This is a genomic window from Xanthomonas hortorum, assembly GCF_011305375.1.
GTDB lineage: Bacteria > Pseudomonadota > Gammaproteobacteria > Xanthomonadales > Xanthomonadaceae > Xanthomonas > Xanthomonas hortorum_E.
The window spans coordinates 57,672-115,342 of the sequence record NZ_VCME01000024.1; the positions used below are offsets into that span (position 1 = coordinate 57,672).

A 57,671-nucleotide genomic window follows, 5' to 3' on the forward strand; every position below is an offset into this window, starting at 1 on the left:
CACGACGCTGATATCAGCGTCAACAACAGCCGCGGAACCCTGGAATGCCGTGTCAGGCAGGGGCTCTGTATAAGGATACGACCCGACCGTCTCGCCGGTGATCCGCGCATGCGAGTCCAGCTTCTGGTCGTCAAGAACTGCCAACGCCGCATCCACCCAGCGATCCCCCTTCAGGCCGGCGCGAACGTCGATCCGCTGCAGCTCACTGCCGAGCGGGGAGTTGGCGTCCACCCTCATGCTCGCTATCGCGTCTGCCACCCTGTCGCGGAAATCGGAGAAGACGCGATGGGTGCGCAATAGCCGCGCATACTGCTCCGCCGCAGCAATGGGGGCCAACGAAGGCCGTCCTGCCGAATCGGCACATTCCTCAGCCCAGCGGGCATACGACTCGGGATACTGCGCTAGATGCAGCAGCAGTTCCGCCAGCGCGATCACACAGTCATTGTCGGGAACGATCTTTTTTACACATCCGGGAAGCTCGGCATACCAGCCATGGTCGGATACGATTGTCGGAAGTCCGGCCTGCATGGCCTTGGAGACCACAGCAGACGCTTCGCCCATGGTGGGCTGCCGCAAGGCGATCATCAGGTCGGCCCGTTCGAAGACCTTCCAGAAATTTTCGTCGTCGACACGGCCATGGTTGATCAATCGAACGTTACGTAGCCCTGTCAACGCCTCAAGCTGGCTCGCCACCGCAGGCTCGACATCTCCTGCGATCTCCAGCGTGAGCGGCTCGTCCAGCGCCTCGTCGATCATGGCCAGTGCCTGCACAACCCAATCAAAGCGGCGGTTTACCTGACCTCCGCCAAGAAGCGCGATGGTATTCAGCCGGCCGCGGACGCGGTGGGGTGCCACTATCGGATAGAGCTGCGGCACGACCGTGATGGGGAGCCAAGGAAAATCCTTTGCGATCCGGTCCGCAGAGTACCGGGAATGCACGACCATTTCGGTCGCATACTGGGTTGCCACCTGATGCAGCGGATAATCAACTACCTGGGCGCGGCTCCATATCGGCGTGCCGATACGAAGAGCCACCGTTGCGGCTCTGACCTGCGATGTTGAATGCCACTTTTCCAGCAAGCCACCGTAACTGGCACTGTCCAGTCGCCCCGCATCGCTCAATACGCCAGCCGCCATATGGTGAAGCACCAGGTCATGCAAATGCACGATTCCGGGCACGGCTGCCATGAGGGGAAGCATCCAGCCATGGAACGTCGGGTGGTTTCCCATCTGATACACGACGGCGTCTGCCGCGCGCAGACTGGCAACGATCTGCGACGCGCCTTTCTGCTCGACATCCGAAACAGTGACCGTCTCAACCGACAGGCCACAATCACGCAACATGTCGACCAGGCCAGCCGCGTACTCGGCAATGCCGGACCGATCAGGAGGCTGGGGCCCGACCATTGCGACTCGGAACGGAGCACTCAAAGCCTGCTCTCCACGAGGTGACGGATCACGCGGTCCCAGGTGATGGTCTCGCTGAGGCGATGTCCTTCCTCAGCCAGCACGCGAAGCTGGGCGGGTGTCTTGGCATAGCAGTCCAGCAGGCTCTCGGCAATGGCCTCCGGTGTCGGAGCGGTCACCCAGCCGCTGCCCGTGGACCTCACGATACGGCACACTTCGCCGCTGTCATCAACGGTAATCACCGGCTTATGCGCGGCGAAACTTTCGAGAGTCGCGAAACCATAGTCCTCGTCGACTGGCGAATAGAACACCGCGCGGCAATTGGCGATCAGCTCGAGCAAGCGGACATCTTCGATAAAGCCGGCCAGCTCGACCCTGTTTTCCAGGCCCAGCTCGCGCACCAGCGGGGCCAGTGAGCGGGCGTAGTCGCTTGCACCGGTTCCGGCGATGACCACCTTTGCATGTGGTACGTGCTGGGCTGCCCGGATCAACAGGTCCGGCCGCTTCATCGATTCAAGACGACCGATACACAGTACGAAATCCCCGTATTCGCCCGACTTGATGTGTGGCGCCAGCTTGGACGGCGGATACAGCACTTCCGAAGACAGGCCGCAATACTGCTTCAGCCGGTCAGTAACCGTCTGGGAAATTGTAAACCGCGAATCAATGTCGGACAGCATCTCCTTGTCCGACAAACGCAATGCATCGCGCACCGCAGAATCCCTGCTGCTCAAATGGGGCTGATCGAAGCGCGTATGTGCGAGGTCGTAAAGCACCCTGTGCTGGTGCACAAGCCACAGCGTCTTGTTGGCATGCGACGCAGCGTAGGTCGGAAACTTGGTGCAGATGCACAAGTCAATCTTCTGCCCGTTGGCCTCGCTGAGGTCCAGCAGCCGCCAGGAAAGCATCGCAGAGAGGATCTCGGTTTCCGGATACCACTTATAGGGTAGTTGCACCAGCTCAGCGACGACCTGGCGCTGCTTGCCCCACAGATTGATCTGACGCACCAACTCTTCATTGAGGAGCTCGGCGCCTCCGCGAACAAACGGCACCTGCGCGCCAAGTACGATAATTCTTTTCAAAACTGAGTCCCCTTTCGATATTGCCCTTGCCACTGCGATGACTTCCGTGAATTACTGCTCGGGTTTCCTTACTCGGCGCCCGATTTGGTCGAGCGCGGCCAGCCGCTTCTCCAGCGCAGCATCAGCAGGACTTGGCAGGTCCTCGCCATAAGCGATGGCATTGGTCGGTTCCGTCTTTCTGGGCACCATCTGTGCCAAAGGTTCATCTCGCCTAAGCACCTTGGTGGTCACCCATCTCAGCGGCGCAGTAACGCGCCACGAACGACTGGTATGGAAATCGGCAATGAGCCCCTCTAATCCACCGACAATGTACTCAAGTTCGCGAATCCGAGCACGCGACGTTTCCACGTCCTGATTGCGCTGCGACAGATTGGCCTGCAGCTCATTCAGCCGACGCCGATCGTGTTCGCCGGATGTTTCAGAGCGCTCAATCCGCTGCAGGAGGGAATCCACATTGGATTGAAGCTCCACAACCTTGGCTTCCAGGCGTTCATTGGACAACCGCTTTTCAGCCGCTTCTTCCTGCAACTGGTCTCGTTCCGCCGTCAGCCTGCCGACATCGGCTGCCAACAACTCCGCGAGCTCGCGGGCGCGCTGCCGTTCTTCCAGCTCAACCTTAAGTTCGGTGATGCGACGGGAGAGCTCCAGGTTGTTGGCCTCGAACGTTGCAGCGCGCGCCTGCAGTTCGGCGGCCTGTTCGCGGAACCCGTCCCTGCCCGCCTCAGCCTCAAAGGCTCGACTCTCCATTGCCGCTGCCTGCTCACTCAACTGGCCAGTGCTTTTTTCCAGGACTTTCGCACGCTCCTCGAGCTCTTTCGCGTGTTCTTCGAGTTCCTTGGACCACTCGGCCATGCGCAGGCTGTTCCCCTCCAGATCGTGATAACGGTGAGCCGCCATCTCGATCTCGGCCTGAAGCGCGACAAGCTTCTCCTGTGCCTGCTGCGAGTCGTCGAGAACGCGCGCCAGCGAAGACTCGCTTGCCATCAATGCGGCGTGTTCGTGCTCGCTCTGTGTAGACAGTGCACGCACATATCCGCTGTAGGTGCGCAGGGATCGCTGCAGGTACTGATAGATCGACATCCACTCCGGCACTTCATCGGATACCGACTCCGGCAACGCCAGATTGTCCTGTAGCTCCTTGAAGGTCCAGTGCGTCTGTGCTCGCCCGAACAAGCGAATGAATGCATTCCGATACCGGAAAGGCAGCGACATCAGGTCTAGCGCAGGCTCTCGGCTCGGGCTGGTAGGCACGATATGACGTTCGAGAATCTCCTTCACAGTAATCAGGAAAGCCAGCAGCGGATCGTCCAGCCAGGAACTATCCGTCGCTTCGGAAGAAATGGCACCGTAATCAATCAGGACAGCATCCCCGTCCCGGGTCATGAGCACGTTCCAGCAGCGCACATCGTTGTGATACAGACCCGCGCGCTCAAGCGCCACGAGCTGATCCAACAGTTCCGATACGACCCGGTCGGCATCGTAGAGCGTCTCGTCGTCAATCAGCTCCGACAGCAGGCGACCCTTCATCATCTCCCTGGCAAGGAAAAGGTCGGAGCGGTCATCCAGCGCTGCAATCAGCCGGGGAGCACGATAACCGTCGGGTGGGTTTCGAAGAAAATCGACCTCATTATGGAACTCCTTGAGATTGATCTCCGCGCGGTCGCCCATGCCGAGCGTCATCTTCTTCACAAATACGCCGTCGCCGAAGTAATAGCGCCTGCTGTATTGGTGGGTGCCCCTGCCATGGGCATGCGATTCGCCTGACCACGAATTGAATTTCCCAACGACCTCGTCCACATACCACAGCCTGCTGCTCGCAAAATACAGCGGCCGCGCGATCGCCGACAGGTGAGTCGTCTGCCGGGACAACAACCGGGTAAAGGAATAGCCAGCCAGCAGTTCCGCTGGATCGCTAGGCAAAGAGGCGGCCCAATAGAGCGGCTCCTCGCGCAAGGCCATCTCAAAGATGCCCGCTTCGGTGGAATCGGCAAGCTTTTGACACAACCTGCGGACGCGCTCAACGCCCTGGGCATGCACCAGGTGGTGGAACACGCTCAGACCCAGCACCAGGTCGTATTCCCTGTCTTCAAGCCGCTCGATCACTTCCTCGACCGTTGCATGTTCGAAGCTGGCTTCAAGTGCAGGGTTGTCGCTAGCAAGCGCTTGGCACAGCGCAATGTTCCGATCAAGGAAATCCACACCATGCACCCGGTGGCCTTCGGCGGCCAGGCTCAGGGAGAAAAAACCCTGAGCACAGCCGAAGTCGAGCACGCGGAGTGGGCGTCCAAGCGCGTCATGCATTCGCTTCGCGCATTGGGCAATCAGCACGAGTCTGTCTTCGCACCCCCTTGAGCTTCCCTCCGAAAGTTCCGGGTGCCCGAAGATCGGCTGGTACTTTTCCGGCAGCGCCGTCACCAGCGCGCTGATACTTTCTGATTCGGTCATGACTCTTTGATCTTTGAGTTGATATGAAAACGCCAGAGGCTCATGCAGATGCCTCCACGATCTCGAAATCTGCCTTGAGGTCCATCATTCCCCAGAACAACATGGCTCTGGCGACATCGAGCACGATCGAGTCATAACGTCTGTCCAATGGCACCAATTCGGTCAGCGGGTCGCCACTGGACACGCCCAGCGACACCAGATAATTCGCTTCATTCAGGTCCAGCGGCATGGTGAACTTGCAGACGATTACATCGCCAGCCTTGACGGCCATGCCTACTCTTCCCTCACTGGACAGGAAGGAGTTGGTCCCGTACAGAAATAATCCTTCGAGCGTTTTTACGAGAAAGCCTGGAACAACATTATCGAAATCGCGGTCAAACGCGATCTTCACATAGAACGCCGTCCTTGAGCCGCTCTCCAGCCGCGGCGGAAACTCCTGCCCTTCGCTGACAACCACGTAATCGAGGATTCTTGCGCCACCATGTCCCCAACGGTGCTCATTTGCGTTGTAGTAGGGCCGGGTGTGAAACACATCTTCGCTGCCGCCGGCCATCGCCTGCGGCGCGTCCTTGGTATCGGCCTGGAGTGAGGCGGGCTTCTGACCAAACAGCTCGTCCAGATAAAGATTGGATACATCGCGGGAGGGTCCGTCGGCATAAACCCGGCCTTCCTTGATCAGGATTGCACGATCGCAATGCTTGACGATATCACCCGCCGAATGGCTAACGAGAATGAGGGTCGTGCCTTCGTCCTTAAATGACTGGATGCGTTTGAAACATTTGGCCTGGAAGTACGCATCGCCCACCGACAATGCCTCGTCGACAATCAGGATGTCGGGACGAAAAGCAGTAGCAACAGCGAAGGCAACACGCACCTGCATGCCGCTGGAATAGGTACGCACCGGTTCATCAAAGTACTCTCCGATCTCAGCGAAATCCTGGATCTGTGGCAATACTGCATCGATCTGATCGCGCGCGTATCCCATCAGGCCTGCGGAGTGGCGCGCGTTCTCCCGCCCACTGAGCTCAGGATTGAACCCCATGCCAAGTTCCAGGATCGCGGCAATACGCCCGCGACGCACGATTCGCCCCTCGGTAGGCTGGGAAGTTCCCGTGATCAGCTTGAGCAGCGTGCTTTTGCCGGCACCATTGCGTCCCATGATGCCGATCGACTCGCCGGCAGCAATCGAAAAACCGACGTCTCTCAGAACCCAGTGCTCCTCGCGTGGCTTGACCTGCAGACCGAACCAGCTGGCGGCACGCAGCCATTCGCTGCCCCAGACGCGATAGGATTTCCCCAGTCCTTCAACCGTCAACATTGCGCTCATAGTGCATCCACCATTTCCGCGCTTGCGCGGCGGAAAACTACCAGAGACAAAGCGCCCAGCACCGCTGTCGCCGCCATCAACGGGAGAAGGTCGATCCACTCGGGAGAGCGCCCGTAAAGTAGGACCTGCTGATATGCGCTGACGAGCGGAAACAGCGGGTTGAGCTTGAACAATTGCTGCGTCTGCTCTGGAAGGATATCGATGGTGTAGACGATAGGTGTCACCCAGAACATTGCCTGCAGAACGACCGGTACAACTTGCCCAATGTCGCGCACGAAGACATTGAAGACGCCAAGTAGCAGTCCGATCGACATCGCAAAAGCCAGCGTCAGCAGCATCAGCAGCGGCAGCCACGCTGCTTGCGGCCCCAACGTGTGCCCCAAAATAGCGAAAACGATGAAGATCGCCAGGAATAGCAGAAGGTTGTTCACCATAACGGTGCCACCTGCAATGAGTGGAAGACAGATCCGGGGAAAGGCCTGCTTCTTCATGAGATTGCCGTTATCCACAAACAACGAAGCACATTTACCGATGCATTCGGCAAACAGGGTCCAGCAAAGCGTTCCGGCCATCAGGTACAGCGCGTAAGCAAACTTGTTGTTGACACCGGGCAGCTTCGCCGCAAGAACCTCAGAGAGGATCGTCGCAAAGATCAGTACCTGCATGAGCGGATGGATGATCATCCACAATGCGCCCAGCTTGCTCTGCACAAAACGGAGACGCAGATCGTTCCTGATCGACGACAGGATGAAGTAACGGAAGGCCCATACGGACCGGATCATGTCCAACGTTGCTACCTCAGAAATTGTTCAGCACTTTGTTGAAGCAGGTGCACGCAAATCGATGCATGCCTGGTTAAGGCCACAATGTTGCCTGTGCGGTCAGTCCATTACTTCGGTTACTTCCGCGACCTTTGCCAACAGGTGTCGCGCCGCACGCTCTGGTGAAAGTCGCAAGCGGATATCGTCTCTTGCCGCCATGCCCAGCGCGCGCGCTCGCTCTGGATCGTCGGCAAGGCGACGCATGGCATCAGCTGCACTTTCAATTCGCGGCTCGGCCCAGCGCGCGCCGTTCGAATCGGGATACTGCCCGTCAACTGAGACCAAATCGTACTCTACAAGACACGAGTTGCTCTCGGTCATGAATTCCATATTGCCCGACCATCCGGTAGCAATGACGGGCTTACCCAGCGACATGCACTCGGCAAGCCCCAGTCCGAAACCTTCAGCACGATGCAACGAAACATAGACGTCGCAGCATCGCTGAAGTGCACGCACATGCATTTTGTCGATCACCTCGTCACGTAACAGAATCCGTGAATCTCCCATCACAAGTGTGAGGAGTTCACGCATCTGCTCCAGGTGCATGTGGCCGTTGCTTGACTTCAAAACGAGACGAACATCGTCACGGTCGCGTGGGAATGCCTGTTGAAATGCATGCACAACGGCTTGGGGATTCTTTCTGGTGACAAAAGAATGAAAGTCGAAAGTGAAAAGAAAGACGAACTTGTCGACTTCCAGCCCGAAGTCATGCCTCTGCAGACCACTATCGCGGCAGTCGGACAACGGCAGAGGCAGCCGCATGATCGGCTTGTCTGTGATGCGTCGGAAGGCGTTCTCGATGAACTGTGAGGCAACCATGATCTCGTCCACTAGCGCGATGGCACCTAGCCAGCTCTGGGGAACCACTTCAAGCTCCCAGAACCAGCAGGCGATCACGTAGTGCCCCTTCATTCTCGCGCGACCGACGTGCTCGAACGCGGCCTCCAGGTAGTCAGGATTCACGAACACGACGGTAACCCGGTGCGGCATGCGCTGATCAATGAATCCATCCATGCTCCGGTCCTGGCAGGAGTGTGGCTGCCCTATTTCCAGGTCATACAACGACACTGGAACCCCTGCATTGATGAGCGCGCGCGCATACATCCTGGCACTCTCTGCCAACCCGAACTCGCCGCGAATATAGCCAAGGATATTGATTCCCGCTGACGCATCGAACGTGGGCGGGACGCTCTCTTTCTCGACCCGCCAAGACGCATCGTTGCCAGTTGGGGCTTGCTCCCAGGCATCCGTGCGCTGGAAGCGCGTCTGGACGATGGAGCGGGCGGACAGAGCTGCCGATACGCGATCGCGCAAACTGCGCGGAAACAACCGATAGATGCCTTGCAGCCAGGACTGCTGACGTACCCATGCCTGCAGGTGAAGTCCTGCCAGCCCGGTTCGCCAGGAAGCAGAGATGCCCTGACGTTGCGGAGACGCCGTCATGGAGAACCGGAAGCCTCGAGCGCCCGCTCCAAATCCACCTTCAAATCCCCAACATCCTCAATCCCCACACTCAGCCGCACCAGCGCATCGCTGATACCAAGCTGCGCGCGGCGCTCGACCGGAATGGAGGCATGCGTCATAACCGCAGGATGATTCACCAGACTTTCCACGCCGCCGAGCGATTCGGCCAAGGTGAAGAGTTCAGTGCGTTCGCAAAAGTGCCTGGCCGCCTCGAAGCCGCCTTTGAGGACGATCGAGACAATGCCGCCGAAGCCGGTCATCTGTGTCTTCGCCAGTGCGTGCTGCGGGTGCGAGGTCAGGCCGGGGTAAATCACCTTTTCGATCGCGGGGTGGGTTTCCAGCCACTGCGCCAGCGCCAGGGCGTTCTCGCAATGCGCGCGCATGCGCAGCGGCAGGGTCTTGAGGCCGCGCAGGGCGAGGAAGCTGTCGAACGGGCCTTGCACGCCGCCGATGGAGTTCTGCAGGAACGCCAGTTGCTCGGCCAGTTCTGCGTTGTCGCCGACCACTGCGATGCCGCCGACCATGTCGGAGTGGCCGTTGAGGTACTTGGTGGCCGAGTGCACGACGATGTCGGCGCCCAGCGCTAGCGGGCGCTGCAGCATCGGCGAGGCGAAGGTGTTGTCGACCACGATCAGCAGGCCGTGCTTGCGCGCGATGGCAGCAATGGCGGCGATGTCGACCAGCTTGAGCATCGGGTTGGTCGGGGTTTCGATCCACACCACCTTGGTGTCGGGGCGGATCGCCGCTTCGAAGGCGGCCGGGTCGGTCAGGTCGACGAAGCTGAAATCCAGGCCGGCGGTGCGGCGACGCACGCGCTCGAACAGGCGGAAGGTGCCGCCATACAGGTCGTCCATCGCTACGACGTGGCTGCCGGCATCCAGCAGTTCCATCACGGTGGAGGTGGCGGCCATGCCGGAGGCGAACGCGAACGCGCGCGTGCCGCCTTCCAGCGCGGCGACGCAGCGCTCATAGGCGAAACGCGTGGGGTTGTGGGTGCGCGAGTACTCGAAGCCCTGATGCTCGCCCGGGCTGGACTGCGCATAGGTGGACGTCGCGTAGATCGGCGGCATCACCGCCCCGGTGCTGGGGTCCGGCGACTGCCCTCCATGGATCGCCAGCGTGGCAAGCGAGAGTTCGCGCGCGCCATCGTGGCTGGGTGTGGTGCGATTGGACATGGAGGTTCCCGGAAAAAGTGGCGAATTGTAACAAGCAGGTCTGAATGGCCGGTGCCGCGCGTCTCATCCGGGCGCGCGGCGCTACCGATCACTGCATGCGATCACTGCACGCGGCGGCGCAGGTAGTTGAGCAGGTCGATACGGGTGATCAGGCCCAGGAACTGGTTGCCGTCCATGACGATGGCGACCTGGCCGCGGTCGAACACCGGCAGCAGCGCTTCGATCGGGGAGGCGACATCCAGGCGATCGAGCTTGCTGACCATGGCGGTGGAGATCGGGTCGCGGAAACGCGCCTCGTCGCCATACACATGCAGCAGCACGTCGCTTTCGTCGACGATGCCGACCAGCTCGCCGTCGTCGATCACCGGCAGTTGCGAAACGTCGTACAGCTTCATGCGCTGATAGGCGGTGGTCAGCAGGTCTTTCGGGCCCACCACCACGGTATCGCGCTTGTTGTAAGGGCGCAGGATCAGGTCGCGCAGATCGCCGTGCTGCGGGCGCTCCAGAAAACCGTTGTCCAGCATCCAGTAGTCGTTGTACATCTTGGACAGGTACTTGTTGCCGGTATCGCAGACGAACACCAGCACGCACTTGGGCGTGGTCTGCTCGCGGCAATACTTCAGCGCCGCGGCCAGCAAGGTGCCGGTGGATGAGCCGCCGAGGATGCCCTCCTTGGCCAGCAATTCGCGCGCAGTGTGAAAGCTTTCCGCGTCGGTGATCGAATAGGCCTTCTTGACCCGCGAGAAATCGGAGATATCCGGCAGGAAGTCCTCGCCGATGCCTTCGACCAGCCAGCTGCCGGATTTCTCGCTGACGGTGCCTTCTTCGATGTACTGGGTCAGGATCGAGCCGACCGGGTCGGCCAGCACCAGCTCGGTGTGCGGCGAGGCGGTGGCGAACGCGCGCGACAGGCCGGTCATGGTGCCGGAGCTGCCGCAGCCGAACACGATCGCGTCCAGATTGCCGTCCATCTGTGCCAGGATTTCCGGGCCGGTGCCGAATTCGTGCGCGGCCGGGTTGTCGGGGTTGCCGAACTGATTGATGAAGTAGGCGCCGGGCGTCTCGGCGGCGATCTTGGCGGCCAGGTCCTGGTAATACTCCGGGTGGCCCTTGGCCACGTCCGAGCGCGTCAGCACCACCTGGGCGCCCATGGCCTTGAGGTTGAAAATCTTCTCGCGGCTCATCTTGTCCGGCACCACCAGGATCAACTTGTAGCCCTTCTGCTGCGCCACCAATGCCAGGCCCAGACCGGTGTTGCCGGCGGTGCCTTCGACCAGCGTGGCGCCAGGCGTCAGATCGCCGCGCTGCTCGGCCGCTTCGATCATCGACAGGCCGATGCGGTCCTTGATCGATCCCCCGGGGTTGGCCGCCTCCAGCTTGAAGAACAGCTCGCAGACGCCGGTGTCCAGGTGCTGTGCCTTGACGATCGGCGTGTTGCCGATCAGTTCGAGTACGGAGGAGTGGATCGCCATCGGGATATCGTCGCTGCGCCGCGTGGGCTAGGCCGCCCATTATCCGACGAACGGCTGGGGAATGCTCATTCAGACTGGAAACGATCGCGCTCGCCTATGAACGAGCGTGCTCAGCCGCCGCTCCAACGGCCGCACAGATAAAGACGCGGACGGTGGCGAGCCGACGAGGAGGCTGCCACCGCCCGCGGCGGTGAACTTGTTCTGGATGGTGGGGAAGGATCAGTGCGTGAGCTGGTCGTACATCCGGGTGAGCTTTTCTTTGGCCTGCAATTTCTCGCGTTTCATCTGGCCCAAGGTCACGTCGTCGATCGGGAGCACCCCGAGTTCGGCATCCATGCATTTCTTGTTCAAGAGCTTGTGGCGTTGGTACAGCTGCTTGAACTCGGGATCGGACTTGACCAATGCGTCGATTTCGGTCTGCGGTTGCCCTTCGAACATGGCGTTACCTCCTTCACTTAAAACAAGAACGCCCCGGCCACGGATGGCACGGGGCGCAGCTTGGGGATGGAAGACTCGCGGATCACAATGGCAAGCGCACTGGCGGAACCAACAATCTTTCCACCGAATTGCGTTGTTGCGTGCCCTTGCGTCACTGGCCCGGCCCTCCGTACTTCCAAGGCAGCGGAGTGCTGCCCGGGAGTACGACCCTACGCCGGTCGCGGAGGGGGTTCAAGGCCAGAACGGCTGCTTTTGCCGTTCCCTGTGTCAATCAGTGACCGCGGTTCAACCGGGCGTCATGCCCGGGTTAAAAGACCTTAACTTCCAACCACTTGCATTACGGCGAGACGACCACCTCGGCAGCGCGCGTCTTGCTGGCGGCAGCCTTGGTCCCGCTGACCTGCAAGCGTGCGCTGGTCACCCCGGCGGCGACCAGCGCATCGCGCACCGCTTCGGCCCGCTTCTTGGCGGTGGCTGCGTCGCTGTCGAAACCGACGATGCTCACCCGACCCTTCTTGCCGATGTTCAGATATTCGGCCAACGCCTTGGCCTGCCCTGCAGCATCGCCAGACAGCGCGGTCTTGCCGCCGAACGCGCCGCTACCCAACGAAAACACTTCGCCGCGGGGTTCGAACCTGGCGGAGGGCAACTTGGCCCCGGACACCAGTTCGGCTTCTTCGTGCGCCAGTTGCACGGCTTTCTGCTGGGCCGCATTGAGCTTGGCGGTCTGCTTGCCGGCCACGCTGGTCAGCGCCAGCTCGGCGTCCTGGCGGGCCAGGGTTTCCTGCTCGGCCGCCTGACGCATGCGCTCGGCCTCTTCAGCCTGGATCTGCGCCTGCACGCGCAGACGCTCGGCCTCTTGCCGGGCGCGTGAAGCATCCCGGCGGCTGGCTTCGATCAGCAGATCGTTGCGGGTGCCTTCCAGCCGGTCCAGCTCGCGCCGTGCCAGTGCGGTGCGGGCGGTGCGTTCGGCGATTTCGACCCGGCGGTCGGCCAGAAATATCAGTTCGTCGCGGTCGCGCCGCTTGGCTTCGGCCAGCGCCGCCACGATCTGCTGCGCCTGCAGCCGCTCGAAGCGGGCCAGTTCATTGGTCTGCGGGTCGTTCTGCAGCGCAGCCAGGCGCCGGTTGAGCGCGTCGGCCTGCGGGTCGTCCTTGGCGGCCATCGCCAGCGACGGCAGTGTGGCCAGGCTCATTACACCGATATAGAAAAGAGGACGCAGTTTCATCGGCCACCCTCCCCGGTGTTGAGGCTGTTCTGCAACTGCGCCACTTCCTTGCGGCGCTGTTCCAGCTGGGCGCTGACCACCGCTTCTTCGCTGCGTGCCTTGGCCAGATCGGCATCGGCAGCAGCGCGCAAGGCGATCTGCGGCACCTGCTTGCGCTGGCGCTTGTCCAGTTGCGCCTGCTGGGCCTGCATCAATTCCTGTCGGGCCAGATTGACCAGATCGGGGGCGTATTGGTCGGCATCGGCCTGGGTGGCGCGTTGCACGGCCTGTTCGGCGGCGGTGAGCTCCGGTGCCACCTGGGCGGCGGCGGGAGAGGAAAGAACCATGAAACAGGCGATGCCATACAGGGATCGCCGCAAGTATGCGAAGCTAGCCGTCATTAGGGGAGCCGTAGCGAGAAGTCTCGAGCACGGCCATTGTCGGAAGCCTGCGGCGGACTTGCAACGAGACGCTGCTGTTTGTTGGGGAACCATTGCGCATGGATATCGGCTACTTCCTGAAGCTGATGACCGAAAAGAATGCCTCGGACATGTTTTTGACCACCGGCGCGCCGGTGTACATCAAGATCGAAGGCAAGCTCTACCCGCTCGGCAATACGGGGTTGCCGCCGGGGATGGTCAAGAAAATCGCCTACTCGTTGATGGACGAGGGCCAGGTGCCGCAGTTCGAGCGCGACCTGGAACTCAACATGGCCATCTCGCTGCCCGACGCCGGACGCTTCCGTGTGAACGTGTTCAAGCAGCGCGGCGAAGCAGGCATGGTGATCCGCGCCATCCGCAGCCGGATCCCGAGCATCGAAGAGCTCAACCTGCCGCAGGTGCTCAAGGACGTCATCATGACGCCGCGCGGCCTGGTGCTGCTGGTCGGCTCGACCGGCTCCGGCAAGTCGACCTCGCTGGCCTCGATGATCGACCACCGCAACAGCACCACCACCGGGCACATCCTCACCATCGAGGACCCGATCGAATACCTGCACAAGCACAAGATGTCGATCGTGAACCAGCGCGAAGTCGGCCTGGACACCCACACCTTCCAGAGCGCGCTGAAGAACGCGATGCGCGAGGCGCCGGACGTGATCCTGATCGGCGAAATCCTGGATGCCGAGACCATGGAGGCGGCGATTGCATTTGCCGAAACCGGTCACCTGTGTCTGGCGACACTGCATTCCAACAATGCCGATCAGACCATCGAGCGCATTCTCAATTTCTTCCCGGAAAGCGCGCACAAGAACGTGCTGATGAATCTGGCGCTGAATTTGCGTGCGGTGGTGTCGCAACGCCTGGTCAAGGGCCAGGACGGACGCCGCCGCCCCGCCACCGAAGTCTTGCTCAACACCCCGATGATTCGCGACCTACTGCGACGCGGGCAGGTGCACGAGGTCAAGGCGGCGATGGAAGAGTCGCTGGAAGAAGGCATGCAGACCTTCGACCAATGCCTGTTCCGCATGGTCAAATCCGGCGAAATCGAGCAGGAGGAAGCGCTGCGCGCCGCCGACTCGCGCGATGGTCTGGCGCTGAAGTTCCGCCTGTCCGAAGGCGGCTCCGGTGAGCACGACCCGTACGCGGATTACGAAACGGCCGCAGCGCCCAAGATCAGCCACGGATTTGTTTAGAGCGACCAACAAAATGTAGCGTGCGGCCGCCTGGCGGTGAGCGCAGTGGCTTTGTTGGTCGCATCTTGTTGGATGCAGTCAAAAGTCCAGATCAACAGGCCTAGTCGGGTCGAGGGCGCGGTGCCCTCACCGCTCGCGGGACACGCCGTGAATCCGTCCATGGAGGCTCAGTGGCGGCATCCATGCTGCCACATGGTCCCGCAATCGGCGAGGACACCGCACCAGAAAGTCTGCTGGTTGCTTTGAGAATAGCTACGCGCACCGAGCATCTTGACTGGTCCTTGCCCGCCCACCGTCGCGGGACCTTACGCGGCATGGATGCCGCTAAACAGACGTACTTGCGGCGTGTCCCGCGATGGTGGGCGGGCAAGGGCCCTGCAGCCAAGCAACAGATCAGCACCCTGCAGTAGACCGGCGTGAGCATCAGCGACCGCACGCGTGTCGATCGCTCTGCGCGCCCCCGCATTGCGGGAGGCTGCCCGAAGGGCAGAGCAGCCGGCAACTCCCCGCGTCTACACTGCAGCGTCAGGCTGCACTTCCGGCCGCGCCGCATCGAACGCCGGCAGTGCCAGGCAGGCCTGTTCGATGCGTTGCAGGGTTGGATACGGCGTCAGATCGACGGCGAAACGGCGCGCGTTGTAGAGCTGCGGAATCAGCAAGCAATCGGCCAGACCCGGCGTGTCGCCGTGGCAGAACGCGCCGGTGTGCAGGTCATTGCCCAACTGCGCTTCCAATGCCGCAAACCCGCGTTGCATCCAGTGCTGCGTCCACTTCTGGCGTTGTGCGGCAGCCAGTTGCCATTCGCGTTCGAAAAACTGGGTGACGCGCAGATTGTTGAGCGGATGCACATCGCAGGCGATGACCTGCGCCAATGCACGCACGCGGGCGCGCTCGGCCGGCGCGGCGGGTAGCAACCGCGCACTGTCCGGGAACGCCTCTTCCAGATATTCCAGGATCGCCAGCGACTGCGGAATCACCACCGTGCCATGCCGCAACGTGGGCACCAGTTCCTGCGGATTGAGCTGCGCATACGCCGGCGCGTGCTGCTCGCCGCCATCGCGCACCAGATGCACCGGATGTGCGATGTAGGCCAGCGCCTTCAACTGCAGGCCGATGCGCACGCGATACGCGGCGCTGGAGCGCCAGTACGAAAACAATTCCAGTGGCGCGCTCATGCCCTGCCCCGCGTGCAGGTGTTCGTAGCGACCTTCGCAGACGCCTTTGCCGATGTCATGGCAGCGGCTGACGTTCGATGCGCTGTTCGATCGCCCCGAAGATGCTGGTGCCATCGGCATCGAACATTTCGATCCGCACCACGTCGCCGAAGGACATGAACGGCGTGCTTGGCTTGCCGTCGCGCAAGGTTTCCACCACGCGCTGTTCGGCAAAACACGAGGCACCCAGCGTGGTGTCCTGATTGGCGATGGTGCCGGAGCCGACGATGGTGCCGGCCGAGAGCGGCCGCGTTTTGGCAGCGTGGGCGATCAACTGGGCGAAGTCGAACTGCATGTCGTTGCCGGCTTCCGGCGCACCGAACCAGGTGCCGTTGACGTGGGTGACCAGCGGCAGATGCACCTTGTTGTCGCGCCATGCCTCGTCCAACTCGTCCACGGTGACGAACACCGGCGACAGCGCCGAGCGCGGCTTGGATTGCACGAAACCGAAGCCCTTGGCGAGCTCGGCCGGGATCAGGTTGCGCAGCGACACATCGTTGACCAGGCCGACCAGCTGGATATGCGCGGCGGCCTGCTCGGGCGAGGCGCCCATCGGTACATCGTCGGTGATCACCACCAGTTCGGCTTCCAGATCGATGCCGTGCTCCTCGCTGATCACCTTGATGGCGTCACGCGGGCCGTAGAACCCGGCGCTGGTGGCCTGATACATCAGCGGGTCGGTATAGAAGCTCTCCGGCACCTCGGCATTGCGCGCACGACGCACCCGCTCCACATGCGGCAGGTAGGCGCTGCCATCGACGAACTCGTAGGCGCGCGGGAGCGGCGCGGCCAGTGCCTGCAGATCCAGATCGAACACGCCATCGGCACTGCCCTCGTTGAGCGAGGCCGACAAGGCATTCAGTCGCGGCGCGACATTGCTCCAGTCCTCCAGCGCGCGCTGCAGCGTGGGCGCGATACCGGTGGCGCGCACCGCCGTGCGCAGATCGCGCGAGACCACGATCAGGCTGCCGTCGCGGCCGCCTTCCTTCAGGGAACCTAGCTTCATGACCATCCTGTGCTGTGGCTGATCGGCCGATTGTACGGCCTGCTGCAACACTGGTTGCAGTTGAAACAACTGACCCGTAGCCCAACCGATGAACTCGCCTTTTGTGCAGCGCGCCAAACGCGCGTACACTTGCCGGGTCTGCATGCGGCCGTCCGTTTCCCTTAGGGACAGCCGGCGAGGCCAGGATCGATCGATCCGCTCGCCCGCCCCACCCGACGCCTTTCGTGGTGCCGACAAACCCATCGCTCTTTGATTGGGTTGTTCCACCATCTCGCAGCGCGGTTCACGGGAACGCTCCGAGCCTCACTTTTTTGCATCTGCAATGCGTCTGCGCTCCGGGCTCTGCCTGGTGGCGACGCTTTACTTGGAGCTTCCTGATGTCTTTTGAATCCCTGGGCCTTGCGCCCTTCCTGCTGCGCGCGTTGGCCGAGCAGGGCTATGAAACCCCCACCGCGATCCAGCAGCAGGCGATCCCGCTGGTGCTGGCAGGTCACGACCTGCTGGCCGGCGCACAGACCGGTACCGGCAAGACCGCCGCGTTCGGCCTGCCGCTGCTGCAGCACCTGGGCACCACGCCGCAGCCGGTCAACGGCCCGCGCAAGCCGCGCGCGCTGATCCTGACCCCCACCCGTGAGCTGGCCACCCAGGTGCATGACAGCCTGCGCGGCTACAGCAAGTACCTGCGCATTCCGAGCGCGGTGATCTACGGCGGCGTGGGTATGGGCAACCAGCTCGACACCCTGCGTCGTGGCGTAGACCTGCTGATCGCCTGCCCGGGCCGGCTGATCGACCATATCGAGCGTCGCAGCGTGGACCTGTCCGGCATCGAAGTGCTGATCCTGGACGAAGCCGACCGCATGCTCGACATGGGCTTTTTGCCGTCGATCAAGCGCATCCTGACCAAGCTGCCGCGCCAGGACCGCCAGACCCTGCTGTTCTCGGCGACGTTCGAAGAGAACATCAAGCAGCTGGCGCTGGAATTCATGCGCAACCCGATGCAGATCCAGGTCACCCCGAGCAACACCGTGGCCGAGAGCATCACCCACCGCGTGCACCCGGTCGATGGCGCCCGCAAGCGCGATCTGCTGCTGCACCTGCTGGCGCAGGACAGCCGCGAGCAGACCCTGGTCTTTGCGCGCACCAAGCACGGCAGCGACAAGCTGGCGCTGTTCCTGGAAAAATCCGGCATCAAGACCGCGGCGATCCACGGCAACAAGAGCCAGGGTCAGCGTATGCGTGCCCTGAGCGACTTCAAGGCCGGCCGCGTGACCGTGCTGGTGGCCACCGATATCGCCGCGCGCGGCATCGACATCAACGAGCTGCCGAAGGTCATCAACTACGACCTGCCGATGGTGGCCGAGGATTACGTGCACCGCATCGGCCGTACCGGCCGTAACGGCTCCACCGGCGAGGCGATCTCGCTGGTGGCGCAGGACGAGGCCAAGCTGCTGCGCCAGATCGTGCGCATGTTGGGCCGCGATGTTGAAATCCGCGACGTGCCGGGCTACGAGCCGCAGACCCCGATCCGCTGGGGCAACAGCGCCCCGGGCCGTGCCGAACAGCCGGGTGGCGATCGCGCGCCGCGCAAGAGCCACGCCCGTCGTCCGCATGGCGATGCACCGCGTCAGGCGCATGCGCATGCCGGCCCGAAGAAGCCGGGTGGCCAGCGCAGCAGCGGGCCGCGTCAGGCCGGTGTTGCTGCCGGTGCCGGCGCAGGCCGTCGCGATGGTGGCCGTGGTGGTCAGCGTCCGAGCGGCACGCGCTGAATCCTGTGCGCCGGTGCGACCGGCGCTTAGGCATGCGGTGAACTGAAAGAAAAAGCCGCCCTTCGGGCGGCTTTTTTGTGGGCGCAAGCTGGGCAATGTAGACATGTCGCTACAGGCGCATGCAAATCGTGTGCGACACAGCTTGCTTCCACACGGACGACACGTGCCAGCCACGCGCGCGCTGATCAGCCTTCGATCAATGCCGTATTGCGACCGATCGCCTCGCGATACCGATCCAGCACTGCGGCGGTCTGCGCAATGTATTTGCTGAGATCGTCCCAGCGGCGGTCTTCCAGCGCTTCGCGAATGCCCGGCAAGGTCTTGACCTCGTAGCCGGTGGCAAGGCCGGGTGCGTAGATAAGATTGCGGTACCACGGTCGCCCCGGCAAACCGCCTTCGGCCAGCAGGGTCTGGTCGATGCGCTGCAGCGAGGCATTGAGCTTGCCGCGCACGCGTGCATCCAACGCACCGCCGCGCGATGCGAGTGCACTGTCGTAGCGCTTGGCACTGGTCTGCAAGCGCGTAATCGCCTGATCCAATACGGCGAAGTCAATCTCCGGCACTGCGGCTTTCGGCTCGGGGGCACGTTGCGGGCGATTGGGATTGTCGACCGCGGCGTAGGCACCGGCCTGCAACAACTCGGCCTGGGTGCGTGCGGCAGTGCGATCGCTGTCGGCCTGCTGCTTGAGCTCCTGCGCGTAACCGGCCACCGCATCGGCAAAATCGCCGAAACGCTGCGGCAACACTGGTGCATTTGCCACGCGCAACACGGTGCGGCCTACGGTCTGCGACAACAGCGGCAGATAGCTGAAATCCGGATCGATATAGCGCGCGAAATAATCGTAGGAGTCGTACAGCGAGTGATAGACGCCGCTACCGCCGCCCTGCCCGCTATAGCCCAGATCCAGCGTCGCCAGCCCCAGATGCTGCAGGAACGGGCTGTAGTCGCTGCCCGAGCCAAGCGCCTTGAGCGGCACATCGCCACCGGCCGCGACCTGCTTGGCGATGTCTTTTTGCGCCGGCTTGGCGGTGGGTGCCAATGCATCGATGCGGGCACGTGCGCGTTGCCGTTCGAGCACGCTCACGCCGCTGTCGGGATCGCGCAGATCCGCCGCCACGCCGTTGACCAGGCGTTGCAGCGCATGGCTGCCGCCGGCATTGAGAAAGCCGCGCCCATTGCCGTCGGTGTTGACGTACAGCACCGCCTTGCGGCGCAGTTCGTCGGCGTGCTGTTCGGCCCATTCGGTGGAGCCCAGCAAGCCGGCTTCTTCGCCGTCCCAGCTCGCATAGACGAGCGTGCGCTTGGGGCGCTGCCCCTGCTTGGCCAGCTCACCGATTGCCTTGGCTTCGGCCAGCAATGCGGTGGTGCCCGACAAAGGATCGGCCGCGCCGAACACCCAGCCGTCGCGGTGATTGCCGCGCACCACCCACTGGTCCGGATATTCGCTGCCGCGCAGGGTGGCGATGACGTTGTAGATGGTCTTGCTGCCCCAATCCGCATCGACCTTGAGGCGCACGCGCGCGGTGTCATCGCCGCCGATGCGGTAGGTGATCGGCAAGGCGCCGCGCCAGTCTTCCGGTGCCACCGGCCCGCCCAGGGCGGCAAGCAAGGGCTGCGCGTCGCCCCAACTGATCGGCAGCGTGGGAATCTTCAGCACGCTGCCGGCCTGCTCGATCTTCAGGCGTCTGGCGCCCTTGCTGGCGCCGATGCCCGGGGTGAGCGGGTCGCCGGGATAGATCGCGAAGTTGGCGACCGAGCCGCGTTGCACGCTCCACTGGTTGCGCGCCGGGCCATCCGGATACGCCTGATCCTGAAAATAACCGTCGTCGCGCGGATCGGAATAGATGATCGCGCCGATCGCACCATGCTCCTGCGCCAGCCGCGGCTTGAGCCCGCGCCAACCTTTGCCGTAGCGGGCAATGACGATCTTGCCGCGCACGTCCACGCCGTTGCGCGCGAGCGCTTCGTAGTCTTCGGCGATGCCGTAATTGACGTAGACCAGATCGCCGGTGACATCGCCATTGCCGCCATAGATTACGTAGGGCGGCAGCACGTTGTCGGTCTGGGTGGAGGTACTGTCGCCCGGCAACGGCGGCTCCTTGAGACGCGCGACATACGGCTTGGCGCCGAGCAGTTCCAGCTGCGAGGTCTTGGGCGAGGGCCACAACACTTCGAAGGTTTCGATGCGCGCATCCCACCCGTAGGCACGCAGGCGCGTTTGCAGATCGCGGGCGTTTTCCAGGTTATGCGGCGAGCCGACGTGGTTGGGCGCCGACGCCCATTGCTTCAACCAGCCGCGATAATCGGCGCCCTTCAATCCGCTATCGAAACGTGCTTCCAGCGCGCGTTGCGCCTGTGCGGCAGCGGTGTCGTAACCGGGCAGCGCAGCGGGTTGGGCCGCAGGTTGTGCGGCCAGGGCAGGCGCGACGAATGCCAGGGCGAGTAGCCAGGCGTGCTGCGAAGAGGTCATCGTAGTTCCTTGAATAAAGTGTCCGGGGTAAACCGCGATTGGGTTGATGCACGACGCTGGCGAGCACACAGCCACCATCGCACGACCGCACACGGGCCGTGCGTGCGCCGATCAGAAGCGATAGTCCAGGCCCACGGTGAAATAGCGCCCACGCAGGTCGTACTGGGTGAAGTCGTACGGCGCGCGAATACCCGGGAACGAGGCATCCACCGGCGGCTGCTTGTCGGCCAGATTCTCGATCTTGGCGTAGAGCGTGAGCTTGTCGATACCGGTGTAGCCCAGATACAGATCGAACTGGTTGTAGTCGCCCACGCGCGACTGCAATGCACTCGCTGCCGCGCTGGCCTTCTGGTCGTAGCCGCCGGTGTAGTACCAGGTCAGCGCCGCACTGACGGTGCCCAGATTCCAGTCCAGCGTGGTGGTCGCCTTGTTGCGCGGCAACGAGGGACCGAGGTTGCTGCCGGCGTACTCCTGCAACGGGCCACCGACCACGGTGGGGCGGCGGTAATCGCGCACGTGGGTGTAAGCGGTATTGAGGCCGAAGTTGCCGGCCGCTTCGGTGCGCCAGCGCTGGCGCAATTCGACATCGATACCGGAGGTGGTCAGCTCGCTGAGGTTTTGATAACGGTTGTACACCGCCACCAGCGTGCCGCGCTCGTTGCGGATGACATCGGCCGGGTCGTTGTTCTGCACGATGGTGGTGTTGTTGCCGGTGCCGACCAGATTCTCCAGTTCGATCTTGTACCAGTCCACGCTTAGGCTGGTGTCGGCCCACGGCGACAGCACCACGCCAAGGTTGTAGCTGCGCGTGCGCTCCGGATTGAGCTTGGTGTTGCCGACGGTGAAGAAGGTCGGGTTCTGGCGCGAGCCCGGCACGTCCGGATCGAACGGATCGACCACCGAGCCGTAGGAGATATTGGTGCTGGCCGCATTCTCCGACAGCGACGGTGCGCGAAAGCCACGCGAGGCGGCCGCGCGCACCAGCAACGCGTCGAGCGGCTGCCAACGCAGGCTGGCCTTGGGTGAAAACGCATTTCCGAAATCGCTGTAGTGATCGCCACGCCCGGCAAGTTGCAGTTCCAGCGATTGCAGCAGCGGCACATTGACCTCGGCATACAGCGCCGACACCTTGCGGTCGCCGTCCACCGCGGCAATCGCCGGGCGGATCTGCAGGCCCTGATCGATCTGCAGCGGATTACGCGAGACCAATTCTTCCTGACGCCACTCGGCACCGGCGGCGAATCCGACGCTGCCGGCCGGCAGCTCGAACAGGTTGCCGGACACTTTTGCATCGACGCCGCGCAGCGTCGATTGCGCCGGGCGCAGCGTGCTGAGGTTGATGCCGTCGATCACCGATTGCGGCGTGGCGGACGGGTTGAGCAGGTTGTAGCTGCCGTCGGCCAGCGCCTGCGCCAGGGTGAAGCGATTGGCGAAGCCACCGGACACGGTTTCGTGCTCGGTGCTGCGCGCGGCGAATGCCGCCGCTTCCCAATCCCAGCGTTCGGTCTTGCCGCGCACGCCGCCGAGAAACCGGTAGGACTGCGAGCGGTTGGTTTTGACCGTCTGACCCAGGTCGAAGAAGGTGTATTCGATCGGTACCGCCGTGCCGTACGGGTTGTACGGGCTGGAGGCAGGCAGCAGGTTGGACACCGGCTCGGCCAGCCCGGTGGTGGCGTTCAAGGCGAAGCGGCCGCCTTCCAGGGTGAAGTACGGGCTGGAGCCGAAGATCGACACGCCCTTGACCTCGCTGTAGAGCGCCTCGCCGAAGGCTTCGACGTTCTCGCTGAGCCGGAAGGTGGCGTTGGTGTAGGCCTGATAGCGCTTGGTCGAGGGGATCAGCGTGGTGAACGGGGCCTGGTTGAAGCCGCAGGTGTCGCCGGCCAGGCCGTCGATCGGCGCGCTGGCGGTGAGTACTGTACCGGCGGGGCAGTTGCCTTGCGCATCCAGCATCGGCACCGAGCGGCCGCCGACCAGATAGCGCGCGCCCTTGGCCGACCAGCCGTTCCAGCGCCCACCCGGCAGATCGGTATAGATGCCGGAGCGCGTCAGTTCGCGCTGGTCCTGATCCAGCCGGTCGCGGTTATAGGCATCGAAACTGAAAAGGATGTTGTAGCCGTCGCTGTCTAGATCGCCGATGCCGCCGATGAACTTGGCGCGCTGTGTATCCATGCCGCCCTGATCGGAGGTGCCGCCGCTGATGCCGAGTTCGGCGCCCTGGAAATCCTGCCGGGTGATGATGTTGACCACCCCGGCCACCGCATCGGAGCCGTACACGGCAGAGGCGCCGTCCTTGAGCACTTCGATGCGTTCCACCGCCACCAGCGGCAGCGCGTTGAGGTTGACGAAGGTGTCGCCCAGGCCATTGGCGGGAAAGCCGTAATTGGCCAGGCGGCGTCCGTTGAGCAGCACCAGGGTGTTCTTCTGCGACAGGCCGCGCAGGCCGATACCCGCCGAGCCGGAGGCCCACCCGTTGTTGGTGGTTTCGTTGGTGGCGTTGCCGGTGTTGGCGGAGATCGAGCGCAGCGCGTCGGCGACAGTGACCTTGCCGGACTGCTCCAGCTGCTGGCGGTCGATCACCTGCACCGGGTTCGGGCCTTCGCTGTCGGTGCGCTTGATGTTGGAGCCGGTGACGCTGACGGTGGCCAAGGTCTTGCCCGTGTCGGATGTCGCGTCGTCGGCATGAGCGAGGGGAATCAGCGCCGAGAGAACGGCAAGGGACAGCAGGTAAGGCGTAGGGCGCTTCACGCACGGCATCCATGAATGGGGGTTTTGCAGTGGGCCACGCGCGATTGATTAACAAAAATTACATAACTGCATAGGGATATGACGCGCTGTGACACACGCTGGCAGCCAGACGCGGTAAGACGCGCGTCGGACGTCGTGCGCTGCGTATGGCGATTGAGCACAACGAGAACAACGCGTGCTGCTTGTCTTCAAGAGCCCGCAGATGGACTGTCTCGCTGCGATTGGCACAGCCCGAAAAGCACTGGCGCACTTACAATGGCGCGCATGGATATCTTCAAAGTCTTTACGCTCGAAGCCGCGCATCGGCTTCCCAATGTGCCGCCCGGGCACAAGTGCGCCCGCTTGCACGGGCATTCCTTCCGGATCGAGCTGCATGTCAGCGGCGAGCCGGGTGCCGAGACCGGCTGGATCATGGATTTCGGCGACATCAAGGCCGCCTTCCAACCGATCTACGACCGCCTGGACCACCACTACCTCAACGACATCGAGGGATTGGAGAACCCGACCAGCGAGCGTCTGGCGATCTGGATCTGGCAGCAGCTCAAGCCGGCGCTGCCGCAGTTGAGCGAGATCGTGGTGCACGAAACCTGCACGTCCGGCTGCCGTTATCGCGGCTGATCGCCTGGCGCAATCGCGTGACGCAAGGCCGCCTACTGGGCGGCCTTGCCGTTTCTGCGGACTGGATAGTGCATTGATTCCAAGAGGTTTTTGAAGCCGTTTTGGAAATTTTCAGCAAACGTGTTGCATCGCAACAATATCCGCGTATGCTGCAACGCAACAAACGGTCACAGCATTCCCCAAGGGGTTCGCAATGTCGGCGCAGTTCGAAAACGGCTTCAGCAGCTTTGCTTCCGCGGCGGCACGCGCCAACCAGTTGGCGATGGAACACGCAGAAAACGCGTTTGGCCTGCAGCTGAAGACCTTGGAACAAAACGTGAGCGCGACCACCAGCTTCTTCGGTGAGTTTGCACAGGCACGCGACCTGGGCGCCTACCAGACGCTCTGGCCGAAGGGGCTGCAACTGGCCCGCGACAACCTGGAACGTCTGGCCTCGGTCAATCAGGAAGTGGTCGGCCTGGGCTTGAAGGCCTCCGATGCGCTCGGCCAACTGGCCAAGCAGCAGTTCGACGCCAACAACGAGCAAGCGAGCAAAGGCAACACCCGGAGCAAGTAACCGCCACCAAAATTCAGCGTCTTTGCATGGGTCCCTCCCCCCATGCAATCCGGCCCGACAGATCCCTCCCTCTGTCGGGCTTTTTTATTGTCTGCGATTGGCCTGCGTGCTGCCGACACCGCCCGTGGCGGCGCTTGTCTGGCCGCTGTGCAGTCGCCAGACCGCCGGTTCCACTTATTCCGGCAGCTGCAGCCCTTGCGCCTGAATCGCGGCATCGGCACCCGGACGCCATGCGATCCGGCCCCAGCACGGCATCGTCAGGCGCTGGCGCAGCATGTCGATGTTCTCTTCGATGCGCTCCATCTGCGGATCGATTTCGTTGGCGATCCAGCCGATGCAGTCCAGCCCATCGGCGGCGATGGCGGCGGCAGTCAGGCGCGCGTGATTGATGCAGCCCAGCCGCACGCCGACCACCAGCACGACGGGCAGCTTGAGTGCGCGGACCAGATCGGCCTGGTCCAGATCGGCGCTCAGCGGCGCGGCCCAGCCCCCGACGCCTTCGACCACCACCACCTCGGCCTGCGCGCGCAATTGCGCGAAGGCGCGGGCGATCGGCTCCAGCGACAGGGTGACGCCGACATCGGCCGCAGCCAGCTCCGGCGCCAGCGGGGCCGGCAAGGCATAGGGATTGAGGGTGGCGTAGTCGGGTTGCGGCTCGCTGGCGTCCTGCAGCGCCAGGGCGTCCTCGTTGCGCCAGCCGTGCGCGGTTTGCTCGCAACCGCTGGCAACCGGCTTCATGCCTACTGCGGTGTGCCCGCGCGCGCGCAGTGCGTGCAGCAGCGCGGTGCTGCCCATGGTCTTGCCGATGCCGGTGTCGGTGCCGGTGACATAGAACGCCGAAAGCTGCATGCGTTTGTTCCTGCGGCCGCGCCGCGGTTGCCGTGAGGGCGCGCAGCATAGCGTGCAGATCCAAACGGAACGCTGAGTCGCAACGACCCTGCGGATGGCCGCTGCTAGACTTCGGCCATGTTCGCAACTTCTTCGCTGACCGGCAGCAAGCCGGAACAATACGCCCAGCTCACCGCCCAGGCCCAGGCACTGGTGCATGGCGAGCCGGATCGGATCGCCAATGCCGCCAACCTGGCCGCACTGATCTTCAACGCGTTGCCGTCGCTCAACTGGGCCGGCTTCTACTTTTACGACGGCCGCGAGCTGGTGGTGGGCCCGTTTCAGGGCTTGCCGGCCTGCGTGCGCATTCCGCTGGACAAGGGTGTGTGCGGCGCGGCCGCCAGCACTCGGCAGAGCCAGCGCATTGCCGACGTGGACGCCTTCCCCGGACATATCGCCTGCGATTCGGCGTCGCGCTCGGAGCTGGTGATTCCGCTGGTCAAGGGCGATGCGCTGATCGGCGTGCTGGATCTGGACAGCCCGGAGCTGGATCGCTTCGATGCCGACGACCAGCGCGGCCTGGAAGCCATTGCGCAAGTCTTTGTCGGCGCGCTGACGTGACCACCGAACGGCTGCGCAATATCGGCCCGAAAAGTGCAGCGTGGCTGCGTCAGGTCGGCCTGCGCACGCAGGAGGATCTGCAGGCGGTGGGGGCGGTGGGCGCGTTCGTCAAAGTGCGCCGCGCCGGCTTCAAGCCCAGCCTCAATCTGCTGTATTCGCTCGAGGGTGCGTTGACTGACTGCCATTGGCAGGAGGTGCCAGAAGCGCGGCGGCATGCCTTGCTGGCCGAGTACGAAGCGGCCAGCGCGTTGCTGCCGGTGCGTGGGCGCGCGGTGGGTGGGCCGGTGGAGACCGTGCACTACGCGCGCGCCGATAACGACGATACGCATGGCGAGATGCCTGAGGCTGCCGATGACGATGCGGCAACAGGCGAGACGCACGACGATTGAGCGTCTGTGCCGGGTTGCAGCAGCTGTGTGCGCGTGGCGATGGTGATGCGATTGGCAGCAGCGTGATTGTTGGTTTTCTCGAGCGATCGATCTTCGATCGATCGCTCGATGGCATCATCAACGCGTCGCTGCATCCCGTAACGTTGGCGCAAGCGATGCACCCAGCGTCTGACCATGGCTAAGGCCGGGTAGCGGCTGGTACTCGGCGGTGAGGCCGGGTAACGACGACAACAGCGTGACGAGATTCCGTGCAGCGTGTGGATCTGCACGCGGCCGCCCGGGGCGATCCGGTGCTGCATCTTGTCCCGGTGGCCTGCCCTCGCCTGCCGTCAGCGTCAGACGACGCTTCGATGGCTGCATGTCTGCAGAAGCTGCTTGTGCCTGATCCACCACGCGCCGCGCCTGCTGGACGATAAACCCATCGCCCCACCACAGCGATGGATCGACCGCGACGTAGTGTTGAAACAGCTGCGGCTGCGTCAACAACACCTGCAGCACGAACAGCCCGCCATACGAATGGCCCCATAGCGTTTGCCGCTGACGATCGACCGACACGCGCGCTTCCACCTGCGGGCGAATGCGTGTGGCGATCAGTTGCGCGAATGCGGCCGCGCCGCCGGTCCTGCGCTGTGGATTCAGCGGATCGGTTTCCACACGGCCATCGGTAAAACGCGCAGGCGTGTAATCCAGACTGCGCCCCACCGCATCGATGCGCAGCGCACTGTCGTCGGCGATGAACACCAGCACCGGTGCAGCGCCGTGCGTGGACAGGCTGTCGAGCAGGCGCTCATCCAGTTCCATCAATGCCGCATTGCCATCCAGCAGATACACCACCGGATATCCCGCAGCGGGCGGCGCTGCCTTGGGTGAGGCAATCCGCACACGGTAACGGCGTTGGCCATCGACCGAGTCCAAACGCAACGCGCTGAAGACATACGAGGCGCTGGGACGCTCGGCAACGGTGCTGCCGAGCGTGCGGGTCAGATCCGGCTGCGCGAACGCCGGCATAGCGCCGGCGATCCACATCAGCGCAGCGGCACACGCAAGCCGCCAACGATGCTGTCGGGTCATCGCACTCTCCTTGTTGCGGCGCGCACGTTCACGCGCAGCGCCGCGTCGCTGTCAGAAGCCGAAACTCAGGCTCGCCCAGTACGCGCGCCCGGGTTCGTTGTAGGTGGCTGCACCCGCCGCGCCGCCGGTGTTGTTGGTGCCTTCGCGGAACAGACGGGTGTCGAACAGATTGTCCACACCGACGCCCACGCTGACCTTGCGGGTGATCCGGTAACGCGCACTGACGCCCCACAGGTCATAGGGGTCGCGCGTGTCGGGGGCGATGGCACCGCCGCTGGTGCTCGATTGCGTGGCCGACTCCTGCTTGCCGTAGAAGGTCCCGGTGAGCAGCAGCGACAAGGCCTGGGTCGGCTGCCAATCCAGCGTGGTGTTGACAGTGTATTCCGGGATCACCGACAGCGGTTGATCGGTGGCGGTGTTCTTGTTCTCGATCATGTAGGTGACGTTGGTATTCCACTTCAGCTCGCGGCCCTGCTCGCCCAGCAGCGGCAGGGTGAGATTGCCCTCCACGCCCTGCACGATCGCTTCCGATGCGTTGGTCCACTGGAACACCTGCCCACGTCTGTCGACGGTGATATTGACCGGCGTCATACCGGCGACGATCTTGTCGTCGTACGCGTTATGGAAGTACGTCAGCGAGGCGTGGTGACCGCTCTGCGGTGCCCACTCGATGCCGATCTCCTTGTTGATGCTGGTCTCCGGATCGAGGTTGTCGTTGCCCTGGATATAGCAGCCCGAGCCGAGATTGGGGAACAGCACCGGGCAGCCATTGCCGCGCGTGTAATACAGATAATTGGCGTTGGACTGGTACAGGTTTGGCGCCTTGAACGCGCGCGCGATGCCGCCTTTGAGCAGCCAGTCTTCGGTGAGTTTGTATTGCACGTTGAGGCTGGGGCTGAGGTTGTTGCCGAACTGGCTGTGGTGATCCAGCCGCAGGCCCGGCGTGAGCGTCAGCCGCTCGGTGGCGTAGATGTTGTCTTCCAGATACACCGCGCTGAGCGTGGCCTCGCTGCGTGGACTGCGTGCGCCTGCGGCAAGGCCGGGGAAGCCACCGCCGGCGGTGACGGCCTGCGACATCGAATAGGCATCGCTGAGGCGGCTCTGGCGGCGCTCGAAGCCCAGCGTGAGCACCTGTTCGGCCCAGGCCTGCAACGGCATGTTGAATTCGCCATCGATGTTGAGGTTATCGAGCGTGGCGGTGGAGTTGAGCAGGCCGGCGGCGATGGAGCCTTCCGGCCCGCCGGCCAGGCCTTCGTTGAGGCGGGTGTTGTCGGTGCCTTCATAGGCAGCGGTGAGGCGCGAGGTGCCCAGCGCCCAGGTGCCGCGATGGGTCAGCGATGCGGTGCGGCGGATCATGGTATTGGTTTCGCTGCCGAACAAGGCGCTGAGATCCGCGCCGGCCAGGCCGTCGGCACTGACCGCACGGTCGCCCGCGTACAGATTGCCCTGGCGGCTGAAGCCGGCATCGAGTTCGATCACCTGGCCGTCCATCGGGTCCCAACGCAGCAGGCCGTTGATGTCCTTGTTGCGCACGCCCTCGCGCCCGGCTGGTGGCACTGCGGCAGCGTTGCTGGCGAAGCGGCGATTGAGATCCAGCGAATCCGGATCGGTTTTGTTGAGGTTGCCGTAGAGACGGAACGAGAACGTGTCGGACAGCGGGCCGCTGAGCTGGAAGCCGGCACGCTGACCGCCGCCTTCGGCACTGTGCTGCGGCACAAGACCGAACACCGTCATCGAGCCGGTCAGATCGCCGGTCGGCTTCTTGGTGATGATGTTGACCACGCCACCGGAGGCACCTGAGCCATAGCGTGCCGCGGCCGGGCCGCGCAGCACTTCGATGCGCTCCACCGCTTCGGCCGGCACCCAGTTGGTGTCGCCACGCGTATTGCGCTCGCCGCTGCGGCCCATACGCACCGCATCGCGCGATCCCACCGGCTTGCCATCGACCAGAATCAGCGTGTTTTCCGGACCCATACCGCGCAGATCGATCTGGCGGTTGTTGCCGTACTGGCCAGAGGCACTGTTGCCGGTGAGATTGACGCCCGGCATGGTGCGCAGCAGCTGCGAGAGATCGTTGACCGGCGGGCGCCGCTCGATGTCTTCGGCCGTGATCACCGACGAACCCAACGCTTGCCGGGCGATCTGTGCGGCAGTGACGTGCACGGTGTCCAGCGATTGCGGATCGGCTGCGGCGTCTTCGGCAGATGCGCTGCAAATGCAGCTGCTACAACCGAGGGCAATGGCCAGCACCAGCTGACGGTAGGACAACACGGGACGGCGTGCAGGCACAGACATCCATGACCGGCGTGATGCGGACATTCTCAAACCTCTCGACAGGAGATGGACCTCTGGCGACGGCTTGAGGTGACACGGTGGGAGTGATGCGTGCAACGTGCACTGGGTACGTGCAAGGCGCTACAACGCAGTCAAGATTGTCCGCGCATTCTACACAGATGCGATTCATTCTCAAATGGTCGATCTGCGGTGGCGCTGCTGCGCGCTACTTCAACGCAAGCAGTTCGCGCATGTCATCGACAATGGCAACCGCGCCGGAGGTCTGTACATCGAACCCACGCAAATAGCCGTAGCGCACCATCGCCAACGGCATTGCAGCCGCATTTGCGGCGGCTGCATCGGTGGCCGAATCGCCCACCATCAGGCATTGCTGCGGTGTGAGCTGGAACTGCCTGGCCAGGTGCAGCAGCGGCGCTGGGTCGGGCTTGCGCTGCGGCAATGAATCGCCACCGAGCACCGTGCTGAAATGCGCCGCGATGCCCAGATGCTCCAGCAACGGTGCGACAAAGCGCGACGGCTTGTTGGTGCACAACGCCAGCGTGGCGCCGGCCTCGCGCAGGCCGGCCAACGCCTCGGCAACACCGGGGTACAACTGTGGGTTGTGCAGCAGGCAGGCTGCGTAGTGCCGCATCATCACCGGCATTTCGGTATCGGCATCGTGCGTGCCGCCGGCTTCGCGCAACGCGGTGGCAAGCAGCACGTGCACGCCTTCGCCGATCCAGCTGCGGATCGTCGCCTCGCTGAACTGCTGCAGCCCAAGCTCCTGCAAGGTGGCATTGAGCGCTTCGGCGATATTCGGTGCGCTGTCCACCAGCGTGCCATCCAGGTCGAAAATCACCAGTGGATACGGATACATGCGGACTGCCTTGTGTGGGGAGAGCGAGGCGCAGTGTACGAAGTGCAGGATTCACAGCGTGTCACCGTGGAGCGATGGGGAGTGTGGATGCATCGTCGATGCAGTTATTGATGCCTACAGCACGCCAACGCCGCAGCAGTGCAGGCACCGCGCATCGCACTCACTGCGCCTGAGGCACATCGCCGAACAACTCGCCCTGCACCGCGCCCTCTTCCGCATCGCTGAAACCGCTCAAACCCACACCGACCAGGCGATAGCGCGTGTCGGCGGGCAACTCCACGCGCCGGGTCAGCGCCAATGCAATCTCTGCCAGTGCCTCAAGTGAGGCCGGTGGCTGCTCCGGCGTGTACGAGCGGGTCAGAATGCGAAAATTCGAGGTCTTCAATTTCAGCACCACGGTGCGCCCGATACGCTCGGTGCGCCGCGTGGCGAGCCAGGTTTTTTCGGCCAGGCGCAGGATGTGCGGATCCAGCGCCTCCAGCGCGATATCTTCGCTGAAGGTGTCTTCCGAGGAGACCGACTGCACCTCCTGATCCGGCTCGACCGGACGCTCGTCGATGCCACGCGCGCGGCGATACAGGCTCTGCCCGAAGCTGCCGAAATGCGCCTGCAATTCTTCCAGGGGGCGCAGCCGCAGATCGCTGACGGTGACAATCCCCAACGCTGCCAGCTTGCCATCCATTACCTTGCCCACGCCGGGAATACGATTGACCGGCAGCGGCAGCAGGAACGCATCCACACGACTGGGCGCGATGACGAACTGCCCGTCGGGCTTGCGCCAGTCCGAAGCGATCTTGGCCAGGAATTTGTTCGGCGCGATGCCGGCCGATGCAGTGAGCTGGGTTTCCTCGCGGATCTGGGTGCGGATCAGTTGCGCGATTTCGGTGGCCAGTTGCATGCCGGTCTTGGCTTGCGTGACATCCAGATAGGCCTCGTCCAGCGACAACGGCTCGACCAGATCGGTATGCCGATAGAAGATCTCGCGCACCTGCCGCGACACCGCCTTGTAACGCGCAAAATCCGGCGGCACGAACACCGCATCCGGGCATAGACGCTCGGCACGCATCGCCGGCATGGCCGAACGAATACCGAAGGTACGCGCTTCGTAGGAGGCCGCGCACACCACCGAGCGCGCACCGCGCCACGCCACCACCACCGGCTTGCCGCGCAGCGATGGATCGTCACGTTGCTCCACGGACGCGTAGAACGCATCCATGTCCACGTGCACGATCTTGCGCATCAAGCTGGCATCTCTCCAAGTGCTGAATACACATGATAAATCAGCCGCGTCTCACGCCTTGATCCGGCCTGCACAGACCGCTTGCCGCACCGCGCAACCGGTTGAACACAGCACGCATGCGTACGGATAAAACGTTTGATTGAACCGCGCGCCCTCATGCACGCTTGCCGGCTTCGCCTTATCGCTTCTTGCAGGAAACGTTCGTCATGACTCGTCAAAGTGCGTACTCGCGTGACCAATTGCTGGCCAGCGCGCGTGGGGAATTGTTCGGACCCGACAGTGCCCGCCTGCCCAACGACCCGATGCTGATGTTCGACCGCATCACCGAGATCAACGACACCGGCGGTGCACACGGCAAGGGCGTGATCCGCGCAGAACTCGATGTCCGCCCGGACCTGTGGTTCTTCGGCTGCCACTTCATCGGCGACCCGGTGATGCCCGGCTGCCTGGGCCTGGATGCGATGTGGCAGCTGACCGGCTTCTTCCTCACCTGGATCGGCGCGCCGGGTCGCGGCCGCGCGCTGGGTTGCGGCGAGGTCAAGTTCACCGGCCAGGTGCTGCCGAGCGCCACACTGGTAACGTACGAGATCGATATCAGCCGCGTGATCAACCGCAAGCTGGTGATGGCGCAGACCGATGCGCGCATGCTGGTGGACGGGCGCGAGATCTACACTGCCAAAGACCTGCGCGTAGGCATGTTCACTTCAACGGAGAATTTCTGATGCGCCGTGTCGTCGTCACCGGAATGGGCATCACTTCCTGTCTGGGCAATGATCTGGACACCGTCTCCACTGCACTGCGCGAGAGCCGCTCAGGCATCACCGCATTGCCCGATCACGCCGAAGCCGGCCTGCGCAGCCAGGTCGGCGGCGCGGTAGCGCTGGATCTGGACAGCCTGATCGATCGCAAGCTCAAGCGCTTCATGGGCGATGCCTCGGCGTACGCGTATCTGGCGATGCGCGATGCGATCGCCGATGCCGGGCTGGATGCGGAACAGGTCAGCGCCCTGCGTACCGGCGTGATTGCCGGCTCCGGTGGCGGATCCAGCCAATGGCAGGTAGAAACCGCCGATCTGCTGCGCAACCGTGGCGTGCGCAAGGTGGGCCCATACATGGTGCCGCGCACGATGTGTTCGGCGGTGTCTGCATCGTTGGCCACTGCGTTCAAGATTCGCGGCCTGAGCTACTCGCTGTCTGCCGCGTGTGCGACCTCGGCGCATTGCATTGGCGCGGCTGCGGATCTGATCCGACATGGCGCGCAGGATGTAATGTTCGCCGGCGGCGGCGAAGAATTGCACTGGACCATGAGCGTGATGTTCGATGCGATGGGCGCGTTGTCGACCGGCTTCAACGATCGTCCTGCGGTCGCCTCGCGCCCGTACGATGCGCAGCGCGATGGCTTTGTCATCGGTAGCGGCGGCGGCATGCTGGTGCTGGAAGACTACGACCACGCCATCGCGCGCGGCGCACGCATCCATGCCGAACTGCTCGGTTATGGCGTGACCTCCGATGGCGCGGACATGGTCGCGCCCAGCGGCGAAGGCGCGGTGCGCTGCATGCACATGGCCATGCAAGGCCTAAGCCAGCCGATCGATTACCTCAACACCCACGGCACCTCCACCCCACTGGGCGATGTCACCGAACTGGGCGCGGTGCGCGAGGTGTTCGGCGACAACGTGCCACCACTGTCCTCGACCAAGGCGCTGTCCGGCCATTCGTTGGGCGCGGCCAGCGTGCACGAGGCGATCTACAGCCTGCTGATGCTGCGCGATGGCTTCATGGCCGGCTCGGCGCATATCGACGAGCTCGACCCGCGCGCGGAAGGCTTCCCGATCCTGCGTGAAACGCGTGCCGCAACCTTGAACACGGTGATGTCCAACAGCTTCGGCTTCGGCGGCACCAATGGGGCATTGGTGTTCGGCCGGGTGTGACGATTGATGGCGTGGCGGAAGCCGAACAGGATCGCGTGACCTGTTCGGCATCTGCACGGCACGCATCGGCAGGCAGTCGGCGGCATGCCGGGCCGATACTTGCGCCAGTACGCACGCTCGCGCTGCTCGGCCCAGGCACGGCCGCGCTAATGCGCATCCCAATACGTATCGAGCGAGATCGCCGCGTCTTTGCTAGCCTGCAATTGCACGATGCCAACATCGCGATGGTCGCGCTCGGGTTGGCCCATGGTGCATGGCGAAGATGGAGGTAGCGAAGATGGCTGACACGCGCTCTCCGGTGAGATCGGAATTCGCGGCGCTTGAGCATGCCGACTGGGATAGCTTGTTTCATGGCCCATCGGTGGTTTACCTGCTGGCGCATGCGCGGCGGGAGGCGTTTTACATCGACGTGGCAAGTGGTCTGGGCGCGATCAGCGACACGCGCCGGCGCATCATCTTGCAGCAGGAAGCCAGCTTGCCCAGGGAGCGCGTGATGCCGCTGCTGCTGGTGTGGTTCGAGGCCTGCACCGATCTGGCAGCTGCCAAGGCCCGCGCCACGCAACTTCGCGCATGGCCGCATGCCTGGCGACGGCAGTTGGTGGAGACGCTCAACCCTGCCTGGATCGACCTGGATGCCTATGCCTTGGGATTTCCTGGCGCACTGGCACAGGTGGGCGAACGCCATGCCCAGTGCCGCGACTTGCAGAATCCTGAGGATGTAGAAGGCACCTGAGCGAGCGGGTGCCTGGTCCTGCAGCACGATGGGACGCGCTCGAACTCAAGGACACACGATGTCCGATGCACTGCGTCCGCCAATCTTTTACGCACGCCGATGCACCGCATCCGGATGCGGTGCGCCGCAGCTGACGACGCGTTGGCGACAACGTAGACGCCTGCGATCAGCCCGCCATGCCGTTATGCCGCAACAGCGCATCGATGCTCGGCGCACGCCCACGGAAGGCACGGAAATTGTCGGCCGCACTGCGGCTGCCGCCACGCGACAAGACTTCGTGCCGGAAGCGCGCGCCGGTATCGGCAACCTGATCGGGTGCTTCTTCGAAGGCGGCGTAGGCATCGGCGCTGAGCACTTCGGCCCATTTGTAGCTGTAGTAACCGGCCGCATAACCGCCGGCGAAGATGTGGCTGAACTGATGCGGGAAACGATTCCACGCCGGCGGACGATTGACTGCCACTTCGTCGCGCACACGCTCGATCAGCTGCAATACGCTGTCCTGCAGCGGGTCGAAGCTGCTGTGCAGCTGCATGTCGAACAGCGCAAATTCCAGCTGGCGCACGGTGAACATGCCGCTCTGGAAATTGCGTGCGGCCAACAGCCGATCGAACAGATTGCGTGGCAGCGGCTCGCCGGTGCGCACATGCGCGGTCATCGCCTGCACGCGCTCCCATTCCCAGCAAAAGTTCTCCATGAACTGGCTCGGTAGCTCCACCGCATCCCATTCCACGCCGTTGATGCCGGCCACACCCAACTCGCCGATGCGCGTGAGCAACTGGTGCAGGCCGTGGCCCATTTCATGGAACAGCGTAGTGACTTCGCCATGCCGGAACGTGGCCGGCGTATCGCCACTGCCGCGGCCGAAGTTGCACACCAGATACACCAGCGGTGTCTGCACGCCGTTGGCGGTGTCGCGGCGATTGCGGCAATCGTCCATCCACGCACCGCCGCGCTTGCCTTCGCGTGCGTACAGATCCAGATAGAACTGCCCGACCAGCTCGCCCTGTGCATCTTCCAACCGATAGAAACGCACATCCTCATGCCAGACCGGCGCGCTATCGGGCTTGACGGTGAGCCCATACAGGCTGTGGATGACATCGAACAGGCCGGCCAGCACCTTGGGCTCGGTGAAATACTGCTTCACTTCCTGCTCGGAGAAGCTGTAACGCGCCTGCTTGAGTTTTTCGCTGGCGTAGGCCAGGTCCCAGGCCTGCAGTTCGTCCAGGCCAAGTTCGTCGCGCGCAAAGGCTTCGAGCTCGGCACGGTCGCGTTGCGCATACGGCTTGGCGCGCACCGCCAGATCGCGCAGGAAGCCCATCACTTCGTCCGGGCTTTGCGCCATCTTGGTGGCAACCGAATACTCCGCATAACTGGCAAACCCGAGCAGCTGCGCCAGCTCGGCGCGTAACGCGAGAATCCGCTCGATATTGGCGCTGTTGTCCAGCGCAGCATCGCCGAATTCGGAGGCGCGCTCGGCATTGGCGCGATACAGCCGCGCGCGCAGTTCGCGATTGTCCGCATCGGTTTGCACCGGCAGATAGCACGGCATCTGCAAGGTGAGTTTCCATCCGGGCACGCCGTCTTTTTCGGCAGCAGCGCGTGCGGCGGCGACCACTTCGGCCGGCAGGCCGGACAGCTCGCTTTCGTCTTCACTCACGTACGACCATGCATCGGTGGCATCGAGCACGTTCTGCGAAAACTTGGCGGCCAGCGCTGACAACTCTTCCTGCACTTGCGCAAAGCGCGCCTTGGACGCGTCATCCAGCTCGGCACCGCCGAGGCGGAAATCGCGCAGCGCGTTTTCCAGCACCTTGCGACGTGCCGCGTCGTAGTGCGCCGCTTCCGGTGATTCCGCGAGCGCCTTGTATTGCGCGTACAACGCCAGGTTCTGCGCCAGCGCGCTGCCGAAGCGGCTTAACTTGGGCAGATTGCTGTTGTAGGCCTCGCGCAGTTCCGGCGTGTTGACCACCGCCTGCAGATGGCCCACCTGCCCCCACGCGCGCCACAGCCGCTCGGTGGCATCGTCCAGCGGCACCACGAAGCTGTCCCAGCTGACCGGGCTGACCTGCTCGGCCGCTTTCACCGCAGCCTCGGCCTCGGCCAGCAGGCGATCGATTGCCGGGCCTACGTGTTCGGGACGGATCGCATCGAAGGACGGCAGTCCGGACAGGTCGAGCAGCGGGTTGGTCATGGAGCGCTCCGGCGGTGGACTGGATGACGGGTGACTGGATCAAGAATCAACAAGAGTGGCTAGCAAAACGTCGCGAGGCGCAGCGGTGTTGATGGCAGCTCCAAGGATATGGCGGTCATTCCAGCGCCGCACAAGGCAACGTGGGCAAGTCGCCGCCGTTGACTGCGATAGCAATGGCCGCATCGCTGTCGGTGACGTCGATGGTGTGCGCCACGTACCAAGCCGGGTCGTAATAGCTGTGCGCGTAACGCTCGCCGGCATCGCACAGGATGGTGACGATGGAGCCGGTGCGGCCTGCCTCGCGCATGCGCTGGGCGGCCTGCAGCACACCGACGAAATTGGTGCCGGTGGAGCCGCCGACGCGGCGGCCGAGCGTGGCGCTGACGTGGCGCATCGCCGCCAGGCTCAAGGCATCGGGCACCTTGATCATCATGTCCACGCAGCTGGCGATGAAGCTCGATTCCACCCGCGGGCGGCCGATGCCCTCGATGCGCGAGCCGCCGGTGATGGCCAGCTCCTTGGGGCACTGCCCGTCCACCGCGCAGCAATAGCCGTCGAAGAACACCGACACCTCCGGGTCCACGCACAGGATGCGGGTGGCGTGGCGCCGGTAGCGCACATAGCGGCCCAGCGTGGCACTGGTGCCGCCGGTGCCGGGGCTGCACACGATCCACTCGGGGATCGGGTGCGGTTCGTCGGCCAGCTGCTTGAAGATCGACTCGGCGATGTTGTTGTTGGCGCGCCAGTCGGTGGCGCGCTCGGCGTAGGTGAACTGGTCCATGAAGTGCCCGCCGGTCTCGCGGGCGAGCTGGTGCGAGGCGCTGTCCAGATCGCAGGCGCGCTCGACCAGATGGCAGCGGCCGCCCTGGAATTGAATTGCAGCGATCTTTTCGGGCGAGGTCGAGGCCGGCATCACCGCGATGAAGGGCACACCCAGCAAACGTGCGAAATACGCTTCGGAAATCGCAGTCGAGCCACTGGAGGCCTCGATCACCGGCCGCCCCGCACGCAGCCAGCCGTTGGTCAGCGCGTACAGAAACAGCGAGCGCGCCAGCCGATGCTTGAGGCTGCCGGTGGGGTGGCTGGACTCGTCCTTGAAATACAGGTCGATGCCCGGATAGCCCGGCAGGTCCATCGGAATCAGGTGGGTGTCGGCCGAACGGTTGAAATCGGCTTCGATCTTCTGGATGGCGGCGGCCACCCACTGGCGCTGCGACATGGCAGGACTGTGCGGCGAAGGAAGCCCCAATTCTACCGCTGCCAGGCACGCGGCCACGGCCGGCGGGTCATCGGGCGGACAGCTGGGAGCCGATGCTATGCTCATCGCCCCTGTTCGCCTGCCCTGACCGCCTGTGCTGCGTTGCCTGCTCCGCCTGCTGCTGTGCCTGTGCCTGGTTGCCAATACGGCCACCGGCGCGTGGGCGTCGGTGGGTATGGCGATGCCGGCGATGGAATTGGGTGCGATGGCACCGGCTGCGTCAGCTGCGCAGGCTTCTATGCCGGCCGCAATGCCATGCCATGCCGACATACAGCCGACTGCCGCCGTGCCTACCCACGACAACGCCAAGCATGCGCACGCAGCCGATTGCTGCAAGCTGGGCAGCTGCGACTGCCTGCAGCATTGCAGCCTCGCCTTGCTGACCCTGCCTGCGGTGCCCGCGGGCCTGCTCGGTCACCCGGCGTTGCCGGCCAACCTGGCCGAAGGACGCAGCAGCCCGGTGCCCGAGCAACCGGTTCGACCTCCCATCGCCTGAGCGCTGACGGCTTTTGCCGTCATCGGGCCCGCGTGCTTACTGCGCGGGGTTTCTAAGCGATGCGATGCGTCCGCCTTCATCGGTGGGCCGCAGCGGAGATGTCATGTCTTTCAATCCCAATTCTTTCGATCCACCCTCCAACGGCGGCCTGAGCCGGCGCCGCTTCGTGCAGGGCATCGCCCTGGGCGGTGTTGTCGCAAGCACCGGCGTGTGGAGCAGCGATGCGCGTGCGTCCAACCCGGTGAACACGCCGGTCCTGCGTGGCAGCAGCCAATCGCTGCAGATCGGCCGCATGCCGGTCAACCTCACCGGGCGCGCGCGCTCCGCCATCACCGTCAACCAGAGCCTGCCCGCGCCTACGCTTCGCTGGCGCGAGGGCGACACCGTGAGCGTGCGCGTACGCAACGCGCTGGCCGACCAGCCTACCTCGGTGCATTGGCACGGCCTGTTGCTGCCGGCCAACATGGATGGCGTGCCAGGCATGAGCTTTGACGGCATCGCGCCGGGCCAGGAGTATCACTACCGCTTCGCGCTGCGCCAGTCCGGCACCTACTGGTACCACAGCCATTCGATGTTTCAGGAGCAGGCCGGGCTGTATGGCGCGATCGTCATCGACCCGCTGACACCGCCGCCGTATCGGCACGATCGCGAGCATGTGGTGCTGCTCTCGGACTGGACCGATCTGGAGCCGGCCGCGCTGTTCCGCCGGCTCAAACAGATGCCCAGCCACGACAATTACGCACAGCGCACCGTGGGCGATTTCCTGCGCGATGCGCGCGAAGATGGTGTGCGCGCAACACTGGCCGATCGCGGCATGTGGGGGCGCATGCGCATGACCCCGACCGACCTGTCCGACGTCAACGCCAACACCTACACCTACCTGCTCAATGGCGTCGCGCCGGCCGGCAACTGGACCGGGGTGTTCACCCCCGGCGAAAAAGTGCTGCTGCGTTTCATCAACGGCTCGTCGATGACCTATTTCGACATCCGCATTCCCGGCCTGCGTATGACCGTGGTGGCCGCCGATGGCCAGTACGTGCACCCGGTGAGCGTGGACGAGCTGCGCATTGCTGCTGCAGAAACCTTCGACGTGATTGTCGAACCCATCGGCCAGGACGCATTTACGTTGTTCGCGCAGGACATGGGTCGCACCGGATTTGCCTGCGGCACGCTGGCGGTGCGGCATGGCTTGCAGGCGCCGATTCCTGCATTGGATCCGCGCGCGATCCTGACCATGCAGGATATGGGCCATGGCGATGGCATGGCGCATGCAGATCACGCCATGCACGGCGGTGATGCGATGCAGGGCGATCCACACGCAGCGCACGCGATGGCAATGCCGATGCCGGCAACACACATGCATGGGCATGCGAACCAGACTGCGCAGAACAAAGCACCGCACCACCCCGCCAGCGAAGACGGCAACCCCTTGATCGACATGCGCAGCAATGCCACTGCGCCGCGCCTGGACGACCCCGGCGTTGGCCTGCGCAACAACGGCCGCCGCGTGCTGTGCTACGCCGACCTGCACAGCGTGTTCGACGATCCGGATGGGCGCGAGCCCGGGCGCGAGATCGAGCTGCATCTCACCGGGCATATGGAAAAATTCGCCTGGTCATTCGACGGCATCGCCTTTGCATCGGCAGAACCCTTGCGGCTGCAGTACGGCGAGCGGCTACGCATCGTGCTGGTCAACGACACCATGATGCAGCACCCCATCCACCTGCACGGCATGTGGAGCGACCTGGAAGATGCCGACGGCAATTTCCAGGTACGCAAGCACACCATCGACATGCCGCCTGGCACCCGCCGCACATACCGCGTGCGTGCCGATGCGCTGGGCCGCTGGGCCTACCATTGCCATCTGCTCTACCACATGGAAGCGGGCATGATGCGCGAAGTGCGGGTGGAAGCATGAGCGCGCTTCGTACGCAAGACGTGGTGCTGCTCGCACTGCTACTGAGCGCATCGGCTACTGCACAGGAGCATGTGCCTGAGGCGATGGATTCATCCGCGCATGCCGATGGCACGCATGCAATGCAGATGGCCAACCAAGCGACGCTGGCCCAGCCGCAGTCATCCACCGCGACAGAGGCATCGCCGCCATCTGCGCAGGAGACCGCAGATGCGATGCAGATGGATCATGCGCATATGCAGCACGCGCAGCACTCAAGCGATGCATCGCCACCGGAAGACGCTACTGACAGCATGCCAGCACAGCAACCTGTGCCAGCTGACGTTCCGGCATCGCATGCATCGATGCAACACGCAGGAATGCAGCATGCCGACGCGCAGCATGCCGCACACGAGACATCTCCGATTCCACAGATGGACCATACCCACATGTCGCACACAGACATGGACCATGGGGCAGTGAATCACGTGTCGATGCAGCACGGATCGATGCAGCACGAGTCCATGGATCACACGAAGATGGATCACGATCTGCATACCAAAGCCGTCACGCAAACGTCTGCATCACCCAATAACGCCGCACTACCACGCGAGCCGATTCCCCAACTCACAACCGAAGACATCGTTTCAGCCTTCGCACCCTTAAAAAGCCACGCAATGCACGCGGCAGGCATCAATCATTACGTGTTGCTCGATCGGCTGGAAGCCTTCGACACCGACCGCGGCAGTGGTCAGGACTGGGAAGCACGCGCCTGGATCGGCGGCGATATCGACCGGCTCTGGCTGCGCAGCGAAGGCGAGAGGCATGACGGGCGCACGCAGGACGCATCGTTGGAGGCGTTCTATGGCCATGCCATCTCGCCATGGTGGGACCTGCTGGTCGGCGCACGTCAGGACATCGGCGCGGGCGCGCATCGCAGCTGGGCCGCCTTCGGCGTGCAGGGACTGGCGCCCTACAAATTCGAAACCGAAGCCACGCTCTACATCGGCAGCGGCGGCAGCGCGGCACTGCGACTGGAAGGCGAGTACGACGTACTGCTGACCAACCGGCTGATCCTGCAACCGCGCGTGGAAGCCAGCATCGCGCTGACCGACGATGACCGGCGCGACATCGACAGCGGATTGGAACAGGCCGAGTTCGGCCTACGGCTGCGCTACGAAATCACCCGCCGCTTCGCGCCGTACATCGGCTGGGTACACAGCCGTAGCTTCGGCGATACCGCCCGAGGCGCCACGATCGAAGACGAACCGGCGCGCGACAGCCGGTTCGTTGCCGGCGTGCGCATCTGGTTCTGAGACGGCAGCTGTGCGTGCATGGACCTGATCGTTCGGGTCCATGCAACACCCTCTAAGAGGGCAAGGAAGTCTGCTTACAGCGATCACCTAAAGAACAGCCGCGATGAGCGAAAGAAGCATAACGGCCAGATCACCGATTTCTCGCAATGCAGACATACCGACAACCATTGCCTCGCTACTATCGGCGTCCAACGCAGCCAGACCTGCTCCCCCATTCCATCGAGGAGACCGCAATGCCTTTGACCGACCTGCAACACGTTCCCGGCGCCAGCGCCGCGCCTGCCGACACCAGCGGCTTCGTGTTCAACCACACCATGCTGCGCGTCAAGGATGCCCAGCGTTCGCTGGATTTCTACACGCGCGTGCTGGGCTTCCGCCTGCTCGATGCACGCGATTTTGCCGATGCAAAGTTCAGCCTGTACTTTCTGGCCTTACTGCCTGAAAACACTTCAATCCCCGACGACGATGCAGAGCGTCGCCTGTGGATGGCCGGCATCCCCGGCGTACTGGAACTCACCCACAACCACGGCACCGAAACCCAGGACGGCCCGGTCTACCACGACGGCAACAGCGAGCCGCGCGGCTTCGGCCATATCTGCATCTCGGTGCCCGACATCCACGCAGCCTGCGCGCGTTTCGACGCTCTCAATGTGCCATACCAGAAACGCCTAGAAGACGGCCGCATGAAGCACCTGGCCTTCATCAAGGACCCGGACGGCTATTGGGTGGAGATTATCTCCAATACGCCGCTGGCCTAAGCACGCGGGCCACCCGGCAACTCTGACGTTTCAGCAGATGGGTAAGGCAACAACGGGGATGCGGACGTGAAAACGCCTCCCGTCCCCTGCCCGGAGGCTCTACGCCCAGCAGGAAGCCGGCACCGCCAGGTGCGGCGTGACGACTGGACACATCGCCGGGCTGGAGTAGACTTTCGCCGCCCTCCGCAATGGATGCACATTGATGCTCGCCAGGAAGATCCCACTGATCCTTGCGTTAGCGCTGCTCGCCGCCTGCAAACCGGAGCCACCGGATGCCGCGGCTTCGAAGACGCCAACCCCCACGGCCAGTACTGCCACTAAACCTTCAGACAAGGACGCTTCTCCCATGCAGGATGCAACCCAGGGTTCAACCCAACAGATCCAGCCGCCCCGTCCGGACAGCGTGCTGTATTTCATCAGCAACGTGGACGGCGACGGCGCGACGTCTTACGAGGTCGCCAATGGCAGCTGGATCAATTACTGGTATGGCTTCCAGTTCGAACTCGGTGGTACGCGTTATTACACCGGCTTTGCCTGGGAAACGCCCGAGCTCTATGGCGCCGAGCGTGAGAATCACTCTGCCGCGCCGGGTACCAAGGTGACCTTGGCCCACGCCACCTTTGTGACCAGCGAACCGGGGAGTAAATCGCCCTGGAAGCTTCTTGGCGCAGAGCCGTACATCGGCGAATTCGGCGGAATGGAACAAGGCAACACCGTCGACACGACGCGCAAGGCAGAGAACGTTGTCACTGACGACGGCCGGCTGGTCCTGGCCGTGCCCACGTGGAGCCTGCAGTCGGGCGTACGGATCCTTTCCTACGATGCATTCGTGTTCAACCCGAAGGAAACCGATGACGTCAACGACAAGCATTGGACCTATATCGGCAATATCCCGGCGGGGCAGGACAACAGTGCAAATTGTGGCGAGGATGCGCCCGGGAAGATTGCCTGCGTCAAGAACAGCAGCACGCTTGCGTTCGTTAAGCAGCCCGGCCTGCCCGCGCTGCGGGTGAGCGTTTCTGCAGACCCGCCGACCAGCGGGGGTGACGAAACGCTTGAATACCGCTACGATGCGGCCCAGAAATCGTATTTGCCGACCCCTTAATACAGGACCAAAGGAATTGGTTCGGGCGGCGTACCGCTGCAGCCGCGTGGCTGCAGCACTCAATCAAGGACCTTGAGCGATGCCGACGAATTACTCACGAGCCCAAGTGCTCGACATCATCGAACGTGAAGCGACCGAGCGGAATATTCCGCGTGACGACTTCCTGCGTTTTGCCCACGTAGAGACTGGCGGTGCCTTCGACGAGTTGGCCAGCCGCGGAGCCGGTGGCGCGAAGGGGCTCTTTCAGTTCACTCCCCCGACTGCCGCGCAATACGGCATCGCTGGGCGCGAGTTGGACGCTGTGGTCAACACCGACGCAGCCGCGCGGTTGTATCTGGATAACAGGACGAGTCTGGTTGACCGGCACGAACGCGATGGCCGGCCTTACCTCTCGGGCAAACCTGCGCCGGACGGCCTGGACATGTACTTGGCCCATCAGCAGGGCGCCGGTGGCTACCGCTCTCTTCAGACTGCGATCGCCACGGGATCTTTTGGTCTGGAAAGCACACGCGCCAACATCATCAACAATGTCGGCGAGAAAGAGCTGAAGTCACTGACGGGTGTCGATTCGGCGACGTTCCGCAGTATGTCCGACAAGGATATGGCGCAGACGTTCGTGCAGTACTGGGATACGAAGATGGACCGTATCCGTATCCCTGAAAAAGGCATCGAGCCCATTTCGGCCACGCAGCAGACACCGTCGTCGCAGGCTGCGCCATCGCAGTCCGCGCCTGCCCAGCCGGAGAAGGCTACAGCGCAGGGCATCGCGCTCCACGCCGCCTATGACCTCACCAACAAATACGACCACGTCAAGTACGGCCTGGGCGCGAAAGATCCGGACAAAGGCAAGGTCGATTGCTCTGGCTGGGTGGTCGAGATGCAGAACGCGACCATGGATGAGATCAACAAGGGCGCCGGCAAGGCTGTCTTCACCAAGGACGAAAAGTTCAGCCCTGGTTTCGACAGTGCATCCGAACTGCTGCGCAAGGCCGAGCAGCGCTCTGGTGTGCTGATCCAAGGCAAAGACGTCACTGCCCAGACCCTCAAAGAGGGCATGATCATTGGTGAGGACAATGGTCCCCAGAGCTGGGACAAGGGGCGCTACAAGGGCATCGACCACATCACCATGGTGGTGCGCGACCCCAAGGATGGCGAACTCAAGATCAGCCAATCGCGTGGTGGCGAGGGTGTCGAACTCAGCTCGTTGGATTCTTACCTTGAGCGCAAGCACGCCAAGGGGGTCAAGCTTTACGCCAGCGACCCGCTGTCTGAGGCACGCGACCTGCTGCAGGACCGCAGCCAGGACAAGCAGCAGTCCCACGCAGCCACAGAGCACACACCCAGCCAGGCACGCGCCGCCGCTGATGCGCCGGGTGTCCTGCGCGAAAATGCACGTGGCACCGAAGTTCATGCCTTGCAGCAGACGTTGCAACAGCTGGGCTACAAGGACGCTGGCGGCAATGAACTCAAGGCCGACGGCGCATATGGCCAACGGACGAGTGACGCGGTCAAGGCATTCCAGCGTGCACACGGGCTGCAGGACGATGGCGTGGTTGGCCGCGACACGCTCACTGCACTGAAGCAGGCAGAAAAAACGCCGCTGCTTTCGGAGAAAACCAACCCCGACCACCCGCTGTTCAACCAGGCCGTCAGCAAGCTGGAACAGCTGGGTCCGAACGCATTCGCCAACCGGCAGCAGCTGGTGAACGCTGCCGGCCACATGACCTTCGAAGCAAAGGTCAGCGGCCTGCAGCGCATCGACATGGTGGCGCAAAGCAAGGATGGCAACGGGTTGTTTGCCGTACAGGGTCAGCCACATGACCCGGCACACCAGCGGATCTACACGGACAAGGCGGTAGCTGCAGAACGTCCGTTGGAGCAAAGCAGCAATGCTGTGCGACAGGAAGCGCCGCAGCCGCAGGTTCAAGATCAGCACGAGCAGCAACGCAACCAGCCGCGCAGCGTAGTTTGATAGATCTGCAATCCAGAACAGAAGGGGCACTGATCGATAGATCAGTGTCCCTTCTGTTCTTAGGGATGTATTTACCGTGATTTTTTGTCAGATCACATCAGGCGCTGGATATCCGACGTCGAACGATCTGACAATTCAATTGGATGCCGCAACAGCTTCCCTGTCGGGGAACCACTGCGGCAAACGCTCGGCTAATTTCGCCGCACACTCGTCGCTATAGGCTTGCGCAGTGGCTTTGACCAATGCGTAATCGTTGGCTTCCCATTCCTCGATCGACGCAGTGCGAGGAGTGGGCTGGCAACCCAAGCTATACGGACTGGCTTTGCGCTTCAGGAACCCGCTTGACTCACCACCGATGCTGACTTGGTAGCGTAGTTCGTACGGGGATTTATCGTCGCTCAGGCTCTGGTAGACCAGCCGCCATTCGGACATGAGCACCTGCAATGGAAACGGATCAATCGGCATTGCGCCGGGCTTTGCGGTGAAATAGCGCTTCAACTGCGCGTTGATTGCCTCGCGCTGTATCGCGTACCCAGGGTTGCCGATATTTTCTATCGACTCACCCTTCAACTGGCGTTTGTCAAAGGTGAATCCACCAACCCTGCCGAAGATCGCAGCAGCCATCACATTTCCAACAACCTGCCCAGCGATGACCGCGCCGGTATGACTACGACGGATCACGTGCAACATCTCATCACCGGCCGGCTGACCATTGGAGCTGACGACCATGCGCGCCTGTAATGGCAGCAGCAGGGCCCAGTCCGCAGAAAGCGATAGCGCAGCCGCTGCATCCCCACCGGCGATGGTCGCAGGCAGATCTTCTGCCACCACCACTACCGTCCCTGCCTCAGCAGCAACCGCATAGGCGGTTGCGGTTGAAAAATCCCCGCCCGCAAATGCAGGGACGACCGCGATGGCTTCGGCACCACGCGTGGCCGTACAGAACGCGCTCGAAGCACGCATCTGCACTTCATGAAATTCGATGCCGTTGATCTGATGTACGACCGCATCCTGGCCGTACTGCGCCACCAGTTTGGTAACGATGGCCTCCTGCTCGACCGGCTGCTGGCCGCAGACCTTGGCCGCGGCGATGCGCGACCAGGCGAACTGCAGCGCAGGATCCCACCCCATCGCGTCTTCGCCCACAAACCCGTGGTCGTAGTGGTAGGCATAGATGGCCGGGTCGATTTCTTGCAAGGTCATCCCGCCCACACCCGCATAACCGGGCGGAACATCGCCAGCCATCGCAATGCCGCTCAGTGCCGAGATCGCCACCGCAATCAATGCTTTCATAGATTCCTTCCACTGGAAATGGCGTCGCATTGCGTGTCCCCCACGCAATGCGACAAGACACTGTCAGACCGCGCGGACAGCGGCCAATAGCACAGTGCTCGGTCCATCAGACAACGATCCGCAGTCGGCTTGAACGCTCAGTTGCGAACATAGTGTGGGCGCATCACGCGCACTTGGCAGTCGGGGCGGTCCCCACATCTGTAGGGACCGCCCCGGAAGTGGCGGTTATCTATGCATGCAACAGTCCGCCAGTACTGCGCTGCCACTCGCGCGGCGGGCGCAGTGCGGCAAGCGTGTGGACCAACTCGCGATAGCTGTGGGCCAATTGCGCGAACAGGCTGGCATCGCTGCAACGCGTGTCGGCCACATCGGAATAGGCGCCGCGCCCCAGGTCGATGAAGTAGTCCACGCTGAGCCGGCGACGTTGCGCCACGCCAGGAAACAGCCCGGCAATCAGCAAACAGCCATCGCCCACATCGCGCAACAGATCGGCACGCAGACTGCCCATCTGTTCCTGCGCATGCAACCACGCCAATGCCTGCGTGCGCGAAAGCAGATGCGCATCGCGCTGGAAACGCAGCAACACGAACACCAGATAATGCTCGCGCGATTCGTCCAGCGGCCGCGCGATGCGCTGCCCTGCCTCACGTACCAACGCCTGCCACAACTCGGCCGGCGCGCCCTGTTTGAAAGACTCGTGCATACGTCCTCCTGCGTGGTGGGACCCTCGCCAAGACAGAAGCATATTCCGGGCCAAACGGTTGGCAGTGCCGGGTGTCGAGCGCTAATGCAACCCGTGCCGACGAGCGCAGATGGCGGCATGGTGCGTGGCCACATGCCAGCGGCATCGAAGCCGCATGTCCATCGCAACGGCCGGGTGGATCCGAGACACCTCACTGTGTCGATGCCTCGGCATGTCGACGAAAGCGCGCAACAGCACGACCTGTCCAGAAAAGTGACCTGGCTCGCGCAGCGAGACATTGGCATCAAACGAACGCGACTGTGTGATCCATGTTCGCATTCAAACGCGTGCGCCTCTCTAGGATGGCCGCTGCCCGGCGCGCCCGATGCCGCTGGACATCCAGGTTCTGCGGTCGCGGAGGCGCGATGCATATGCATGACGCCCAGCCCTTGCCGTGCTGCATCGGCGGTCGCAGAACTTCCCAGCGGGATCAATGCGCAGTGGTTTGGCGCGCTCCCGCAATTCCCGGAAGTCTTGTGCTTCCGCAACAGGAGTCATCCGACATGGGTGTAAAAACGTCAGTCGTTTCACTATTCCTGGCATCCACGCTGTGGCTGTCCAGCAGCGATGGCCACGCCTCTGCACGGCCTGGCAGCGCGCCGGAGACGCGCACACCTGCAAGCAACAACAAAACCACCGCGGTCGGTCCTGCGTCCGTGGCGTATCCAGGTCCGACAGAGGTGCCCGCCGGCACGGCGATGACGTTCTGGGCATCGCAACCGGTCGACCGCAACGAGACGGTGGTAGTCAGCGGTGGCAACATCGGCCCCAGCGCCACGGTGCGCCTCACGCGGCTCGACGATGGCGCGGTGGGCAGTCCATTGGAGGCGACAGACAGCACCAACAACGGCTGGGGCAGCGTGACACCGACGCAGGCCACCGAGCAATCGCTCAAGTTTCAGCTTCCCGATAGTGCGCGCGGCGTCTATGCGTATCAGATCGTCACCGGCAGCGGTGCGGGGGCGACGACGCTGGTGAATGCACCGGATATCTGGTTCGTGCAGGGCAATGTCGGCGGCGGTGCATCGCCGCGTGGCAGGCTCAATGTGTTCGGCACCGCCTTGGGCAGGATGTCGGCATCGAGTCAGCCGGTGCGGCTTGCGCTGGTCAAGAATGGCACCGTGCAGCGTATCGTGATCGCCGACGAATCGAATCCCAAAGAAGGCATGTACGCACAGAGCTTCGCCATTCCGGCCGACATGCCCGAAGGCGACTACGAGCTGTATTTGCACAATGGTTCCGGCGGTCCCAGCGCATGGAGCCGCTATCAGAATTTCGGCGTCGGCGCAGATCGCACCGCCCCACGTCGCACCATCACCACCGTCAGCATTGCCTATCCGACCAACTGGCCGAACATCCAGTGCAGGGTGGCCCCGGCGATCGGCAACGGCGCACCGGACGATGCGAGTTTTGCCGCCGCATTCGCCTGCGCGGCCAATGGCGGTGTGGTGTCGATTCCCGCCGGCAGATACACCTTGTCGCAGCAATACGCACAAGGATTCAATCAGACGATTCCCAACCACGTGGTGATCGCCGGCGCGGGCAAAGACGCCACGGTGCTGTCCTTTCCGATTGCCAATAACACCACGTTGTTCAAGGGCAACGGCATCTTTTACACGCCGCCACGTCAACCCAAGTGCGATCAGCAGATCAACTGGGCCACCAACCTGTTTGGCATACGCGACCTGGCCATCGAAGCGCCCGCCATGCGCGAAGGAACCGGTATCGTGTTCGAGCATATGCCGCTGACGGATCTGCGCTCGGTCCCCTTCGTGCGCGATATCCGGCTCACCCTCGGCAGGCAAACCGATCGCACGGCCAACGGGCCGCTGACGACCGGCATCCAGGCGAGCAATATCTCCAACCTGCAGATCAGCGGAAACGACATCACCGCCAGCAAGCCGATCACCATGGATAAGCATGTGTACGGCGCCACCGTGCAAAACAACACACTGCGTTGGCACGAGCTGGCACTGACCTTCAATCACGATGTGCAGAACGCGCTCATCACGCACAACCAGCACATCTCCGCCGGTGCGCCGTACCACAAGACGCCGTCGGAACTGGGCTTTGCTGCGCCTGGTCGTGATGTGTATTACGCAGACAATGCCAGCCAGTATCCGCAGGATGCGCAGCAGACCTGGCAGCTGACGATGGACGAAGGCATCGGCAACTATCTTGGCAAGATCGCTGCCAGCTCTGGCACGACGCTGACGTTGGCCAGCAATGCAAAAGACGTTCCGTATCTGTGCGATCCCGATGGCAACTCGGTGATGATTGTCTCCGGCAAGGGGGCTGGCCAGACGCGTTATCTGATGGGCAATGCATCGCCGCTGGGCAACCGCGTGAACCTGGACCGTGCATGGGACATCCCGCCCGATCAGAGCTCCATCGTCACCATCGTGACGACCAATGGGCGGATGTTGTTCGTCAATAACGACCATGGTGGCGCTGGCCCGATCACCAACTTCTTTCCATCCGCCGACGTCATCCATGCATACAACCGGCTGCATCGCTTTGGTGCTGGAATCGTGCAGCCCACCGGGTTTTATACCGATGCCAACTCGCTACTGGCAGGCTGGCATTCGCAGATGCTCAATAATGAAATTACTGCAGATGCGGTTGCCAACCCGTCCTCGATCGGTGGCCAGACGGCAGTATTCAACCTGCAGGGAAGCAATCTCATGATCAGCGAAGGCAAGCGGGAAAATGCCTGGTACACCGATGCCGTCACCAGCACCGGCATCATCCGCAATAACCGCTTTGCCGCAGGCGCAACTGGAAGCGTGGGCCTTTGGGATCGGGTGAAGAACTCGCTGATCGAGAACAACATCACCCCGGAGGTCCGCATTCAAAACGAAAACGTCAAGGACGCATTGATCCGCGGCAACCGCAAGGCAAGCGGGCAAACGTCGCCGGTCATCATGAATGAGCCCCGCCCGGGAAATGGAAATCTGATCGTGCCGTAGCTGAAGCGGGTACCGGTACGCTGCGCCCATCGTGTCGCAGCGTACTGGCTTTATCGCGTAGCCGGCGCAACAGACGCACTACTCTGAGATCGCAGATGACGAGACCACCCTCTGGCGAAACAATCGTCAGCAGGATTTCCAGCATCGACTGCGCCCACTGTGATGAGCGCAGCCGTTCGATCAGCCGCGCTTACTCCACCGTCACCGACTTGGCCAGATTCCGCGGCTTGTCCACATCGGTGCCGCGTGCCAGGGCGGTGTGATACGCCAGCAGCTGCACCGGAATGGTGTGGATCACCGGCGACAGCACGCCGGCGTGGCGCGGGGTGCGGATCACGTGCACGCCTTCGGAACTGCCACTGCAGGGCACGTCATCAGGTACGCAAGACCAGTGCCTTTCGCTCTTCACGATTCACGAGCCACGTGAGCAATGCACCGGGCAGCAGGAATCCCAGCGTTACGAGCAAACCGTGGAGCAGATGTGCCGCCGGTTCGTCCAGCACGGCGATCTGCTTCATCGGAGACAGCCACGGAGAAAGATTGAAGAACGCGATCGTCAAGACGACAAGCGACAAAGTCCAGTTCACCCCACGCTTGCGCGCCGAATTCCAGGCGTAAGCGGCCAGCACAACAACAAAGAGTCCTTCGATCACCCAAGAGGCGGTGCCAAGCCGTCCCCACAGTCCCAGACCAAAGTGGGTTTGGGAATGCGGCAACAGTGCCAGGTCATTGTTGTGCATTGGCCAGTCGGCAAGGAAGTGAGAGAAAGACGCGATGAACGCCAGAACTGCAACGCGCCTGTCTTTGCAGAAGAGGCCAGCCCAGACCAAGGACCAAACGACCGCCGCCAAGAGCGAATGATCCCAGTCGATGAATGTCAGGTCGAAGAACAGATAGGGGCCTGCAGCAAGGTTGGGCGTTACGATGTCCCAGCCAAGCATGATGAAAATACCGTCCAGGATGTCGAGAAAGCCCACGCCCAGCAGTAGCGGAAGCGTCGGGATGCTCGGAAAGCGGGCTTTCAAGGCTAGTCCGATCGCAAAGTGACCCACATACATGGCTGGTGCTCCAAAGATTAGGCCTGCATGGTGCCCCCGTTGAACCCTCCAGACTGTAAAATCAGAGCAGTTCGACCACGGTCCCGTGCTATGCCCGACGATGGCACCCTGAGTCCAGAGATTGCAGAGATTTTTCTCTCCCAGGCTTCGGTTCGAACGTGTGTTGCGGGGCAGCGCATCTTTGAGCTGGGCTCCTCCCCTGCCTGCATGTTCGGCATTCTCAGCGGCTCGGTCCGGGTCTCACTGGAGCCGATTCAGCTCAGCGAGAGGCTGTCGCTGGTCCTTGGACCAGGCCAGTGGTTTGGGGAAGTTCCGCTACTGGATGAGCGGGCGCGGGCATTCAGCGCGGTGGCCCACGGACGTAGCAAGATCGCCGTCGTCTCGACTGCCGCCTTCAACCGTGTGATTGCATCCAACCCGGCGGCGCTGCTGGCCATCACCCGCCTGGTGTGCTCACGCTATCGCCAGACCTTGGACTGGATTGAAGCCAACCAGGCACGTTCGCTCGAACGCCGGCTGGCGGCTCAGCTTCTCACTGCCCAACACAACGTCCGCATGCCACAGAGTGCGCTGGCCGACAGGCTGGGCGTCTCCCGTCCTACCGTGAACCGGCTCTTGAAAGCATGGAAAGCCCAAGGCTTGATCGACGTTGGCTACGGCAAAGTCAATGTGCTGAACATGGAAGCCCTGGCATCGATCCTCGCAGGGGAGCGAGAGCGCGACTAGCGCCCCTGGATGCCTCAGGTCGGGCCTGGATGATCAGGCCAAGCGCTCCACCGCGGAACCGGCATGCGCGATCCGATTCTGTGGATGGCAGACCAGCAGGAGTCGCAAGCGTCGCGCTGTAAAAACGCAAAAGGGCGGGAGCAATGACGCCCCCGCCCTTTCGCTCTTTTCGGGTCTGGACGAAGCATTACCCGTCCGCCCGCCACACATCGGCGCTGGTTGGACGAACCACTGTCCAGTCGGACCGAGAGATCCCTGCGACCGCCCACGATGCTGGGCTTCTGCCGCTACTCCACCGTCACCGACTTGGCCAGATTCCGCGGCTTGTCCACATCGGTGCCGCGTGCCAGCGCGGTGTGATACGCCAACAGTTGCACCGGGATGGTGTGGATCACCGGCGACAGCACGCCGGCATGGCGCGGGGTGCGGATCACGTGCACGCCTTCGGACTCGCTGAAGTGGCTGTCCTGGTCGGCAAACACGAACAGCTCGCCGCCGCGGGCGCGCACTTCCTGCATGTTGGATTTGACCTTTTCCAGCAAGCGGTCGTTGGGTGCGATCACCACCACCGGCATCGCCGCATCCACCAGCGCCAGCGGGCCGTGCTTCAACTCGCCGGCCGGATACGCTTCGGCGTGGATATAGGAGATTTCCTTGAGCTTGAGCGCGCCTTCCAGCGCGATCGGGTAATGCAGGCCACGGCCGAGAAACAGCGCGTTTTCCTTGGACGAAAAGCGCTCGGCCCAGGCCATGATCTGCGGCTCCAGATTCAAGGCGTGCTGCACGCTGCCTGGCAGAAAGCGCAGCTGCTCCAGATAGTCCGCTTCTTCCGCTTCGCTGATGCGGCCCTGCAATTTGCCCAGCACCATGGTGAGCTGGAACAACACCGCCAGCTGCGTGGTGAATGCCTTGGTCGAGGCCACCCCGATCTCGGCGCCGGCACGCGTATAGCAGACCAGTTCGCTGGCGCGCGGGATCGCGCTTTCGGGCACGTTGCAGATCGATAGCGTGTGCAGATGCCCCAGCGATTTGGCGTATTTCAGCGCCTCCATCGTGTCCAGCGTTTCGCCGGATTGGGAGATGGTGACGATCAGATGCTTGGGATTGGCGTAGGCGGCGCGGTAGCGGTATTCGCTGGCGATTTCCACGCTGCACGGCAGCCCGGCGATGGCTTCGATCCAGTAACGCGCGGTCATGCCGGCGTAGTAACTGGTGCCGCAGGCCAGGATCTGCACGCCTTCGATGTCGCGCAACACCGCTTCGGCATTCGCACCAAACAGAGAGGCAGGAAATCCCTTGGCATCGATCGCCGCCTCGATGGTGTCGGCCAGCGCGCGCGGCTGCTCGTGGATTTCCTTCTGCATGAAATGCCGGAACGGACCGAGCTCCAGCGATGCCAGCGACACATCCGACAGGTGCAGCGGGCGTTCGACCGGCGCGTCGTTGCCATCGAAGATGCGCACGCCATCGCGGCGTAATTCGGCCGTATCGCCTTCTTCCAGGAAGATCACCTGGCGGGTGGCCTGCACGATCGCCGAGACATCGGAGGCGACGAAGTTTTCGCCCTCGCCCACGCCGATCAGCAACGGGCAGCCCATACGCGCGCACACGAAGCGCTCCGGCTCGGCCTGGCTCATCACCGCCAGCGCGTAGGCACCGGTGAGTTCCTTGACCGTGCGCTGCAGCGCGATCAGCAGATCGCCGGCGCTACCCAGGTGGTGATGGATCAGATGTGCGATGACCTCGGTATCGGTTTGCGACTCGAAGGTGTAGCCGAGTGCGCGCAGTTTCTCGCGCTGTTCTTCATGATTTTCGATGATGCCGTTGTGCACCAGCGCCACGCCGGCGCTGATATGCGGGTGCGCGTTGGCCTCGGTGACGCCGCCATGGGTGGCCCAGCGCGTGTGGCCGATGCCCAGCGTCGCGCCGAACTGCTCGGCCTGCGCTGCCTGCGCCATCTCCACCACGCGCCCGGTACGACGCACGCGGCGCAGCTGCGCGCCATCGAGTACCGCAATGCCGGAGGAATCGTAGCCACGGTACTCAAGACGCTTGAGTCCTTCGATCAGGACCGGGACCACATCGCGCCCGGCGATCGCTCCGACAATGCCGCACATAGGACAACCCTTGAAGACGAAGCCGCGCATTTTAGCGTGTCCGATCTTGTCCGCTGCATGACCGTGCCCGGACAGCGTGTCCGCGTTGGTGTCCGCGGACACTGCGGACACCTGCGACCCGAGCACAAAGACTTTTACTTTCAACCACTTGGCAATTGGCACAGGTTCTGCTTTATCGCAGTGACGCCAACGAGCCAGCCGATCATGATTCGCGATACCTCTGCCCAGGACCAGGTTCTCCGTACATCCGCCCAGAGCGCGCCGTGGCGCCGTTGGCTATGGCCTGGTATCGCTGCGGTCGCCGTGTTGGCCGGTATTGGTTGGGCGGTCACCGCCTGGAGCGCCGGCAGCCGCTCGTTCGATGCCAGCCGGGTGCGTATCGCCACCGTCAGCCAGGGCGACCTGGTGCGCGACATCGCCGCAGACGGCCGCGTCATCGCCGCCAACAGCCCGGTGCTGTACGCCATCTCGGCCGGCACGGTGACGCTGAGCGTGGTGGCCGGCGACGTGGTCAAGCAGGGCCAGGAGCTGGCGCGCATCGACAGCCCGGAACTGCGCAGCAAGCTGGCGCAGGAGCAGGCCACGCTGGCCGGTCTGGAAGCCGAATCCAGCCGCGCCGGGCTGGATGCCACGCTGGCCCGTGCCAATGCCAGCAAGCTCACCGACCAGGCCAAGATCGACAAACAGGCCGCCGCACGCGACCTGGAGCGCTATCAGCGCGGCTACGATGGCGGCGCGGTGCCGCAGGTGGAACTGGCCAAGGCACAGGACACCTTGAAGAAGACCGATATCGACCTGCAGCACGCGCAGCGCGATGCCTCGCTCAAGAGCCAGGGCGCGGATCTGGATTCGCGCAACAAGCGCCTGCTCGCCGACCGCCAGCGCGCGGTGGTGGCCGAAGTGCAGCGCCAGGTCGATGCGCTCACGCTGCTGTCGCCGTTCGACGGCCAGGTCGGCCAGGTGCAGGCGGTGCAGCACACCCAGGTCGTGGCGAATGCGCCGATCCTGGGCGTGGTGGATCTGTCCAAGTTCGAAGTCGAGATCAAGGTACCGGAGAGCTTCGCGCGCGATCTGGCGATCGGCATGCCGGCCCAGCTCACCAGCGGCAGTGGCGAGCCGTTTCCCGGTGCCATCTCGGCGGTGTCTCCGGAAGTGGTCAACGGCGAAGTCACCGCGCGCATCCGCTTTGCCGACAAGCAGCCGCCGGGCCTGCGCCAGAGCCAGCGCATGAGCGCGCGCGTGGTGATGGACACCCGCCGCAACGTGCTCAAGGTCGAGCGCGGCCCGTTCGTCGAACAATCCGGCGGCAGCTACGCCTATGTGATGGATGGCAATACCGCGGTGCGCCGACCGGTGCGCATGGGCGCCAGCAGCCTGGGCGAAGTGCAGGTGCTTTCAGGGCTGCAGGTCGGCGACCGCGTGGTGGTGTCCGGTGCAGATAACTTCGGCGATGCGCCGCGCGTCACCGTTCACTAAATCTCTTTCGCACACATCTCCTACGCAAAGGACTCGGCAATGCTCAAGATGCAATCGGTCTCCAAGGTCTTCCGCACCGAACAGGTGGAAACGCACGCGCTGCGCTCGCTGGACCTGCATGTGCGCGAAGGCGAATTCGTCGCGGTCACCGGCCCCTCCGGCTCGGGCAAGACCACCTTCCTCAACCTGGCCGGGCTACTGGAAACCTTCACCAGCGGGCAGTATCTGCTCGATGGCGAAGACGTCAGCCATCTGTCCGACGATGCGCGTTCGCGCCTGCGCAACCATAAGATCGGCTTCATCTTCCAGGGCTTCAACCTGATTCCCGATCTCAACCTGTTCGACAACGTCGATGTACCGCTGCGCTATCGCGGCATGGCCGCAGTCGAGCGCAAGCAGCGCATCGAAGAAGCCTTGACCAAGGTCGGCCTGGGCTCGCGCCTGAAGCACTACCCCACCGAACTGTCCGGCGGACAGCAGCAGCGCGCCGCGATCGCGCGCGCATTGGCCGGCAGCCCGCGTTTGCTGCTGGCCGACGAACCCACCGGCAACCTCGACTCGCAGATGGCACGCGGGGTGATGGAACTGCTGGAAGAGATCAACAGCCAGGGCACCACCATCGTGATGGTCACCCATGATCCAGAACTGGCCGCACGCGCGCAGCGCAACGTGCATATCGTCGACGGCCAGGCCACCGATCTGGAACGCAATCCCGCCCTGATGCGCTCGCGCGATAGCGCACCCACCCTGGCCGAGTAAGGGGCACCTGCATGTTCGGTTATTACTTCACTCTCGCGGTCCGCAGCTTCCGCCGCAACAAGATCCTTACCGCGCTGATGGTGCTGGCAATCGCGCTGGGCATCGGCGCCAGCATGACCACGCTGACGGTGTTCTACATCCTGTCTGGCGATCCGATACCTCAAAAAAGCGAACGACTCTTCATCCCGCAAATCGATGCGCGCTCGCCGGGCCATCAAAGCACGGAAGCCCTGGAGCAATTGACACGCTTCGATGCCGAAAACTTACTGCGTGAGAAGCGCGGAGACCTTCAAGCGATGATGAGCGGCGGAAGCGTCCCGTTGGAGCCAGATAATTCGTCGGTGCGCCCGATGAAACTGGAGGCGCGCTATACCTCCGCCGATTTCTTCCCGATGTTCAATCCGCCATTTCTCTACGGTGGCGCGTGGACGGCAAACGAGGACGGTAGCAGAGCGCGTGTCGCGGTGATCACCGACGAACTCAACAAAAAACTCTTCAACGGAGAGAATAGCGTTGGGCGTACGTTGCGTATAAATCGTCAGTCGTTCCGCATCGTCGGCGTTCTGCGCGAATGGCGGCTAACCCCCAAGTTCTACGACCTCAGCAACAGCAGTTACGCCAAGTCGGAACAGTTGTTCGTTCCGTTCAGTGCCGCAATGGAACTGAAATTCCAGTCCAGCGGCTCGCGCTCCTGCTGGGGCGACAGTAAGGATGCAAACAGCACTGACCAA

47 protein-coding genes (2 of these 47 cut by a window edge) are annotated in these 57,671 nt (G+C 63.0%); 20 read left to right on the forward strand and 27 right to left on the reverse strand.

Features of this window, described 5'->3' with window-relative positions; all coding sequences use genetic code 11:
- The 11 genes from FFY45_RS18935 to FFY45_RS18985 all read right to left on the reverse strand — a co-directional run.
- Positions 1-1,407: the 5' portion of a glycosyltransferase gene (locus FFY45_RS18935; RefSeq protein WP_176341610.1), read on the reverse strand. 345 nt of this gene lie to the left of the window's left edge; only the first 1,407 of its 1,752 coding nucleotides appear in the window; its start codon is at positions 1,405-1,407; its stop codon lies beyond the left edge, outside the window.
- A gap of 20 nt (positions 1,408-1,427) precedes the next feature.
- Positions 1,428-2,489, reverse strand: coding sequence for a glycosyltransferase family 4 protein (locus FFY45_RS18940; protein ID WP_176341611.1), 1,062 nt, complete (start codon positions 2,487-2,489; stop codon positions 1,428-1,430).
- A 51-nt stretch (positions 2,490-2,540) separates the two neighbouring features.
- Positions 2,541-4,934, reverse strand: a complete 2,394-nt coding sequence (locus FFY45_RS18945) for a methyltransferase domain-containing protein (protein ID WP_176341612.1) — start codon at positions 4,932-4,934, stop codon at positions 2,541-2,543.
- Between the two features lie 40 nt (positions 4,935-4,974).
- Entirely contained in the window at positions 4,975-6,261 is a 1,287-nt protein-coding gene (locus FFY45_RS18950) for an ABC transporter ATP-binding protein (protein WP_023902502.1), read from the reverse strand.
- Entirely contained in the window at positions 6,258-7,043 is a 786-nt protein-coding gene (locus FFY45_RS18955; RefSeq protein WP_023902501.1) for an ABC transporter permease, read from the reverse strand. The genes FFY45_RS18950 and FFY45_RS18955 overlap by 4 nt, the downstream gene beginning before the upstream one ends.
- Positions 7,044-7,142: 99 nt before the next feature.
- On the reverse strand, positions 7,143-8,525 hold the full coding sequence (locus FFY45_RS18960) for a glycosyltransferase family 4 protein (RefSeq protein WP_176341613.1): 1,383 nt from the start codon (positions 8,523-8,525) through the stop codon (positions 7,143-7,145).
- On the reverse strand, positions 8,522-9,721 hold the full coding sequence (locus tag FFY45_RS18965) for a cystathionine gamma-synthase (RefSeq protein ID WP_176341614.1): 1,200 nt from the start codon (positions 9,719-9,721) through the stop codon (positions 8,522-8,524). The genes FFY45_RS18960 and FFY45_RS18965 overlap by 4 nt, the downstream gene beginning before the upstream one ends.
- 101 nt (positions 9,722-9,822) lie before the next feature.
- Positions 9,823-11,193 (reverse strand): pyridoxal-phosphate dependent enzyme, encoded by a 1,371-nt coding sequence (locus FFY45_RS18970; RefSeq protein ID WP_176341615.1) that lies wholly within the window; start codon positions 11,191-11,193, stop codon positions 9,823-9,825.
- Positions 11,194-11,412: 219 nt separating this feature from the next.
- The gene (locus FFY45_RS18975; protein ID WP_002814034.1) at positions 11,413-11,631 is read right to left on the reverse strand and encodes an HP1242/YdcH family protein; all 219 of its coding nucleotides are present in this window, start codon (positions 11,629-11,631) and stop codon (positions 11,413-11,415) included.
- A gap of 337 nt (positions 11,632-11,968) precedes the next feature.
- Positions 11,969-12,859 carry an OmpA family protein gene (locus tag FFY45_RS18980; protein WP_176341616.1) on the reverse strand — a complete coding sequence of 297 codons (891 nt, stop codon included), beginning with the start codon at positions 12,857-12,859 and terminating at the stop codon, positions 11,969-11,971.
- The gene (locus tag FFY45_RS18985) at positions 12,856-13,239 is read right to left on the reverse strand and encodes a DUF4398 domain-containing protein (protein ID WP_115039715.1); all 384 of its coding nucleotides are present in this window, start codon (positions 13,237-13,239) and stop codon (positions 12,856-12,858) included. Before FFY45_RS18985 ends, FFY45_RS18980 begins: the two co-directional genes overlap by 4 nt.
- 98 nt (positions 13,240-13,337) lie before the next feature.
- On the opposite strand from FFY45_RS18985, the gene FFY45_RS18990 reads away from it, so the two are divergent.
- Complete coding sequence (locus FFY45_RS18990; RefSeq protein WP_006449645.1) at positions 13,338-14,471, forward strand: PilT/PilU family type 4a pilus ATPase; 1,134 nt, start codon at positions 13,338-13,340, stop codon at positions 14,469-14,471.
- A 512-nt stretch (positions 14,472-14,983) separates the two neighbouring features.
- Here FFY45_RS18990 and maiA read toward each other — a convergent pair.
- Positions 14,984-15,646 (reverse strand): maleylacetoacetate isomerase, encoded by a 663-nt coding sequence (maiA, locus tag FFY45_RS18995; protein WP_176341617.1) that lies wholly within the window; start codon positions 15,644-15,646, stop codon positions 14,984-14,986.
- A gap of 55 nt (positions 15,647-15,701) precedes the next feature.
- Entirely contained in the window at positions 15,702-16,760 is a 1,059-nt protein-coding gene (locus FFY45_RS19000) for a fumarylacetoacetate hydrolase family protein (protein ID WP_176341665.1), read from the reverse strand.
- Positions 16,761-17,068: 308 nt separating this feature from the next.
- On the opposite strand from FFY45_RS19000, the gene FFY45_RS19005 reads away from it, so the two are divergent.
- Positions 17,069-18,457, forward strand: coding sequence for a DEAD/DEAH box helicase (locus tag FFY45_RS19005; RefSeq protein WP_006450465.1), 1,389 nt, complete (start codon positions 17,069-17,071; stop codon positions 18,455-18,457).
- Positions 18,458-18,642: 185 nt separating this feature from the next.
- Here FFY45_RS19005 and FFY45_RS19010 read toward each other — a convergent pair whose 3' ends face one another.
- Both FFY45_RS19010 and FFY45_RS19015 read right to left on the reverse strand, forming a co-directional pair.
- Positions 18,643-20,928 carry a transferrin receptor-like dimerization domain-containing protein gene (locus FFY45_RS19010; protein ID WP_176341618.1) on the reverse strand — a complete coding sequence of 762 codons (2,286 nt, stop codon included), beginning with the start codon at positions 20,926-20,928 and terminating at the stop codon, positions 18,643-18,645.
- A 111-nt stretch (positions 20,929-21,039) separates the two neighbouring features.
- Positions 21,040-23,673, reverse strand: a complete 2,634-nt coding sequence (locus tag FFY45_RS19015; RefSeq protein ID WP_343204116.1) for a TonB-dependent receptor — start codon at positions 23,671-23,673, stop codon at positions 21,040-21,042.
- A 264-nt stretch (positions 23,674-23,937) separates the two neighbouring features.
- Here FFY45_RS19015 and queD point away from each other — a divergent pair, with 264 nt between their 5' ends.
- Together queD and FFY45_RS19025 are read left to right on the forward strand one after the other, a co-directional pair.
- A complete protein-coding gene (queD, locus tag FFY45_RS19020) occupies positions 23,938-24,291 on the forward strand; it encodes a 6-carboxytetrahydropterin synthase QueD (RefSeq protein ID WP_043908738.1) in 354 nt (117 codons plus the stop codon).
- A gap of 193 nt (positions 24,292-24,484) precedes the next feature.
- Positions 24,485-24,847 carry a phasin family protein gene (locus FFY45_RS19025; protein WP_176341620.1) on the forward strand — a complete coding sequence of 121 codons (363 nt, stop codon included), beginning with the start codon at positions 24,485-24,487 and terminating at the stop codon, positions 24,845-24,847.
- Between the two features lie 174 nt (positions 24,848-25,021).
- On the opposite strand, the gene bioD is transcribed toward FFY45_RS19025, so the two are convergent.
- Positions 25,022-25,696: a dethiobiotin synthase gene (gene bioD / locus FFY45_RS19030; protein ID WP_176341621.1), complete on the reverse strand. Its 675-nt coding sequence runs from the start codon at positions 25,694-25,696 to the stop codon at positions 25,022-25,024.
- 117 nt (positions 25,697-25,813) lie between these two features.
- Between bioD and FFY45_RS19035 the strand changes: the two genes are divergently transcribed.
- Together FFY45_RS19035 and FFY45_RS19040 are read left to right on the forward strand one after the other, a co-directional pair.
- The gene (locus FFY45_RS19035; protein WP_006450459.1) at positions 25,814-26,296 is read left to right on the forward strand and encodes a free L-methionine (R)-S-oxide reductase MsrC; all 483 of its coding nucleotides are present in this window, start codon (positions 25,814-25,816) and stop codon (positions 26,294-26,296) included.
- Positions 26,293-26,685 carry a TfoX/Sxy family DNA transformation protein gene (locus FFY45_RS19040; protein ID WP_176341622.1) on the forward strand — a complete coding sequence of 131 codons (393 nt, stop codon included), beginning with the start codon at positions 26,293-26,295 and terminating at the stop codon, positions 26,683-26,685. Before FFY45_RS19035 ends, FFY45_RS19040 begins: the two co-directional genes overlap by 4 nt.
- 117 nt (positions 26,686-26,802) lie before the next feature.
- Here the strand turns inward: FFY45_RS19040 and FFY45_RS19045 are convergent, their stop codons facing one another.
- From FFY45_RS19045 to dinB, 4 genes are all read right to left on the reverse strand, one after another.
- Entirely contained in the window at positions 26,803-27,711 is a 909-nt protein-coding gene (locus FFY45_RS19045; RefSeq protein ID WP_176341666.1) for an alpha/beta hydrolase, read from the reverse strand.
- Positions 27,712-27,807: 96 nt separating this feature from the next.
- A complete protein-coding gene (locus tag FFY45_RS19050) occupies positions 27,808-30,051 on the reverse strand; it encodes a TonB-dependent siderophore receptor (RefSeq protein ID WP_176341623.1) in 2,244 nt (747 codons plus the stop codon).
- A 205-nt stretch (positions 30,052-30,256) separates the two neighbouring features.
- The gene (locus tag FFY45_RS19055; RefSeq protein ID WP_176341624.1) at positions 30,257-30,907 is read right to left on the reverse strand and encodes a phosphoglycolate phosphatase; all 651 of its coding nucleotides are present in this window, start codon (positions 30,905-30,907) and stop codon (positions 30,257-30,259) included.
- A 160-nt stretch (positions 30,908-31,067) separates the two neighbouring features.
- Entirely contained in the window at positions 31,068-32,147 is a 1,080-nt protein-coding gene (gene dinB / locus FFY45_RS19060; protein WP_176341625.1) for a DNA polymerase IV, read from the reverse strand.
- A gap of 206 nt (positions 32,148-32,353) precedes the next feature.
- Here dinB and fabA point away from each other — a divergent pair, with 206 nt between their 5' ends.
- The 3 genes from fabA (at position 32,354) to FFY45_RS19075 (ending at position 34,810) form a co-directional block, all read left to right on the forward strand.
- Positions 32,354-32,869 (forward strand): 3-hydroxyacyl-[acyl-carrier-protein] dehydratase FabA, encoded by a 516-nt coding sequence (gene fabA / locus FFY45_RS19065; RefSeq protein ID WP_176341626.1) that lies wholly within the window; start codon positions 32,354-32,356, stop codon positions 32,867-32,869.
- A complete protein-coding gene (gene fabB / locus FFY45_RS19070) occupies positions 32,869-34,077 on the forward strand; it encodes a beta-ketoacyl-ACP synthase I (RefSeq protein WP_176341627.1) in 1,209 nt (402 codons plus the stop codon). Before fabA ends, fabB begins: the two co-directional genes overlap by 1 nt.
- Before the next feature lie 277 nt (positions 34,078-34,354).
- Positions 34,355-34,810 carry a GIY-YIG nuclease family protein gene (locus FFY45_RS19075; RefSeq protein WP_255172074.1) on the forward strand — a complete coding sequence of 152 codons (456 nt, stop codon included), beginning with the start codon at positions 34,355-34,357 and terminating at the stop codon, positions 34,808-34,810.
- 166 nt (positions 34,811-34,976) lie between these two features.
- Here the strand turns inward: FFY45_RS19075 and FFY45_RS19080 are convergent, their stop codons facing one another.
- Both FFY45_RS19080 and FFY45_RS19085 read right to left on the reverse strand, forming a co-directional pair.
- Positions 34,977-37,001: a M3 family metallopeptidase gene (locus FFY45_RS19080; protein WP_176341628.1), complete on the reverse strand. Its 2,025-nt coding sequence runs from the start codon at positions 36,999-37,001 to the stop codon at positions 34,977-34,979.
- 115 nt (positions 37,002-37,116) lie between these two features.
- Complete coding sequence (locus FFY45_RS19085; protein ID WP_176341629.1) at positions 37,117-38,220, reverse strand: PLP-dependent cysteine synthase family protein; 1,104 nt, start codon at positions 38,218-38,220, stop codon at positions 37,117-37,119.
- A gap of 133 nt (positions 38,221-38,353) precedes the next feature.
- Between FFY45_RS19085 and FFY45_RS19090 the strand changes: the two genes are divergently transcribed.
- From FFY45_RS19090 to FFY45_RS19115, 6 genes are all read left to right on the forward strand, one after another.
- Positions 38,354-38,755 carry a CopL family metal-binding regulatory protein gene (locus FFY45_RS19090; RefSeq protein ID WP_176341630.1) on the forward strand — a complete coding sequence of 134 codons (402 nt, stop codon included), beginning with the start codon at positions 38,354-38,356 and terminating at the stop codon, positions 38,753-38,755.
- A gap of 82 nt (positions 38,756-38,837) precedes the next feature.
- A complete protein-coding gene (locus tag FFY45_RS19095; RefSeq protein WP_176341668.1) occupies positions 38,838-40,673 on the forward strand; it encodes a copper resistance system multicopper oxidase in 1,836 nt (611 codons plus the stop codon).
- Positions 40,674-40,963: 290 nt separating this feature from the next.
- Complete coding sequence (locus FFY45_RS19100) at positions 40,964-41,965, forward strand: copper resistance protein B (protein ID WP_439333553.1); 1,002 nt, start codon at positions 40,964-40,966, stop codon at positions 41,963-41,965.
- A 233-nt stretch (positions 41,966-42,198) separates the two neighbouring features.
- Entirely contained in the window at positions 42,199-42,723 is a 525-nt protein-coding gene (gene gloA / locus FFY45_RS19105; RefSeq protein ID WP_176341631.1) for a lactoylglutathione lyase, read from the forward strand.
- A 346-nt stretch (positions 42,724-43,069) separates the two neighbouring features.
- The gene (locus tag FFY45_RS19110; protein ID WP_104550615.1) at positions 43,070-43,828 is read left to right on the forward strand and encodes a hypothetical protein; all 759 of its coding nucleotides are present in this window, start codon (positions 43,070-43,072) and stop codon (positions 43,826-43,828) included.
- 106 nt (positions 43,829-43,934) lie between these two features.
- Positions 43,935-45,800, forward strand: a complete 1,866-nt coding sequence (locus tag FFY45_RS19115; RefSeq protein ID WP_176341632.1) for an XVIPCD domain-containing protein — start codon at positions 43,935-43,937, stop codon at positions 45,798-45,800.
- 135 nt (positions 45,801-45,935) lie between these two features.
- Here the strand turns inward: FFY45_RS19115 and FFY45_RS19120 are convergent, their stop codons facing one another.
- Together FFY45_RS19120 and FFY45_RS19125 are read right to left on the reverse strand one after the other, a co-directional pair.
- The gene (locus FFY45_RS19120) at positions 45,936-47,093 is read right to left on the reverse strand and encodes a hypothetical protein (protein WP_176341633.1); all 1,158 of its coding nucleotides are present in this window, start codon (positions 47,091-47,093) and stop codon (positions 45,936-45,938) included.
- A 229-nt stretch (positions 47,094-47,322) separates the two neighbouring features.
- The gene (locus FFY45_RS19125) at positions 47,323-47,796 is read right to left on the reverse strand and encodes a hypothetical protein (RefSeq protein WP_176341634.1); all 474 of its coding nucleotides are present in this window, start codon (positions 47,794-47,796) and stop codon (positions 47,323-47,325) included.
- A gap of 542 nt (positions 47,797-48,338) precedes the next feature.
- Here FFY45_RS19125 and FFY45_RS19130 point away from each other — a divergent pair.
- Positions 48,339-50,804, forward strand: coding sequence for a hypothetical protein (locus tag FFY45_RS19130; RefSeq protein ID WP_176341635.1), 2,466 nt, complete (start codon positions 48,339-48,341; stop codon positions 50,802-50,804).
- Positions 50,805-50,994: 190 nt separating this feature from the next.
- On the opposite strand, the gene FFY45_RS19135 is transcribed toward FFY45_RS19130, so the two are convergent.
- Both FFY45_RS19135 and FFY45_RS19140 read right to left on the reverse strand, forming a co-directional pair.
- Complete coding sequence (locus tag FFY45_RS19135) at positions 50,995-51,141, reverse strand: hypothetical protein (RefSeq protein WP_176341636.1); 147 nt, start codon at positions 51,139-51,141, stop codon at positions 50,995-50,997.
- A 37-nt stretch (positions 51,142-51,178) separates the two neighbouring features.
- A complete protein-coding gene (locus FFY45_RS19140; protein ID WP_176341637.1) occupies positions 51,179-51,862 on the reverse strand; it encodes a hypothetical protein in 684 nt (227 codons plus the stop codon).
- 90 nt (positions 51,863-51,952) lie between these two features.
- Between FFY45_RS19140 and FFY45_RS19145 the strand changes: the two genes are divergently transcribed.
- Complete coding sequence (locus FFY45_RS19145) at positions 51,953-52,588, forward strand: Crp/Fnr family transcriptional regulator (protein ID WP_176341638.1); 636 nt, start codon at positions 51,953-51,955, stop codon at positions 52,586-52,588.
- Between the two features lie 287 nt (positions 52,589-52,875).
- Here FFY45_RS19145 and glmS read toward each other — a convergent pair whose 3' ends face one another.
- Complete coding sequence (glmS, locus tag FFY45_RS19150; protein ID WP_176341670.1) at positions 52,876-54,705, reverse strand: glutamine--fructose-6-phosphate transaminase (isomerizing); 1,830 nt, start codon at positions 54,703-54,705, stop codon at positions 52,876-52,878.
- Between the two features lie 204 nt (positions 54,706-54,909).
- On the opposite strand from glmS, the gene FFY45_RS19155 reads away from it, so the two are divergent.
- The 3 genes in view from FFY45_RS19155 to FFY45_RS19165 are tightly spaced (at most 39 nt apart) and all read left to right on the forward strand, a layout consistent with a single transcriptional unit that may run on beyond the window.
- A complete protein-coding gene (locus FFY45_RS19155) occupies positions 54,910-56,181 on the forward strand; it encodes an efflux RND transporter periplasmic adaptor subunit (protein WP_176341639.1) in 1,272 nt (423 codons plus the stop codon).
- Between the two features lie 39 nt (positions 56,182-56,220).
- A complete protein-coding gene (locus FFY45_RS19160; RefSeq protein WP_176341640.1) occupies positions 56,221-56,940 on the forward strand; it encodes an ABC transporter ATP-binding protein in 720 nt (239 codons plus the stop codon).
- An 11-nt stretch (positions 56,941-56,951) separates the two neighbouring features.
- On the forward strand, positions 56,952-57,671 hold the 5' portion of the coding sequence (locus FFY45_RS19165) for an ABC transporter permease (RefSeq protein ID WP_176341641.1). Its footprint extends 573 nt past the window's final position; 720 of the gene's 1,293 nt are visible here — the first part of the coding sequence; the start codon lies at positions 56,952-56,954; its stop codon lies beyond the right edge, outside the window.

What these genes read in the sequence shown, in the direction of transcription:
- FFY45_RS18980 (WP_176341616.1), bottom strand. Translation starts at nt 12,859, where the DNA reads ATGAAACTGCGTCCTCTTTTCTATATCGGTGTAATGAGCCTGGCCACA.
- gloA (WP_176341631.1), top strand. Translation starts at nt 42,199, where the DNA reads ATGCCTTTGACCGACCTGCAACACGTTCCCGGCGCCAGCGCCGCGCCT.
- FFY45_RS19100 (WP_439333553.1), top strand. Translation starts at nt 40,964, where the DNA reads ATGCCAGCACAGCAACCTGTGCCAGCTGACGTTCCGGCATCGCATGCA.
- FFY45_RS19010 (WP_176341618.1), bottom strand. Translation starts at nt 20,928, where the DNA reads ATGACCTCTTCGCAGCACGCCTGGCTACTCGCCCTGGCATTCGTCGCG.
- fabB (WP_176341627.1), top strand. Translation starts at nt 32,869, where the DNA reads ATGCGCCGTGTCGTCGTCACCGGAATGGGCATCACTTCCTGTCTGGGC.
- FFY45_RS19050 (WP_176341623.1), bottom strand. Translation starts at nt 30,051, where the DNA reads ATGTCTGTGCCTGCACGCCGTCCCGTGTTGTCCTACCGTCAGCTGGTG.
- FFY45_RS19025 (WP_176341620.1), top strand. Translation starts at nt 24,485, where the DNA reads ATGTCGGCGCAGTTCGAAAACGGCTTCAGCAGCTTTGCTTCCGCGGCG.
- FFY45_RS19045 (WP_176341666.1), bottom strand. Translation starts at nt 27,711, where the DNA reads ATGTGGATCGCCGGCGCTATGCCGGCGTTCGCGCAGCCGGATCTGACC.
- FFY45_RS19120 (WP_176341633.1), bottom strand. Translation starts at nt 47,093, where the DNA reads ATGAAAGCATTGATTGCGGTGGCGATCTCGGCACTGAGCGGCATTGCG.
- FFY45_RS18945 (WP_176341612.1), bottom strand. Translation starts at nt 4,934, where the DNA reads ATGACCGAATCAGAAAGTATCAGCGCGCTGGTGACGGCGCTGCCGGAA.
- bioD (WP_176341621.1), bottom strand. Translation starts at nt 25,696, where the DNA reads ATGCAGCTTTCGGCGTTCTATGTCACCGGCACCGACACCGGCATCGGC.
- FFY45_RS18960 (WP_176341613.1), bottom strand. Translation starts at nt 8,525, where the DNA reads ATGACGGCGTCTCCGCAACGTCAGGGCATCTCTGCTTCCTGGCGAACC.
- FFY45_RS19005 (WP_006450465.1), top strand. Translation starts at nt 17,069, where the DNA reads ATGTCTTTTGAATCCCTGGGCCTTGCGCCCTTCCTGCTGCGCGCGTTG.
- FFY45_RS18950 (WP_023902502.1), bottom strand. Translation starts at nt 6,261, where the DNA reads ATGAGCGCAATGTTGACGGTTGAAGGACTGGGGAAATCCTATCGCGTC.
- FFY45_RS18965 (WP_176341614.1), bottom strand. Translation starts at nt 9,721, where the DNA reads ATGTCCAATCGCACCACACCCAGCCACGATGGCGCGCGCGAACTCTCG.
- glmS (WP_176341670.1), bottom strand. Translation starts at nt 54,705, where the DNA reads ATGTGCGGCATTGTCGGAGCGATCGCCGGGCGCGATGTGGTCCCGGTC.
- FFY45_RS18975 (WP_002814034.1), bottom strand. Translation starts at nt 11,631, where the DNA reads ATGTTCGAAGGGCAACCGCAGACCGAAATCGACGCATTGGTCAAGTCC.
- FFY45_RS19110 (WP_104550615.1), top strand. Translation starts at nt 43,070, where the DNA reads ATGCAGGATGCAACCCAGGGTTCAACCCAACAGATCCAGCCGCCCCGT.
- FFY45_RS18985 (WP_115039715.1), bottom strand. Translation starts at nt 13,239, where the DNA reads ATGACGGCTAGCTTCGCATACTTGCGGCGATCCCTGTATGGCATCGCC.
- FFY45_RS19130 (WP_176341635.1), top strand. Translation starts at nt 48,339, where the DNA reads ATGGGTGTAAAAACGTCAGTCGTTTCACTATTCCTGGCATCCACGCTG.
- maiA (WP_176341617.1), bottom strand. Translation starts at nt 15,646, where the DNA reads ATGAGCGCGCCACTGGAATTGTTTTCGTACTGGCGCTCCAGCGCCGCG.
- FFY45_RS19080 (WP_176341628.1), bottom strand. Translation starts at nt 37,001, where the DNA reads ATGACCAACCCGCTGCTCGACCTGTCCGGACTGCCGTCCTTCGATGCG.
- FFY45_RS19155 (WP_176341639.1), top strand. Translation starts at nt 54,910, where the DNA reads ATGATTCGCGATACCTCTGCCCAGGACCAGGTTCTCCGTACATCCGCC.
- queD (WP_043908738.1), top strand. Translation starts at nt 23,938, where the DNA reads ATGGATATCTTCAAAGTCTTTACGCTCGAAGCCGCGCATCGGCTTCCC.
- FFY45_RS19085 (WP_176341629.1), bottom strand. Translation starts at nt 38,220, where the DNA reads ATGTCGCAGCGCCAGTGGGTGGCCGCCGCCATCCAGAAGATCGAAGCC.
- FFY45_RS19125 (WP_176341634.1), bottom strand. Translation starts at nt 47,796, where the DNA reads ATGCACGAGTCTTTCAAACAGGGCGCGCCGGCCGAGTTGTGGCAGGCG.
- FFY45_RS19035 (WP_006450459.1), top strand. Translation starts at nt 25,814, where the DNA reads ATGTTCGCAACTTCTTCGCTGACCGGCAGCAAGCCGGAACAATACGCC.
- FFY45_RS19145 (WP_176341638.1), top strand. Translation starts at nt 51,953, where the DNA reads ATGCCCGACGATGGCACCCTGAGTCCAGAGATTGCAGAGATTTTTCTC.
- FFY45_RS18970 (WP_176341615.1), bottom strand. Translation starts at nt 11,193, where the DNA reads ATGGCGATCCACTCCTCCGTACTCGAACTGATCGGCAACACGCCGATC.
- FFY45_RS18990 (WP_006449645.1), top strand. Translation starts at nt 13,338, where the DNA reads ATGGATATCGGCTACTTCCTGAAGCTGATGACCGAAAAGAATGCCTCG.
- dinB (WP_176341625.1), bottom strand. Translation starts at nt 32,147, where the DNA reads ATGCGCAAGATCGTGCACGTGGACATGGATGCGTTCTACGCGTCCGTG.
- FFY45_RS19140 (WP_176341637.1), bottom strand. Translation starts at nt 51,862, where the DNA reads ATGTATGTGGGTCACTTTGCGATCGGACTAGCCTTGAAAGCCCGCTTT.
- fabA (WP_176341626.1), top strand. Translation starts at nt 32,354, where the DNA reads ATGACTCGTCAAAGTGCGTACTCGCGTGACCAATTGCTGGCCAGCGCG.
- FFY45_RS19160 (WP_176341640.1), top strand. Translation starts at nt 56,221, where the DNA reads ATGCTCAAGATGCAATCGGTCTCCAAGGTCTTCCGCACCGAACAGGTG.
- FFY45_RS19055 (WP_176341624.1), bottom strand. Translation starts at nt 30,907, where the DNA reads ATGTATCCGTATCCACTGGTGATTTTCGACCTGGATGGCACGCTGGTG.
- FFY45_RS19075 (WP_255172074.1), top strand. Translation starts at nt 34,355, where the DNA reads ATGGCTGACACGCGCTCTCCGGTGAGATCGGAATTCGCGGCGCTTGAG.
- FFY45_RS18955 (WP_023902501.1), bottom strand. Translation starts at nt 7,043, where the DNA reads ATGATCCGGTCCGTATGGGCCTTCCGTTACTTCATCCTGTCGTCGATC.